We start from the raw sequence: 57070 nt of genomic DNA on the forward strand, positions 1-57070 counted from the left end.
TGGAACATCGGCCTCTCCGAAGGCGGCTTCGGCGGTCTCGCGATCGCCATGGTGCTGATGGGGGTGATGTACGCCTGTCTGGTCTTCTCGCTCGCCGAACTCTCCGCCATCCTGCCCACGGCCGGCGGCGGCTACGGCTTCGCCCGGCGCGCGCTCGGCACCTGGGGCGGCTTCCTCACCGGCACGGCGATCCTCATCGAGTACATCCTGGCGCCGGCCGCGATCTCCATCTTCATCGGCGAGTATGTCGAGTCGCTTCATCTCTTCGGGCTGACCGCCGGCTGGCCGGTCTATCTCGCCTGCTTCGTGATCTTCATAGGCATCCATCTCTGGGGTGTCGGCGAGGCGCTGCGCTTCAGCCTGGTGGTGACGGCCGTCGCGGTGGCGGCGCTGCTGATCTTCGCGGTCGGCGCGTTCACCGAGTTCGACGCGAGCGGCCTCAACGACATCCCGGCCGACCCGAACGCGTTCGGCTCGAACTCCTGGCTGCCGTTCGGGCTGCTGGGCATCTGGGCGGCCTTCCCCTTCGGGATGTGGTTCTTCCTCGGTGTGGAGGGCGTACCGCTGGCGGCCGAGGAGGCCAAGGACCCGGTGCGCTCCATGCCCAAGGCGCTGTCGATCTCCATGGCCGTGCTCGTCCTGCTCGCGCTGATCACCTTCTTCGCGGCGACGGGGGCGCGCGGCTCGGCCGCCGTCCAGGAAGCGGGAAACCCGCTGGTGGTCGCGCTCCAGGGGGACGGTGGCCCGACCCCGCTGAGCCGCTTCGTGAACTACGCCGGACTGGCCGGTCTCGTCGCATCCTTCTTCTCCCTCATCTACGCCGGCTCCCGGCAGCTGTTCGCGCTCTCCCGCGCGGGCTATCTCCCCCGGTTCCTCTCCCTGACCAGCTCCCGCAAAGCCCCCTATCTGGGTCTTCTCATCCCGGGCGCGATCGGTTTCGCACTGGCCGCGGCCACCGGGGACGGCGGCCGGATGCTGAACGTCGCGGTGTTCGGCGCGACCATCTCGTACTCCCTGATGGCCCTCTCCCACCTCGTCCTGCGCCGCCGCGAGCCGGACCTCCCCCGCCCCTACCGCACCCCCGGCGGCCAGCTCACCTCCGGCGTGGCGCTCGTCCTGGCGCTGTCCGCGCTGGTCGCGACGTTCCTCGTCGACAAGGAAGCCGCGTTCATCGCCCTGGGCGTCTATGCCGTCGCCCTCGCCTACTTCACCTTCTACAGTCGGCACCGGCTGGTGGCCGCCGCTCCGGAGGAGGAGTTCGCGGCCCTGGCCGCGGCGGAGGCCGAACTCGAACGGGACCGCTGAGCGCGGTCCGGGTTCCACCAGCACGAAGGAGTACGAGAACCATGAAGCCGCTCATCGGCGTCAGCACGTATCTGGAGGCGTCCGCCGCCTGGGGCACCTGGGAGCTGCCCGCGGCGCTGCTGCCCACCGGCTACCACCGGCTCGTCCAGCGCTCCGGCGGCCTGGCCGCGCTGCTCCCGCCGGACGGCGACCCCGAAGCCGCCGCGGCGGTCGTCGCGCGGCTCGACGGCCTGGTCATCGCGGGCGGCCCCGACGTCGAGCCCGTACGGTACGGAGCCGACCGCGACCCCCGCACCGGCCCCCCGGCCTGCGAGCGGGACGCCTGGGAACTCGCCCTGATCGACGCGGCCCTCGCCGCCGGCACTCCCCTGCTGGGCATCTGCCGCGGCATGCAGCTCCTCAACGTGGCCCTCGGCGGAACGCTGGTCCAGCACCTCGACGGCCACACCTCCGGCACCCCCGGCCGCTTCGGCGAACACCCCGTAAAGCCGGTCCCCGGCACGCTCTACAACGACCTCATCCCCACGGAACTCACCGTCCCGACCCACCACCACCAACACGTCGACCGCCTGGGCAAGGGCCTGACGGCGTCGGCGTACGCGACGGACGGGACGGTCGAGGCGGTGGAACTGGCGGGACCGGGCTTTACGCTCGGCGTGCAGTGGCACCCGGAGATGGGCGAGGACGTGCGGGTAATGACAGCCCTGGTCCAAGCGTCTGCGCCTCCCGGCTAGGGGCCGTGGTCCGTCTTGGGCTAAGCCCGGTGCACACGTGCGGGTTGTCGCCGGGGTCCCCTCCGGTGGCACGCGCCCGGACTGCACGATTTACGCCGCGTGCGGGCCGGTGGCCACCCGCGGGTTTCGCTCAGCGGCACAAATCGCGCTTTACGTCCGGACACGCACCCCCTGCGGTGCCCCCTTCACGACCCGCACAGACCCACCGGGCCCAGCCCGGGACGCTTGGGCGCGGGCCGTCCACCGGGCGGAGGGGGCCGGGGTCGCAGGAGGTGACGTCCCCGGATGTAGAGCGTGATTTGTGCCGCTGTACGCGCGTGCAGTCGGCCGATATGCCGCACGCGGCGTAAATCATGCATCCGGGGATGCGCCTCCGGAGTGCCCCGGCCCCCGGCACGAAACCAACCGGCCGCACCCCGAACCGGCCCGCACCACGACCCCCCAGCCGGGAGGCGAAACGACCCCTCACCGGGAGGTGCCCCGGGTCAGCGACAGCAAGTCGCGTGCCGGCCCCGCCGGGCGGCTCCCCGTAGGCCAGACCGCGCGCAAGTCGCGGCGGAGGCGGATGCCCGCCACCGGCACGCTGACCAAGCGGTGCGCGGCCAGTTCGTCGACCACCGCCAGTTCGCTGAGCACGCACGGACCCGCCCCGCTCACCGCCGCGGCCTTCAGCGCCGTGGTGGAGGCCAGTTCGAGGAGGGGGTCGGCGAGGCCGCCGTACGGGGTGAGCCCGGCGTCGAGGACCTGCCGGGTGCCGGAGCCGGTCTCGCGGAGGATGAGCGGTGTACGGGCCAGCTCCGCCGGGTCGAGCGGGGTACGGCGGTGGGCCCATGGATGGCCGGGCGCGGTGACGACGAGGAGCCGGTCGTGGCCGATGACGGCGGAGTCGAGCCCGTCCGGCGTGGCGAGGCCCTCGACGAAGCCGAGGTCGGCCTCGTGGGCGAGGAGGCGCTCGGCGACGGCGAGGGAGTTGCCCGCGTGGAGCGAGACCGCGGTGTCGGGCCGTTCCCGGCGGAGCGCGATCAGCCAGCGGGGCAGCAGGTACTCGGCGATCGTCATGCTGGCGGCGACCCGCAGCCGGGAGTCCCGGCGGCCCCGCAGTGCCTGCGCTCCCGCGTCGAACGCCTCGGCGGCCTCCACGACCCGGCGGGCCCAGTCGGTGACCAGCGTCCCGGCGTCGGTGAGCCGGGAGCCGCGCGGGGAGCGGTCGACCAGGGCCACCCCGAGCTGTCGCTCCATCGACCGGATCCGGCTGCTGGCGGCGGGCTGGCTGATGCCCGTCTCGCGGGCGGCCCGGCCGAGGCTGCCGAGGCGGGCGACGGCGAGGAGCAGCTCCAGCGCGCCGAGGTCGGGCACCCGGTGGGAGAGCGGAACGGCGGGCACGGGATCTGTCATAACCCCAGCTTATGACCCCATCGACGGAAAGGGCCTGGTACCCGCCCCGCGGCGCCCGCAGGGTGGGGGCATGGTCACCACGGACGCGCTGCGGCATTTCGGGCCCCACTGGTACGCGCCGGTGATGGGCACGGCCGTCGTCGCGACCGCGGGCGCCGCGCTGGGGTCCGGTCCGCGGGCGGTGTACGGGGCGGTGTGGGCGCTGTCGGCGGTGCTTCTCGTGCTCGTGCCGGCCGCCCGCGCCGGGCACTGGCGCCACCATCCCGGCCAGGCCCGCGCGCATCTCCTCGATCCGGCGGTGGCGCCGTTCTACGGGTGTCTCGCGATGGCGCCGCTGGCCGTCGGCACGGCCACGCTCACCGTGGGCCGGGATGTGCTGGGCGGGCGGGCGGCGCTGGCCGTGGCCGCGGTGCTGTTCGGCGCGGGGACGCTGCTGGGGCTCGTGGTGGCGGTGACGGTTCCGTATCTGATCGCCGTGCGCCACCGGCCGGCGGTGGCGGACGTGTCGCCGGTCTGGCTGCTGCCGGTGGTGGCGCCGATGGTCTCGGCGGCGTCCGCGCCGCTTCTGGTGCCGTATCTGCCGGCCGGCCAGTGGCGCGCGGCGCTGCTGTTCGGCGGGTACGGGCTGTTCGGGGTGAGTCTGCTCGCCACGCTGGCGCTGCTGCCGCTGATCCTGGCCCGGCTGCTGCTGGGCGGGCCGCCGCCGCTCGCGCTGACCCCGGCGCTCTTCCTGGTGCTGGGCCCGCTGGGGCAGTCGGTGACCGCGGTCCATCAGCTGGCGGGCGCCGCCGTGGGCACGCCGTACGCGGGGGTGCTCGCGGCGCTCGCCGTGGGGTACGGGGTGCCGGTGCTGGGGTTCGCGCTGTTCTGGCTGGCGCTGGCGGCGGCGCTGGTGGTCCGGGCCGTACGGCGCGGGATGCGGTTCTCGATGACGTGGTGGGCGTTCACGTTCCCGGTGGGTACGTGTGTGACGGGCGCGGCGGGGCTGGGGCGGCGCACGGGGCTGGTGGCGCTGGAGTGGCTGGCGGTGGCGCTCTTCGCGCTGCTGGTGGCGGCCTGGGCGGTGGCGGCGTGGTGCACCCTGCGCGGGCTGCTCCGCGGCGCGCTCCCGGCGGCGGCCGGCGCGGCGACCGGGGTGGGTGCCGGGGTGCCGGCCCGCGCCCGTACTGCCTGAAAGTCCCCGTACCGCCTGACGCGGCTTACGGGCGCCGGGGGTCGACCGTCGCGTCGATGTGTTCGGCGACGGCGACGACCAGGATGCGGGTGCCGGGCTCGGTGGCGCGCCAGCGGTGGCGTACCCCGCCGGAGAGGTAGAGCGTGTCGCCGCGCTCCAGCCGGTAGGCGCGGCCCTCGGCCTCGACCTCGGCGGCGCCGTCGGCGATGTACATGATCTCGTCGTTGCGGTGCTGGTACTCCCGGCCGGTGTCCTGCTCGCCGGTGAACTCCTTGGCGTTGAGCTGGTGCCCGCCGCGGACCACCCGGCGCACCCCGGGTCCGGCGGCGTCCGGGGCCCGTACGACATCGACCGTACGGGCCGAGTCGGCGGCGGCGTGCAGCTGGGCGGGGGTGGTCTCCAGGGCGTCCGCGACCCGTTCCAGGGAGCGGGTGCTCGGCCGGGCGCGCTCGTTCTCGATCTGGCTGAGGAAGGGCACGGACAGCCCGCTGCGGGCGGCGACCGCCGCCAGCGTCATCCCCAGGGACCTGCGCCGCCTGCGGACGGCCGCGCCCACCCTGAGCGCTTCCTTGTCGTCCATGACTGGCTCCCTCCCGACCGGATCGTCATCCTCTCAGAGTTGACGCCCGTACAAGAGCTGTCCTCCATGATGCGCGCGGCCGGGGCGGAACGGAAACACGCCGAAGGGGCGGGCTTCGCCAGCTCGGGCGAGGCCCGCCCCTTCGGCGGAGCGGAAGCTTTCTTTACAGCGGGGCCATCGTGTCCACCATGCCGGGGTTCTTCCCCATCCAGGTCGCGACGGCGGCTTCCTCGTGCCCGGCGCCGGCCTTCTGGATCTCGTTCTCCAGGCTGCCGAGCTGCTCCTCGCTGAGCTTGAAGTCCTTGAACCACTCGGTCAGGCGCGGGTAGTTCGCCGGGAAGTCCTTGTGCGCGACGGTGGTGAGCCGGTCGCCGTCCCCGAACGCCTTCTGCGGGTCTTCCAGCTTGGTCAGCCCGTACTCGCTGTAGGCCCAGTGCGGGGTCCAGAGCGCGACCGCGATCGGCTCCTTCTTGGCGTACGCGCGCTTCAGCTCGGCGAGCATGGCCGGGGTGGAGGCGTCCACGATCTTGAACTCGTCGCCGAGTCCGTAGCCGGGCAGGATGTCCTTCTTGAGGACGTCCATCATCGCGGCGCCGGGCTCGATCCCGACGATCCGGCCCTTGAACTCGTCGCCGCGGCCCTTGAGGTCGTCGAGCGACTTCACTCCTTTGACGTACGAGGGGACGGCCACCTCACGGGTGGTCGGGCCGTACCAGGAGCCGAGCTGGGTGAGGTCGTTCTTGTACTTGTCCCAGTAGCTCTTCTGGGCGTTGGGCAGCCAGCCGTCGAACTGGACGTCGACCTGGCCGCGCGCCATGGCGGTGTACATCGGGCCGAGTTCGAACTGCTTGAGGTTGATCTTGTAGCCGCGCTCCTCCAGGACCGCCTTCCACAGATAGGTGGCGGCGATGTCCTCCTCCCAGGGGAACCAGCCGATCTCGACCGCGCGCTGCCGCTCGTCATTGGCGCCGGTGTCCTTGGCGCCGGCCGCGGCCGTCTTGGCGGTGGCCCCGCCGTCACCCAGCGGGGTCCACTCGTCGACGGCCCCGGGGTTCTCCTTGAGCCAGGCGCGCACGGCGCTCTGCTCCTCGCCCTTCCCGGCCTCCTGGATGCCGGCTTCGAGGCTGGTGAGCTGCTTCTCGGTCATCTTGAAGTTCTTGAGCCAGTCGGCGACCCGGGGGTTGTCCTCGGAGAAGCCCTTGCGCGCCAGGTTGTGGACGCCGTCGTTCTCCGCGCCGAACGCCTTCTTCGGGTCGGCGAGCTTGGTCAGGTCGTACGTGTCGTACGCCCAGTGCGGCGACCAGAGCACGACCGCGACGGGCTCCTTCTTGGCGTACGCGCGCTTCAGCTCGGCGAGCATGCCGGTGGTGGAGCCGTCGACGATCTTGTACTCGCTGTCGAGGCCGTACGCCTTGAGGACCTTGTCCTTGAGGAGGCCCATCACACCGGCGCTGGGCTCGATGCCGATGATGCGGCCCTTGAAGGTGGAACTCTTGCCCTTGAGGTCCGCGAGGGAGTCGATGCCCTTCACGTACGACGGGACGGCGATCTCCAGGGAGGTCTCGTCGTACCAGGACCCCATGTCCTCCAGGCTGTCCTTGTACTTGGCCCAGTAGGAGGCGTGGGTGACCGGCAGCCAGGAGTCGGTCTGGATGTCGATCTGCCCGCCGGCCTGGCCGGTGTAGAGGGCGCCGGCCTCGTACTGCTTGGCGTCGACCTCGTACCCGCGCCGCTCCAGCATTTCCTTCCAGAGGAAGGTGGAGGCGATGCCCTCGTCCCAGGGGATGTACCCCATGCTGATCTTCTGGCCCTTGCCGACGTTGCCCGCGTCGTCGGTGGTGTCCGAGGACGAGGAGCCGCCGAAGAGGCCGATGCCGCCCGCGGCGAGCGCGAGGACGAGCACCCCGGCGAGCGCGACGACGGGCTGGGGGCGGTGGTTCCAGATCTTCGCGCCGCCCGCCAGTTCCCGGGCCTTGGCCAGGGCGCGGCGGCCGACCGGGGAGACCTGGAGGCTGAGCGCGCCGGTGACGCGGTCCAGGTACACGGCCAGGATGACGACGGAGAGACCCGCCTCGAAGCCGAGGCCGATGTCGATGTTGCCCAGCGCGCGGTAGACGGCGCCGCCGAGACCGCCGCCGCCGACCATGCCGGCGATGACCACCATGGACAGGCCCAGCATGATGACCTGGTTGATCCCGGCCATGATCGTCTGGAGGGCCAGTGGCAGCTGGACGCGGAGCAGGGTGTTGCGGGGCGTGGTGCCGAACGCCTCGGCCGCCTCGACCAGTTCGCCGTCGACCTGCCGGATGCCCAGCTCGGTCATCCGGACACCGGGCGGCAGGGCGAAGATGATCGTGGCGATGATGCCGGGCACCACACCGACGCCGAAGAAGACGACGCCCGGGATCAGATAGACCATGGCGGGCATGGTCTGCATCAGGTCGAGGACCGGCCTGATCACGGAGCTGACGGTCTTGGAGCGCGCCGCCCAGATACCCAGTGGCAGGGCGACGGCCAGCACGATGATGGTCGCGACGAGCACCAGGGAGAGCGTCTCCATCGCCTCGCCCCACAACTCGATCGAGTCGATGAGGGCGAAGCCGACGAAGGCGAGCACACCGGCGGACAGACTCCGCAGCCACCAGGCGAGTACGGCGAGGATGCCCGCGAGGAGCAGCGGCTGCGGGGCGGAGAGCACGGCGTTGATGCCGTCGTACATACCGGAGACGACGGATCCGGCGGCGTCGAACAGCCAGGCGAGATGGTCCTGGAGGAAGTCGACGGCGCTGTTGACCCAGTCGCCGAGAGGGAGCCTAGGCACGGGCGACCGCCTTGTCCTGCTTGCCCTGCGCGGCCGGCGTACCGGCCGGGGCGCCGGCGTCGGCGGGTTTCATCGGCTCGCCGAGGACGGCGAGGAGCCGGGCGCGCGGGACAACGCCGAGGAGCGCGCCCTCGTCGTCGACGACGGCGACGGCGACCCCGCTGGTGGAGCAGGGCGTGAACAGGTCGATGATCGGCGTGGACTCCGGTACGACGGCGGGCGCGGCGTCGATGACGTCCTGGGCGGTACGGAGTTCCTCGCCGCCCTCGGTACGGGTGCCGATGACGGTGTCGGGGTCGGCCATGATCGCGCCGGCGGTGAGCACCCGGGAGCGGTCGACGTCCTGGGTGAAGGAGGCGACGTAGTCGTTGGCCGGGGTGACGAGGATGTCCTCGGCGGTACCCAGCTGGACGATCTCGCCGTCGCGCATGACCGCGATCCGGTCGCCGAGGCGCATGGCCTCGTTGAGGTCGTGGGTGATGAACACGATGGTCTTCTTGAGCCGTTTCTGGAGCTGGAGCAGCTGATCCTGCATGTCGCGGCGGATCAGCGGGTCGAGCGCGCTGAAGGACTCGTCCATGAGGAGCAGGTCGGCGTCGGTGGCGAGCGCGCGGGCGAGCCCGACGCGCTGCTGCATACCGCCGGACAGCTCGTCCGGCCAGGACGACTCCCAGCCGCCCAGGCCGGTCAGCTCCAGGGCCTCGGCGGCGCGGCGGTCGCGCTCCTCGCGGGTCACTCCCTGCACTTCGAGGCCGTATCCGGCGTTCTCCAGCACGCTGCGGTGCGGGAAGAGCGCGAAGTGCTGGAAGACCATGCTGATCTTGGTGGAGCGGACATGGCGCAGATCCTGCGGGCTCAGGGCCGTGAGGTCCTGGCCGTCGAAGAGGACCTGGCCGGCGGTCGGCTCCAGCAGTCCGTTGAGCATGCGCAGCAACGTGGACTTGCCGGACCCGGAGAGGCCCATCACCACGAAGATCTGACCGGGCTCGACCGTGAACGAGGCGTCGATCACCGCGGCGGTCGTACCGTCGGTGCGCAGCTCGTCACGGTTGGTGCCGTTCTTGAGCTTCGTCACTGCTTCGTCGGGTCGTCTGCCGAAAACCTTGTACAGGTGTTCGGCTTGCAGCCTGGACACATACACCTCACGCGTTGAACGGATACGGCCCGCAACCCCCGCGGGCGGGCCGTGGAGCGAGCGGGTTCGGCCCGCTGACCGGCGGCATGCTCGAAAACGCAACCGGGTTCGCCCCGAGGCCGCGCCTGCCCCCGCTTACGCGGACCAAACAATTGAGTGATCCGGATCACAGGCTCGTGCGGCCGAATGGCCAGGAAGTCTCTTTCCGCCACAGCGTGGTGACCGTGCGTGATGCCGGGCGGGGTCGGCGGCTGTCAGTGGCACGGGGCATCATCGGGGGTGTGACGCCACGCCTGATGCTTCTCGACAGCGCTTCCCTCTACTACCGGGCCTACTTCGGGGTCCCCGACTCCGTCAGAGCCCCGGACGGCACCCCGGTCAACGCGGTGCGCGGTCTGCTCGACTTCATCGCCCGGCTGGTCCAGGACCACCGCCCGGACGAGCTGGTCGCCTGCATGGACGCCGACTGGCGGCCGGCCTGGCGGGTGGAGCTGATCCCCTCGTACAAGGCCCATCGCGTGGCGCTGGAGCACGCGGAGGGGCCGGACGAGGAGGAGACCCCGGACACCCTGGCGCCGCAGGTGCCGGTCATCGAGGCGGTGCTCGACGCGCTGGGCATCGCCCGGGTCGGTGTCGCGGGATACGAGGCGGACGATGTGATCGGCACCCTCGCCGGGCGCGCGAAGGGCCCGGTCGACATCGTCACCGGCGACCGCGACCTGTACCAGCTGGTCGACGACGCCCGGGGCGTGCGGGTGCTCTATCCGCTCAAGGGGGTCGGCACCCTCCAGATCACGGACGAGGCGGTGCTCCGCGAGAAGTACGCGGTCGACGGCCCCGGTTATGTCGATCTGGCGCTGCTCCGGGGCGACCCGAGCGACGGACTGCCGGGCGTGCCGGGCGTCGGCGAGAAGACGGCGGCCAAGCTGCTCGCCGCCCATGGTGATCTGGCCGGGATCATGGCGGCGGTGGACGATCCGCGCTCGAAGCTCACCCCGGCGCTGCGGGCGCGGCTCGACGGCGCCCGGGAGTATCTGGCGGTCGCCCCCACGGTGGTCCGGGTCGCCGCCGATGTCCCACTGCCGGAGTTCGATCCTGCCCTGCCCGCCGGGCCGCGCGATCCGGCCATGGTCGACGCGCTCGCCGCGCGCTGGGGGCTGGGGGGCGCCGTCCGGCGCTTGCTCGCCACTCTTCAGCACTGAGTGTTAACTTAGGCATACCTAAGCTCACGCTCACGCCTCAGTCGTACGTCAGTGCCGTACGTCAGTCAAGGGAGACCGCCATGGCGGAAAAGCCGGCCCGCACCTCACCGACCGTCCACGAGGGCCAGGTCCTGCGCACGGAGTGGATCACCCCGCACATGGTGCGTGTCGTCCTGGGCGGCGCCGGGCTGGCCGAGGTCCGGGCCGGTGAGTTCAGCGACCAGTACGTGAAGGTGCTGTTCACCCCCGAGGGCGTGACGTATCCGGAGCCGTTCGACATCGACCGGATCCGCGCCGAGTTCCCGCGCGAGCAGTGGCCCGCGAACCGTACGTACACGGTGCGCAGCTGGGACCCGGCCGCGCTGGAGCTGGCCATCGACTTCGTGGTGCACGGCGACCAGGGGCTGGCGGGCCCGTGGGCGGCGCGGGCCCGGGCGGGCGAGACCGTACGGCTCCTGGGGCCCGGCGGGGGCTACGTACCGGACCCGGCGGCGGGCTGGCATCTGCTGGTCGGTGACGAGAGCGCGCTGCCGGCCATCGCCGCCTCGCTGGAGCGGATGCCGGCCGGCGCCGTCGTACACGCCTTCGTGGAGATCCCGGGCCCCGACGAGGAGCAGAAGATCGCCGCGCCGGACGGCACGGACGTCACCTGGCTGCACCGCGGGGACCGTCCGGTGGGCGAGGCGCTGGTGGCGGCCGTCCGCGCGCTGGACTTCCCCGCCGGGGAGGTCCAGGCGTTCGTGCACGGCGAGGCCGGTTTCGTGAAGGAGCTGCGCCGCCATCTGCGCCTGGAGCGCGAGGTGCCGCGCGAGCGGCTGTCGATCTCGGGCTACTGGCGGCTCGGCCAGGACGACGAGTCGTGGCGCGCCGTCAAGCGCGAGTGGAACGAGCAGGTCGAGCGCGAGCAGGAAGCCGGCTGACCCGCCCGGCTCGCTGACCGCCGCCCCGCTGACCGGCCGCCCGCTGACCGGCCACCCCGTCGGCCGGGGCGCGCGGGCTTCCCGCGACCGCGGTGACCAATCCTCCGGGCCGTCCGCTCCGAATCCCCGGTAACGCATGTTCGCACCGTGGAGGAAGCCGCGTGAAAGAAGCCGTACAGATCGGCGGCCCCGCTTCGGCGGGACCCGACCTACAGGAATTGCTGGTCCATGTGGCCAGGGGCGATCAGGACGCCTTCTCCCGCGTGTACGACCAGGTCTGCGGCCCCGTCCTCGGCCTGGTCCGTTCCGTGCTGCGCGACCCGGCCCAGTCGGAGGAGGTCGCGCAGGAGGTGCTGCTGGAGGTCTGGCGCACCGCGACCCGCTTCCAGCCCAGCCGGGGCAGCGCCATGACCTGGGTGCTGACCCTCGCGCACCGGCGGGCGGTGGACCGGGTCCGCTCGGCCCAGGCGGCCAGCGACCGGGAGCACCGGGCCGCGCTGCTGGACCGTACCCCCGCCTACGACGAGGTCACCGAACAGGTCGAGGCCAGTCTCGAACGCGAGCAGGTGCGCCGCTGTCTGCGCACCCTCACCGAACTCCAGCGCCAGTCCGTGAATCTGGCGTACTACCAGGGCCTCGCCTACCGGGAAGTGGCCGAGCTGCTGTCCGTCCCGCTGGGCACGGTCAAAACACGCCTGCGCGACGGACTGATCCGGCTGCGCGACTGCTTGGGGGTGACCGCATGACCACCGCCGATCTGCACACGCTGACCGGTGCCTACGCGCTGCATGCCCTGGATCCACGGGAACGCGCCGAGTTCGAACTCCATCTGGACGTGTGCGAGGCGTGCGCGCAGGAGGTACGGGAGCTGGCCGCCACGGCCGCGCGGCTCGGCCGCGCCGTGGCCGTGACCCCGCCGCACGAGTTCAAGGAGCAGGTGCTCCGCCGGATCGCCACCGAACGGCAGGACCCGCCGAAGGTGGCAGCGCAACCGCGCACCGGCGGCGGCGCGGCGCGCGGGCGCGCGCTCTCCCGCTTCGCGCTCGCCGCCTGCCTGGCCGGCGCCGTCGGCTTCGGCGGCATCGCGGTGTGGCAGCACCAGGAGGCACGGGACGCGCGCGCACACGTCCGGGCGGAGCAGCAGCGGTCCGCCGAGCTGGCGAAGGTGCTGGCCGCCCCGGACGCCAAGGTCGTCGCCGGAAAGCTGGCGGACGGCGCGACCGGCACGGTCGTGGTCTCCCGGAGCCGGGACAAGGCCGCGTTCATCGCGACCGGCATGCCGAAGCCACCCAGTGGCAAGGTGTACGAACTCTGGTACAACGATGGCGGCACGATGCGCGCCGCCGGGCTGCTGGATCCGGACTCGGGTTCGGCCTCCATACTGATGGACGGCTCGCTCAAGAACGCGTCCGGCATGGGCATCACCCTGGAGCCGGCCGGCGGGTCCGAGCAGCCGACCTCCGAGCCGCTGGCCCTGATGGACTTCCCCGTAGCGTGAAAAGGGGCAAGTCCCGTCCGGAAGGACGGGACTTGCCCCACTCCTTACTCAGCGCGTGCGCCTCGGCGGCAGCGGGAAGAAACCGCTGGTGCGCTCGGTGTACGCGGCGAAGCCCGGCCGGTCGGCCATGTGCCGCTCCAGCAGCCGCTTCCCGCTCCCGCCGATCAGCAGGAAGCTCATCACCAGGGGCGCGACGACGGTCGCGGCGGCCACCGCCGGGTCACCGCCGTCGCAGACGATCAGGAACAGCCCCCACCAGACACAGAAGTCACCGAAGTAGTTGGGGTGGCGGGTCCAGGCCCACAGCCCCCGGTCCATGAGCCGGCCCCGGTTCGCGGGATCCGCCGTGAACCGGGCCAGCTGCCGGTCCCCGACCGCCTCGAAGAAGAGACCGACCGCCCAGAGCGCACAGCCCGCGTATGCCACCGGCCCGAGCGGGCCCGGCAGATACATCGCCGCCTGGACCGGCAGGGAGACCAGCACGACCAGCGCGCCCTGGAGCAGATAGACCTTGCGCAGGGCGTAAAGGGCGGGGCTGCCGGGCGCCTTGGCGAGCATCGCCGCGTACCGCGCGTCCTCGCCGTGCCCGCGCCCGCGCAGCGCGATATGGCCGGCCAGCCGCAGCCCCCACACGGTGGTGAGTACGGTGACCAGCAGCCGACGCCCGTCGTCACCCGCCGCTGCGCCCGAGACCCCGTACGAGACGAGGGCGACCGCCGCGAAGGCGAGGCCCCAGGCGATGTCGACGATCCGGTGCATGCCCTTGACGAGCGCGATCGCGAACGTGGTCAGCATGACCGCGAACGCGGCAACGGCGGCGGCGCCGGCCCCTTGGCCGAACGCCGCCCAGGGAAAGCCGCTCACCGGGCGGTCCCCTCGGTGGTGGCCCGGGCCAGCAGCAGCTGCTGCACATCGAGATAGCCGGAGCGGAAACCCGCCTCGGAGTAGGCGAGATAGAAGGTCCACAGCCTGCGGAAGACCGCGTCAAAGCCGAGCGCGTCGACCTCGCCGGCCCGCTCGGTGAAGCGCTCGCGCCAGAGCCGCAGCGTCTCGGCGTAGTGAGGTCCGTAGCCGTCGCGGTCAGCGACGAGCAGCGTGGTGTGCTCGGCGGTGAGCTGCTCGATCGCCTCGACGGACGGCAGGAATCCGCCGGGGAAGACGTACTTCTGGATCCAGGTGTGGGTGTCCCGGGAGGCGAGCATCCGGTCGTGCGGCATGGTGATCGCCTGGAGGGCGATCCGGCCGCCGGGCGCGAGCAGCCGGTCCAGCGTGGTGAAGTACTCGGGCCAGAACTCGGCGCCCACGGCCTCGATCATCTCGACGCTGACGATGGCGTCGAAGACGCCCGTCACCTGCCGGTAGTCGCACAGCTCGACGCTGACGCGGTCCGCGAAGCCCGCCGCGGCGATCCGCTCGCGCGCCAGGTCGCGCTGCTCGTGGGAGAGCGTGACCGTACGGACGCGGGCGCCGCGCGCCGCCGCGCGCAGGGCCAGTTCGCCCCAGCCGGTGCCGATCTCCAGCAGCTCGCTGCCGGGGCCGACGTCCGCCAGGTCCAGCAGCCGGTCGATCTTGCGGTGCTGGGCGGCGGCGAGCAGCGACCGGTCGGCGGGGAAGCCGCGGAAGAGCGCCGAGGAGTAGGAGAGGGTGTCGTCGAGGAAGAGCGCGAACAGCTCGTTGGAGAGGTCGTAGTGGCGGCTGATGTTGTCCCGCGAGCCCTCGGGGGTGTTGCGCTGCGCGGCGGGCTGCTTCGGCGCCCAGAACGCGCGCAGCCGCTGGAGCGGCTCGGGGATCAGGGTCGCGGCCCGCTCGGCGAGCACGGTCAGTACGCCGACGAGGTCGCGGGCCTCCCACTCGCCGGCCATGTAGGACTCGCCGAAGCCGATGAGCCCGCCGGTGCCGATCCGGCGGAAGAACGCCTTGGGGTCGCGGACCTCCAGCAGCGGGCCGCCGCGCCCGAGGATCTCGTCGCCGGCGCGGGCTCCGTCGCCGTGGCAGAGCCGTACGCGCAGGGGCAGCCGGGCCAGGGCCCGCCGTACGACCCGTTCGGCGACGGCGGTCCGGAGCCAGGAGGCGGCGGGCGGCCGGGCCACGTCGGGCCAGCGCGTCTCGTCGACGACGACGGCGCCGTCCGTGGCCGTGGCGGGAGAGGACGACAGGCCGGTGGAAACCGGGGACAGCGGCGGGAACACGCTCACTTCACACCCTCCTGGGGGCTGTGGTGGGGACGGGGGCGCACGGGAAGCCGGCGCAGCAGAAGCCGGATGCCGTGCAGTCGGATGCCGGCGGAGACGACGGCGGTGGACCAGGGATGGCGCAGGGCGGTACGCAGCAGGGTGCGGGCGGTGGCGGGGCGGCGCTCGCCCCGTACGGTCGCGGTGAACGGACCGCCTCGCGGCCGGTCGAGACGGACCGTCAGGTTGAGGCGCGCGCCCGGTTCCGGCAGCCGCATGGTGTAGGCGCCGTCGACCGGGAAGAACGGCGAGACGTAGAACTCCTTGTCGACCGTGGCCGGTCCGGTGCCGTCGCCGCCGGGCCGCAGCAGATAGCAGTGGCGCTCGCCGTAGGTGTTGTGGACCTCCGCGACCACGCACAGCGGCGCGCCGTCGGGTCCGTGGCACCAGTAGAGCGTCAGCGGATTGAAGACGTAGCCGAACACCCGGGCGTGCGCGAGCATCGTCACCCGGCCGCCCGCCAGGTCGATCCCGTGGGTGGCGAGGAACGCGTCGAGTCCGGCGCGGATGGTCGGGCGCGTACCGCCGAAGTGGTCGCGGGCGTCGAACCGGGCGAGCGGGCGCAGCGGCGGGGGCAGCCGGGGCGGCCGGTCGGGGTCGATCAGCCACATGTAGGTGCGGTGGCGCAGGGTGTAGCGGGTGGGGGTCGTCCGGACATGGCCGATCAGACAGGTGTAGAGCGCCGGGACGGTGGCCGGGCGCGTCACCACGTCACCCCCAGCGCCGCCGCCGCGTCGACGCCCGAGCGGCAGCCGTCCTCGTGGAATCCCCAGCCGTGGTACGCCCCCGCGTAGGCGGTGACGGGTCCGGAGAGTCCGGGCAGCAGCCGCTGGGCGGCGACGGAGTCGGGGGTGTAGACGGGGTGTTCGTAGACCATGCGGGCGAGGACGCGGTCCTGGTCGACGCGGTCGGCGCCGTTGAGGGTGACGACATAGGTCTCGGCCGCGTCGAGCCGCTGGAGCCGGTTCATGTCGTAGCTGACGCGGACCCCGCCGGAGCCGGCGTCGCACGACGGCATGGCGAAGTTCCAGGAGGCGCGGGCGCGCGGGGCGCGCGGCAGCACACCGGTGTCGGTGTGGAGCTGGGTGGGGTTGCGGGAGTAGCGGAACGCGCCGAGGACGCGCCGCTCGTCGTCGGTGGCGTCGGCGAGCAGCCGTAGCGCCTGGTCGGGGTGGACGGCGACGACCACGGAGTCGTAGTGCGCGACGGCGCCGTCCTCGGTGCCGATCTCGACCCCGCCGGAGTGGCGCCGGACGGACCGTACGGGGGTGGCGGTACGGACGGCGTCCACATGTTTGGCGACGCGCTCGACATACGCGCGCGAGCCGCCGGTGACGGTCCGCCAGACCGGTGAGCCCTTGACCGAGAGCAGTCCGTGGTGGGCCATGAAGCGGAACAGATAGCGGGCGGGGTAGCGCATCGCCGTCCCGGCGTCGCAGGACCAGACCGCCGAGACGACCGGTGCCATGAAGTGCGAGACGAAGTACGGGGAGAAACCGCCCGCGGCGAGGAACTCGCCCAGTGTCATCCCGGAGCCGCCGCGCTCGGCCTCCCCCGCCCCGGCCGCGCCCTCCGCCGTCTCCGACGCCGCCAGCAGCGCGCGGGCCCGCCGGTGGAAGACGGGCACTTCGGTGAGCAGCCGCAGATAGCGGGGGCTGAGCGCGTTGCCCGGCCGGGCGAAGAGACCGCCGGGGCCGCGCGCGCCCGCGTATTCGAGTCCGCAGCCGTCGCACCGTACGGACATGCTCATCTCCGACTCCTGGGTGGCGACGCCCAGTTCGCCGAAGAGCCGCAGCAGGTGCGGATAGGTCCGGCCGTTGTGCACGATGAAGCCGGAGTCGACGCGGTGCACCCGGCCGTCGGCCGCGGGCACGTCGTGGGTGTGCGCGTGCCCGCCGAGCCGTTCGTCGGCCTCGTACAGCGTCACCCCGTGCGCCCGTCCGAGGACATACGCGGCGGTCAGACCCGCCACTCCCCCGCCCACCACTGCCGTACGCGGACGTTCGCCGCTCATGACCGCTCCCTCGCGTCCAGTCCCGGGGGCGTACCCCCTTCACGATGTGCATTCGGGCCGGCGGCGGCGGGGGATTGGTGTCCGGCGAGAACTTCTCGGACTTTCTCGGCGCGGTACTTTTTTTCATTCGTTCGGGTTCACGACCAATCCGCCTGGCATCCCGCACCGAATGGCCGGTGTGAGCGAAGATCCGAAAGTGCCGGTATCCGAGAACAGCGACCGCGGTCCGACGGCGCGCCTGGTGCGCGGCGCCCTGGCCGCGCTCAGCGGGCTGATCACGGGCTTCACGGCGCTGGCGGTCGCGGAGCTGGTGTCGGCGGCCGTACGGCCCGAAGCGAGTCCCGTCACGGCGGTCGGCGGAGCGGTCATCGACCTGACCCCGCCCGCCCTGAAGGACTTCGCCGTACGGAACTTCGGCACCAACGACAAGCTGGTGCTCCAGCTCGGCATCCTGGCCCTCCTGGCGCTCTTCGCCATGGCGGTCGGAGTGGTCGCGCTGCGGCACCGGCTGGCGGGTTCGGCGGCGGTTCTGGTCTTCGGCGCGATCGGGGCGGTGGCGGCGGTGAGCCGTCCGGACGGCGGTCTGCCCGACGCCGTGCCCTCGGTGGTGGGCGCCCTGGTGGCCGGGGCGGTGCTCTATCTGCTGGTCACCAGGCTCACCCTCCGAACGCTCCGTCCGTACCGGGCGGCCACGGGTACGGACGGAGCCACCCTCCAGGACACCACCGTCCAGGACACGGGCGGCGGGAGCGATACCGGGAGCGGCTTCGACCGGCGCGGCTTCGTCATCGCCGCGACGGCCGCGGTGGCCGCGTCGGCCGGAGCGGGTGTCCTGGGGCAGCGGCTCAACGCCTCGGGGGCGGCCGGTGCCGTCGAGTCCCGTGCGAAGACCGTGCTGCCGCCGCCCTCCTCGCCGGCCCGTCCGGTGCCGGCGGGCGCGGACCTCAAGGTCCGGGGGCTGTCCTCCTTCACGACGTCCAACAAGGACTTCTACCGGGTGGACACGGCGCTCGTCGTGCCGAAGATCGATGCCGCCTCCTGGCGGCTGAGGATCCACGGCAAGGGGGTGACCCGGCCGCTGACGTTCAGCTTCGACGATCTGCTCCGCCGGGAGCTGATCGAGCGGGACATCACCCTGACCTGCGTCTCCAACGAGGTCGGCGGTCCGTACGTGGGCAATGCCCGCTGGATCGGTGTCCGGCTGGCCGACCTGCTGAGCGAGGCGGGCGTCCGGCCGCCGTCGAAGGGCGGACCGGCCGACCAGATCGTGGCCCGCTCGGTCGACGGCATGACCATCGGCTCACCGGTCGAGACGGTCATGGACGGCCGCGACGCGCTGCTGGCGCTCGGGATGAACGGGGAGCCGCTCCCCTTCGATCACGGCTTCCCGGTGCGGATGATCGTCCCGGGGCTGTACGGCTATGTCTCGGCCTGCAAGTGGCTCCAGGACCTCGAACTCACCACGTTCGCCGACTACGACGCGTACTGGGTGAAGCGGAGCTGGTCCCGGCAGGCCCCGATCAAGACGGAGTCGCGGATCGACACCCCGCGCCCGTTCGCCTCCCCCAAGGCGGGCACCGTCCCGATCGCGGGGGTGGCCTGGGCGCAGCACCGCGGGATCGCCCGGGTGGAGGTACGGGTCGACGGCGGCCCGTGGCACACCGCGCGGCTGGCGGCCCAGGACACCAAGGACACCTGGCGCCAGTGGGTCTGGGAGTGGCCCGCCACCAGCGGCAACCACACCCTGGAGGTCAGGGCCACGGACCAGGACGGCTATACGCAGACCGATCAGCGGGTCGGCACCGTGCCCAACGGCGCCACCGGCTGGCACTCGGTGGTGGTCGCGGTCCCCTGATGTTCCGGCAGATATCCCCCGGCTCACGGACATCGCCTCCGTAACACCGTGTCACCCCGCTCGCTCGCCCCGGCACCCCCTTGCCCGCGAGCGGCCCGGGAAGACACACCAAATACCACATAAGCCACTGATCACACCATCAACACCCCGTGCCCGGAACTCTCCGCGCACACCTTCCCCAAGGAGATACGACATGAACGCCACCCGCTTCCAGCGTGCCGCCATCGCCGCCCTCGGCGTCGTCGTCCTGCCGCTGGCCCTGACGGCCTGCGGCGGCGACAGCAAGGACACCAAGAGCAGCGGCGACTCGACGGCCGCCGCCGAGGAGACCACGGGCACGGACACCGGCTCGGCGGACGACGCGGCCGGTACGGGCGACAAGCCGTTCGGCACGGCGTGTGCCTCGGTGCCGGAGACCGGCGCGGGCTCCTTCGACGGCATGTCGAAGGACCCGGTCGCGACCGCCGCGTCCAACAACCCCGACCTCTCCACGCTGGTCACCGCGGTGAAGAAGGCCGGTCTGGTGGACACCCTCAACAACGCCGAGAACATCACGGTCTTCGCGCCGACCAACGAGGCTTTCGCCAAGATCCCGAAGGCCGACCTGGACAAGGTCCTGGCCGACAAGGCCACCCTGACGAAGATCCTCACCTACCACGTCGTGGGCGAGAAGCTGACCCCGAAGGCGCTGGAGGACGGCACCTTCCCGACGCTGGAGAAGAGCACCCTCAGCACCAAGGGCTCGGGCGAGTCCTACACCGTCAACGACACCGCGAAGGTCGTCTGCGGCAACGTCCCCACCGCCAACGCCACCGTCTACATCATCGACTCGGTCCTCATGCCCAAGATGTGACGCGGTGATGTGACGCCGTGAGGAAATGTGCCCCGTCCGGACACGGGCGTGTGATGCCGGTGAAACAGCCTCTCCCTAATTTCTGTCAATCGACAGGAATCGCAGACAGGGGCTGCCATGACCGCCACCGCACCCACGGACGTACGGCACGGACCGGCCGAACCGGGCCGGCCCGAAACCGGCCAGGGCGATTCCGTCGCCCTGGCCGGTTTCGGCTACCGGCAGGAACTGCACCGCAGCATGGGGCGGTACGCGTCCTTCGCCGCGGGCTTCTCCTTCATCTCCGTCCTCACGACGGTGTTCCAGTTCTTCGCCTTCGGCTTCTCGTTCGGCGGCGCGGCCTTCTTCTGGACCTGGCCCGCCGTACTCGCCGGACAGCTGCTCGTCGCCGCCTGCTTCGCCGAACTCGCCGCCCGCTACCCGCTGTCCGGCGCGATCTACCAGTGGTCGACCCGGCTCTCGACGCCCGCCTTCGGCTGGTTCGCCGGCTGGATCATGGTGATCGGCCAGATGGTCGTGGTGGCCGCCGCCGCGCTCGCCCTCCAGGTCGTCCTGCCCGCCATCTGGAGCGGATTCCAGCTGGTCGGCGGCGATCCGGCGCCGACCTCCGTGAGCGGCGCGGCCAACGCGGCGGTCCTCGCGGTCCTCCTGCTGGCGCTGACGACGGCCGTGAACCTGGTCGACAACCGGGTGATGTCCCTCATCAACCGGGTCGGGGTGACCGCCGAGATCATCGGCGCGGTCCTGATCGTCGTCCTGCTCCTCACCCACGCCGAACGCGGTCCGGGCGTCACCCTGCACACCGGCGGCCAGGGCGGCGCCATCGGCGCGCTGCTCGTGGGCTCGTTCACCGCCGCGTACGTCCTGATCGGCTTCGACAGCGCGGGCGAGCTGAGCGAGGAGACCCGCTCCCCCCGGCGCACCGCGCCCCGTACAATCCTGCTCGCCCTCGCGGCGGCCGGGGTGCTCGGCGGACTGCTGCTGCTCGGCGGCATCCTCGCCGCGCCGAGCCTCACCGACGGCAGGCTGGGCACCGACGGGCTCTCGTACGTGCTGACCAGCACGCTCGGCGACGGGGTCGGCCGGCTGCTGTTGGCCGATGTGGCGCTGGCCATCGCCGTGGCGACGCTCGCCATCCAGACGTCCGGCTCGCGCATGCTCTTCTCGATGGCGCGGGACGGGGTGCTGCCCGCCGCGCGACCGCTGGCGAAGGTCTCGCCGCGTACGGGAATGCCGACCGGTCCCGCGCTGGTGGTGGGGGTGGTCGCGGCGGGGCTCTGTCTGCTCAACCTCGCGTCCCCGGAGGCGTTCCTGGCCATCGGCACGACCTGCATCGCGATGCTCTATCTCGCGTACGCCATGGTCACGGGCCCGATGCTGATCGGCAGACTGCGCGGCACGTACCCGGGGCGGTCGGACAAGGAGGAGACGGACGAGGCGGGCCGGCCGCTGTTCTCCCTGGGCCGCTGGGGCCTGCCCGTCAACGCGCTGGCCTGTGTGTACGGGCTGGCGATGGCCGTCAATCTGGCCTGGCCCCGGGCGGCGGTGTACGACCCGGCCGGCGGCCACTGGTACTTCCAGTGGTTCACCGTGCTCTTCCTGCTGGTCACCGTGGGACTCGGAGCCCTGTGGCGGGTGTGCCGGACGCGCCGGTGACGCGGCGCGCCGTGCGTTACGCCGGGCCGCCCGCGCCCCCCGCCGCCCCCGCCGCCCCGACGATCCGCAGCGCCGCGTCCGCCGTCGCCGCCGCGAACGCCGCCACCGGCCGCTCCGGATCGGAGCGGTGGACCAGGATCACGCCCTCGATCAGCCCGAAGACCAGATCCGTACGGAGCGCCGCCTCGTCGCTCGCCAGCGCCGCGCCCGCCCCGGTCGCGGCCAGCAGCGCGCCGTACGCCTCCTTCAGCTCCGCCCGTACGCGGTGGAAGCCGTCGAAGCGGTCCACCCGGACCTCGGGGAGCAGATACAGCCCGCCGAGATTGTGCGGCCCGCCGCAGAGCAGTTCGACGTCCGAGCGGCACAGCTCCCACAACCGGGCCTCGGCGGACCGTTCCTGATCGGCCAGCAGCTCGCGTGCCAGCTCCAGCGAGGGCCGTACGGTCGACTCCAGCAGCGCGGCGAGAAGGTCCTCCTTGCCGCCGAAGTAGTGGTACATCGTGGCCTGTCGCAGCCCGGCGCGCTCGGCGACGGCCCGGGTGGTCGTCGCCGCGTACCCGTGCGTGGTGAAGAGTTCGGCCGCCGCGCGCAGCAGCTCCTCCGGCGCGGACAGCCCGCTGTCCGGCCGCTGCTCCGCGCGCGGCCGGCCCACCCGTCGTCCCGTGGTCACCATGGGACCGATCGTCGCACACGCCCCGGACCGGGCCGCCGGCCCGGGGCGCCGGGTGAGCGTCCGGTAACCGCCGCGCAACGCGCGGGCAATGGGTCCGACGCACCCTCTCCGTAATTTCTGTCGGGCGACAGGAATTGCGCGACCGACGGCGTGTGCTGGACACCGCCACCCCAACGGAGGCCGAGCCATGGCGACAGCGACGACATACGGGGCCAGGGACCACGCCCGCGCCCAGGCCGGCACCGCGGCCGAGCACATGCCGACGGTGCCCGCCACCGACTGGCCCGAGCACCCCTGCGAAGCGGGCCATCTCGTCTGGGCGGAGACCGTGGCCGGCGGCGGCTACACCCACCGGACGGTGGCCCGCGGCACCGAGATCCGGCTCACCGACCGCCACGGCGACGCCTGCGCCCATCTGCTGCTCCTCGCGGCCGGCCGCCCCTGGGAGCGCCTCAGCACCGCCGACACCGTCAAGGTCCAGTGGAACGCGTACCTCCGGGCCGGCCGGCTGCTGCTGTCCAGCCACGGCCGGGTCCTCGCCTCCCTCGTCACCGACACCGCCGACGGCCGCCACGACACCCTCTGCGGCACCTCCACCCTGGCCGGCAACACCGCCCGCTACGGCGACGGCGCCCCGCACTCCGCCTCCCCCGCCGGCCGTGAGCTGCTGAAACTCGCCGCGCTCAAGAACGGACTCGAACCCCGCGACCTGCCGCCGTCCGTCTCCTTCTTCCAGGGCGTGGCGGTACGGGACGACGGCGCGCTGGAGTTCACGGGCCCGGCCGGGCCGGGCGGCTCCGTCACCCTCCGCGCCGAGCAGGATCTGACCGTACTGCTCGCGAATGTGCCGCATCCGCTCGATCCGCGCCCCGCCTACACCAGCACCGCGCTGGAGGTGCTGGCCTGGACCGCCGGGCCCACCGCTCCGGGCGATCCCCTGTGGGACGCCACCCCCGAAGGCCGCCGCGCCTTCCTCAACACCGCCGAGTACCACACGTCGAAGGGCATCCGATGAGCACCCCGGCAGACCGCGCGCCGCGCACGACGGCCGTTCCCGCCCGGGCCGCCTGGTCCGCCGTCGTACCGGCCGGGCACCACCTCACCCTCACCGATCTGCACGGCAACCAGGCCGTGGACTTCCTGGTGTACGACGCGCACGACACCGCCGTCCGCTACAGCGCCCCCGACACCATCACCGCCCAGGGCAATGTCTTCCTCACCACCGGCAGCGTCCTGCTCTCCGACGAACACACCCCGCTGATGACCGTCACCGAGGACACCTGCGGCCGGCACGACACCCTCGGCGGCGCCTGCTCCAAGGAGTCCAACACCCTGCGCTACGGCCATCACACCTGGTCGCAGCATGCCTGCATGGACAACTTCCTGAGCGAGGGGGCGCGCCACGGCCTCGGCCCGCGCGATCTCGTCCCCAACATCAACTGGTACATGAACGTGCCCGTCGAGAAGGACGGCACCCTCGGCATCGTCGACGGCATCTCCGCCCCGGGACTGCGGGTCACACTCCGCGCCGAGACCGATGTGCTGGTGCTGGTCTCCAACTGCCCGCAGATCAACAACCCCTGCAACGGCTTCGACCCGACGGCCGTCGAGATGACGATCAGCGACGGGACCCCTTCATGACCTTCGACACGCTCCTCGTCGCCAACCGCGGCGAGATCGCCGTCCGGATCATCCGCACCGCCCGCCGCCTCGGGCTCCGTACGGTCGCGGTCTTCTCCGACGCCGACCGCACGGCCCCGCACGTCCGGCTCGCGGACGAGGCGGTACGGCTGGGACCCGCGCCCGCCAAGGAGTCCTACCTCGACGCCGGGCTGATCCTGAAGGCGGCCGAGCAGACCGGCGCGGGCGCGGTCCACCCCGGTTACGGCTTCCTCTCCGAGGACGCGGACTTCGCCCGGAGCTGCGAGGAGGCCGGGATCGCCTTCGTCGGCCCGACCCCCGGCCAGCTCGACCTGTTCGGCGCGAAGCACACCGCGCGCGCCGCCGCCGAGGCCGCGGGTGTCCCGCTGGCCCCCGGCACCGGGCTGCTGCCGGATCTCGACGCCGCGCTGGCCGCCGCCGGCCGGATCGGCTATCCGGTGATGCTGAAGGCGACCGGCGGCGGAGGCGGTATCGGGATGCGCGCCGTGCACGACGCGGCCGGCCTCACCGACGCCTGGGAAGGGGTACGGAGAGTCGCCGCGGCCTCCTTCTCCTCCGCCGGACTCTTCCTGGAACGCCTCGTCGAGGACGCCCGCCATGTCGAGGTCCAGGTCTTCGGCGACGGCGCGGGCCGGGTCGTCACCTTCGGCGACCGGGACTGCTCGCTCCAGCGCCGCAACCAGAAGGTGCTCGAAGAGGCCCCGGCCCCCGGCCTGCCCGACCGGGTGCGCCGTCAACTTGCCGACCATGCAAGGGAGTTGTGCGCCTCGGTCGGCTACCGCTCCGCCGGTACGGTCGAGTTCGTCTACGACGCCGCCCGCGAGGAGGCGTACTTCCTGGAGGTCAACACCCGTCTCCAGGTGGAACACCCGGTCACCGAGGCCGTCTACGGCGTCGACCTCGTCGCCTGGATGCTCCGCCTCGCCCAGGGCGAGCGCTCCGTCGTCCAGGAGCCGCCCGCGCCGCGCGGCCACGCCGTCGAGGCCCGGGTGTACGCGGAGGACCCCGGCCGGGACCACCGCCCCGGCGCCGGACTGCTCACCCATGTCTCGTTCCCGCCGGAGTCCGACGCCCGTGTCGACGCGTGGATCGAGACGGGCACCGAGGTCACGACGGCGTACGACCCGATGCTGGCCAAGGTGATCGTCCACCGCGCCGACCGCACGGAGGCCCTCGCCGCGCTCGACCGGGCGCTCGCGTCGACCCGTATCGACGGGATCGAGACCAACCTCGGGCTCGTACGGGCCGCCCTGCGCCACCCCGATGTCATGGCCGCCGCGCACTCCACGGCCACCCTCGCCACCGTCACCGACCCGGCACCGCGCATCGAGGTCACCGCCGGGGGCACCCTCACCACCGTGCAGGACTGGCCGGGCCGCACCGGCTACTGGCAGGTGGGCGTACCACCGTCCGGGCCGATGGACAGCCTCTCGTTCCGGCTCGGCAACCGCGCGCTCGGCAACGACGAGGGCGCGCCGGGGCTGGAGTGCACCCTCCAGGGCCCCACCCTCCGCTTCACCGCCGCCACCACCCTCTGCGTCACCGGCGCCCCCGCGCCGGTCACCGTCGACGGCGCGCCCGTACCGCAGTGGGAGCCGGTCACGGTCCCGGCCGGCGCGACCCTCGCGGTCGGCGCGCCCACCGAACGGGGGCTGCGGACGTATGTGCTGTTCGCGGGCGGCGGGCTGGACGTGCCGGACTTCCTGGGCAGCGCGGCCACCTTCACCCTCGGGCAGTTCGGCGGCCACGGCGGGCGGGCGCTGCGCACCGGCGATGTCCTGCACGGCCAGGCGGCAGACGAAACGCCCGCAACTCCCGGCACCACCATCGCTCCCGTACCCACCGCCGAACGGCCCGCCTTCTCCGCCACCTGGCGGATCGCCGTCGTCGAAGGCCCGCACGCGGCGCCGGAGTTCTTCACCGAGGACGACATGCGGGCGTTCTACGCGGCCGAGTGGAAGGTCCACTTCAACTCGGCGCGCACCGGCGTCCGGCTGATCGGCCCGAAGCCGCGCTGGGCGCGCGGCGACGGCGGCGAGGCCGGGCTCCATCCCTCCAACATCCACGACACGCCGTACTCCGTCGGCGCCGTCGACTACACCGGCGACATGCCCGTCCTCCTCGGCCCCGACGGACCCTCGCTCGGCGGCTTCGTCTGCCCGGCGACGATCGTCACCGGCCAGCGCTGGAAGCTCGGCCAGCTGCGCCCCGGCGACACCGTCCGCTTCGTCCCCGTCACCCCGGACACGGCCGCCGCCCTGCGCCGCGCCCCCGCCGCCGAACCCGTCGCCGACCGGGCGGAGATCACCGACGGCGGCGTTCTCGCCCGGGGCGCGTCGGTCACGTACCGCCGCAGCGGCGACGACAACGTGCTGGTCGAGTACGGCGAGATGCGGCTCGATCTGGCGCTGCGGATGCGGGTCCACGCGCTCGCCGAGGCAGTGGCGGCCGAGGAGCTGCCCGGCGTCACGGACCTCACCCCCGGGATCCGTTCGCTCCAGATCCAGCTGGACCCGGACACCCTGTCCCAGGACGCGCTGCTCGCGGTCCTCACCCGGATCGAGGGCGAACTGCCGCCCACCGACGAGCTGGTGGTCCCCTCCCGTACCGTCCATCTGCCGCTGTCCTGGGACGATCCGGCGACCCGCGAGGCCATCGCGCGCTATATGGCGGGGGTACGGGACGACGCGCCCTGGTGCCCCTGGAACATCGAGTTCATCCGCCGGATCAACGGCCTGGAGTCGCCGGACGAGGTCTACCGCACGGTCTTCGACGCCGAATACCTCGTGCTCGGGCTCGGGGACGTCTATCTGGGCGCGCCGGTCGCCACCCCGCTCGACCCCCGGCACCGGCTGGTCACCACCAAGTACAACCCGGCCCGCACCTGGACCGCCGAGAACTCCGTCGGGATCGGCGGCGCGTATCTCTGTATCTACGGTATGGAGGGGCCCGGCGGCTACCAGTTCGTGGGCCGGACGACCCAGGTGTGGTCGGGCTGGCAGCAGCGCGGGGCGTTCCAGGACGGCAAGCCGTGGCTGCTGCGCTTCTTCGACCGGATCAAGTGGTATCCGGTCGGCGCCGACGAACTCCTCACGCTCCGGGCCGACATGGCGGCGGGCCGCTTTGTCCCCCGGATCGAGGAGGGCACGTTCTCGCTCGCGGAGCACGAGCGCTTCCTCGCCGCGAACGCCGCGTCGATCGCGTCGTTCCGGGCCGGTCAGTCGGCGGCGTTCGAGGCGGAGCGGGCCGCGTGGGAGGCGGCGGGCGAGTTCGACCGTACCGACGAGGTCCCGGTGGCCGCCGTACCGCGTGCCGAGATCACGGTCCCGCCGGGCGGACGGCTGCTGGAGGCGGAGTTCGCCGCGTCGGTCTGGCAGCTGAACGTCGCCGCCGGTGACCGGGTGAGCGCGGGTCAGCCGCTGCTCGCGCTGGAGGCGATGAAGATGGAATCACGGGTCCACGCACCGGCGGACGGTGTGGTGACGGAGATTCTGACGTCGCCCGGCGCCCAGGTGGAGGCGGGCACCCCGCTGCTGGTCCTGTCCCTCGCGTAAATCTCGCGCAAGGCTCGCGTAAGGAGCGTTCCGATGCATGTCTTCTCCGCACTCGACCGGGTCCGGGCCGCCTACCGGCGTATCGCGGAGGTGGACCGCCCGGAGATCTGGATCACGCTGCGACCGCGGGCCGAGGTGGAGGCCGAGGCCCGCGCCCTCGACGCGCGCGTCGCCGGCAGCCCGGCCGGTCCGCTGCCGCTGGCCGGCCGGCTGGTCGCGGTCAAGGGCAATATCGATGTCGCCGGACTGCCCACCACGGCCGGCTGCCCGTCGTACGCGTACGAGCCGGAGCGGGACGCCCCCGCCGTGGCGCGGCTGCGGGCGGCGGGCGCGCTGGTGCTGGGCAGTACGAACCTCGACCAGTTCGCCACGGGCCTGGTCGGCACCCGCTCCCCGTACGGCGCGGTGCGGGGCTCCCGTGACCCCGGGCGGATCTCGGGCGGCTCCAGCTCGGGCTCCGCCGTCGCCGTGGCGCTGGGCATCGTGGATCTCGCGCTGGGCACGGACACGGCGGGCTCCGGCCGGGTGCCCGCCGCCTTCAACGGCATCGTCGGGCTGAAGCCGTCGCGCGGACTCGTCCCCACCGAGGGTGTGGTGCCCGCCTGCGCGAGCCTGGACTGCGTGAGCGTCTTCGCCCGTACGCTCCCCGAGGCGAGCGAGGCGCTCGCGCTGATCTCCGCCGCCCCGGGCCGGCCCGCGCCGCACCGGACCCCGGGCCCCTGGCGCGTCGCCGTCCCGGCCCTGGCCCAGCTCGGTGAGCTGGACGAGGGGTGGGCCGAGGCGTACGAGGCCGCCGCCGCCCGGCTCGCGGCGGCCGGGGCGCGGCTGGTGGAGATCGACCTGACGCCGTTCAGCGAGGCGGCGCCGATGCTGTACGAGGGCGCGTTCGTCGCTGAGCGCTACACGGCGGTGGGTGCGTTCGTGGACCAGCACACGGACGCGGGCGGGGAAGGGGCCGGTCTCGATCCCACGGTCGCCGGGATCATCCGCCGCGCCCGCGACATCCCGGCCCACCGGCTCTACACCGATCTGGCGCGGCTGGACGCCCTGCGCGCGGCGGCGACGGCCGCGCTCGGCGACGCGGACGCGCTGCTGCTGCCCACCGCGCCCGGCCATCCCACCCTCGCCGAGGTGGCCGCCGACCCGCTGGGGGCGAACGCCCGGCTCGGCCGGTTCACCAACTCGACCAACCTCTTCGACCTGGCGGCGGTCGCGGTCCCCGGCGAGGAGGTCCGGGGGCTGCCCTTCGGGGTGATGCTCATCGGCCCGGCCGGCACGGACGACCGGCTGGCCGCCCTCGCCGCGCTGCTCACCCCACCGGTCCGGCTCGCCGTCGTCGGCGCGCATCTGACCGGACAACCCCTCAACGGACAGCTCCTGGCCCTGGGCGCCCGCCCGGTCCGTACGACAAAGACCGCGCCGGTCTACCGGCTGTACGCGCTGGACACCGTCCCGCCGAAGCCGGGTCTGGTCCATGTGGATCCGTCCGGGACCGCGGAGGGAGCCGCGGTCGAGGCCGAGATCTGGGAGCTGCCCCCGCAGGGCCTCGGCGCGCTGACCGCCGCGCTCCCCCGGCCCATGGCGATCGGCCGCGTCGAGCTGGCCGACGGGACCGCCGTCGCGGGCTTCCTCTGCGAGCCCTCCGCGCTCACGGACGCGAAGGACATCACCGAGTACGGCGGCTGGCGGGCGTATCTGGACCGCTGAGCACGAATGACCAGGGGCGGCCCCCGCCGGAGAAGAGCTTCCGGCGGGGGCCGCCCCTGGTTCATTCGCCGTACCGCTCAGCCTCAGCCGACCGAGCTGTACGCCACCACCCCGCGCAGCACCGCGTCGACCGCCTTCCGCGCGTTCTTCGCGACCGTGCTGTTCTCCCGGGGGGCCGCCGCCGCGATCTGCCCGAGCACATCGATGACCTGCTTGCACCAGCGCACGAAGTCGCCGGCCGGCATCTCCGCCTCGCGCAGCACCTCGTCGAGCCCCTTGCCCGAGGCCCACATATGGACCGCCCAGGCGAACCCGACATCGGGCTCGCGCTGGCCGACGCCCTCGGTCTGGCTGATCTTGAGGTCCTCCTCCAGGGCGTCGAGCCGGCCCCAGATCCGGACCATCTCCCCCAGCGCCTCCTTCGCCGCGCCCGAGGGCACCTTGGGCGCCACCGCGTCATCGGCCTGCCGCGCCTCGTACACCAGCGCCGACGCGCACGCGGCCAGCTCGGCCGGGGAGAGCCCCTCCCAGACCCCGTCGCGCAGACACTCGCTGGCCAGCAGGTCCAGCTCACCGTAGAGCCTGGCCAGCCGCTTGCCGTGCTGGGTGACCTCGTCGCCGCGCAGATAGTCCAGTTCGGTGAGGAGCGCCACGATCCGGTCGAAGGTGCGGGCGATGGTGTTCGTCCGGCCCTCGATCCGGCGCTCCAGCTGGCGGGTGTCCCGCTGGAGGCGGTGGTAGCGCTCGGCCCAGCGCGCGTGGTCCTCGCGCTCGTCGCAGCCGTGGCAGGGGTGGGCGCGCAGCTCCGTGCGGAGCCGGGCGATCTCCCGGTCGTCGGCCGCCGCCGCGCGCTCCTTGCGGTGCCGGTCGGGCACGATATGGCCGGCCTTGCTGCGCAGCGCGGACGCCAGATCGCGGCGGGACTGGGGCGAGCGCGGGTTGAACGACTTGGGGATCCGCATCCGCTCCAGGGTCTCCACCGGCACCGGGAAGTCCATCGACGCCAGCCGCTTGACCTGCCGCTCGGCGGTCAGGACGAGCGGGCGCGGCCCGTCCTGGTGCTCGAAACCGCGGTGCCCGTTGGCCCGCCCGGCCGGCAGCCCGGGATCGAGGACGAGCGCGAGCCCGGCGAACTTGCCCGTGGGGACATGGATGACATCGCCGGGCTTGAGCTTCTCCAGCGACGAGGCCGCCGCCGCCCTGCGCTGCGCCGCGCCCTGCTTGGCCAGCTCCGTCTCGCGGTCCTTGAGGTCGCGGCGCAGCCGCGCGTACTCCCCGAAGTCGCCGAGGTGACAGGTCATCCCGGCGCGGTAGCCGTCGAGGCCCTCCTCGTTGCGCTGGACCTGCCGGGAGATCCCGACGACCGACCGGTCGGCCTGGAACTGGGCGAAGGAGGTCTCCAGCAGCTCCCGCGAGCGGTGCCGGCCGAACTGCTGGGTCAGATTCACCGCCATGTTGTACGAGGGCCGGAAGCTGGAGCGCAGCGGGTACGTACGGGTCCCGGCGAGTCCGGCCAGCGCGCCCGGGTCCATACCGCGCTGCCAGAGCACCACGGCGTGGCCCTCGACGTCGATGCCCCGGCGTCCGGCGCGCCCGGTGAGCTGGGTGTACTCGCCGGGGGTGATGTCGGCGTGGGTCTCGCCGTTCCACTTGACGAGCTTCTCCAGCACCACGGAGCGGGCCGGCATGTTGATGCCGAGGGCGAGTGTCTCGGTGGCGAAGACCGCCTTGACCAGCCCGCGGACGAACAGCTCCTCGACGACCTCCTTGAACGTCGGCAGCATCCCGGCGTGGTGCGCGGCGATGCCCCGCTCCAGGCCCTCCAGCCACTCGTAGTAGCCGAGGACATGCAGGTCCTCGCCGGGGATGGCGGCCGTGCGCTCCTCGACGATCTCGCGGACCCGCCGGCGCGCCGCGTCGTTGTTGAGCCGCAGTCCGGCGAAGAGGCACTGCTGTACGGCGGCCTCGCAGCCGGCCCGGCTGAAGATGAAGGTGATCGCGGGCAGCAGCCCCTCGGCGTCGAGGCGCTCGATGACCTCGGGCCGGGAGGGGGTCCAGATCCGGCCGCGCTGGCGCCGCTCGCGCTCCCGGTCGGCCTCGCGGACCATCTTGCCGCGCCGCCGCTCGCGCGGGTTGTACGTGCGCTGGTTCTCCATCCGGGCCAGCCGGACGAGGTCCGGGCTGACCTCGCGCTTGGCGACGCCCCGGCCGCCGTGGTCGGTCTCCTCCTCGAAGAGGTCGTACATCCGGCGGCCGGCCATCACATGCTGCCAGAGCGGCACCGGCCGGTGTTCGGAGACGATCACCTCCGTGTCGCCGCGGACGGTGTCGAGCCAGTCGCCGAACTCCTCGGCGTTGGAGACGGTCGCGGAGAGGGAGACGAGGGTGACCGACTCGGGGAGGTGGATGATCACCTCTTCCCAGACGGCGCCCCGGAAGCGGTCGGAGAGGTAGTGGACCTCGTCCATCACCACATAGCCGAGCCCCAGCAGCGACTGCGAGGAGGCGTAGAGCATGTTGCGGAGCACTTCGGTGGTCATCACAACCACCGGCGCGTCCGCGTTGACGCTGTTGTCCCCGGTGAGCAGACCGACCTTGTCCGCGCCGTAGCGCTTGGCGAGGTCGGTGTACTTCTGGTTGGAGAGCGCCTTGATGGGGGTCGTGTAGAAGCACTTGCGGCCCTCGGCGAGGGCCAGGTGCACAGCGAATTCGCCGACGATCGTCTTGCCCGAGCCGGTGGGCGCCGCGACGAGCACACCCTTCCCCGACTCCAGGGCCCGGCACGCCTCGATCTGGAAGGGGTCGAGACCGAATTCGTACATCTCGCGGAAGGGTGCGAGAGCCGTGGCCTGATCGGCGGCGCGGATCCGGGCAGCGGCATAGCGCTCGGCTGGTGAGAGGTCCTCTGTCATCTTGTGTTCGAGCCTACCCGCCACCTCTGACAGTCAGCCCGATCTTTATGAGCGCTTGGGCCGGGACCGCCGACGCCCCGGGGCCCGCCGGTTGGTTCCGGCGGGCCCCGGGGCGTCGAGGTGATCGCGGGACGGATCAGGTGACGTCGTCGTAGCCGTTCAGCCGGTCCGTATGGCCGCCGTCGGACTGCGCGGGCAGCTCGGGCCGGCCGGAGCCGACGGTCGCGGTCCCGTTGATGGGCTCGGGGGTCAGGTCCAGGTCGGCGGCCTCGTCGTCGTCGAGGTCGCGGTCCGGGTTGCCGAGGTTCCGCCGCCGGTCGTTGATCAGCGAGAAGCCGCACGCCACGAAGTAGAGGATGGCCAGCGGCGCGGCGAGCACCAGCATGGAGATGGGGTCGCCGCCCGGGGTGGCGACGGCGGCGAAGATCGTGAGGCCGACGACCATGCCGCGCCACCAGCCGAGCATGCGTTTACCGCTGAGCACCCGGGTCATATTGAGCAGGATCAGCAGCAGCGGCAGTTCGAAGGCGAGCCCGAAGACGATGACCATGCGCGTGATGAGGTCGAGGTAGTCATCGAGCGGCAGCAGGTTCTTGGCATCGTCGGGGGTGAAGCTGAGCATGATCGACGCCGTCTCCGGCAGGATCGTGTACGCGAGGGTCGCGCCGCCCAGGAACAGCGGGACGCCGAGCGCCACGAAGCCGAGCGAGTAGCGCTTCTCCTTGCTGTGCAGCCCGGGCGCGACGAAGGCCCAGAGCTGGTAGAGCCAGACCGGGGTGGCGGCCAGCACCCCCGCCATCAGCGACACCTTCAGCGCGATGGTGAACGGTGACATCAGGCCGCTGGTGACCATTTCGGCGCACGGCCGGCCGTTGACCATGGTCGTGGCGCCGTTGGTGCACCCGACCGAGGAGAGGATCGGTTCCATCAGGAACTTGAAGATCCGGGCCTGGAAGAACATGGCGATGATGACCGCCACGAGAATGGCCAGAACCGCCTTCAGCAGGCGGTTCCGCAGCTCACGCAGGTGCTCCGTGAGGGGCATGCGCCCCTCGGTGTCTCTCTCCTGCTTCGGGGCAGACTTGCGCAACCCGCGTCCCTCGTCTCGTTCCGGAAAGCGCCCGACCGGTCAGTCGTGGACGCGTCAGCTCTGCGCGGTGCGGTTCGGCTCGGTGACCGGGCGGGCGCTGGTGACGTCTCCGGGCGCGGCCTGGATGGTGCGCGCGGTGGCGGCGGCCTGCGGCTGGGCGGCGTCCGCGGGCTGCTCGGCGGCGGCGGGGGCCGCGGCCTCGTCGTCCTTCTTCATGGCCTTGGCCTCGCTCTTGAGGATGCGGGCCGACTTGCCGAGCGAACGCGCCATGTCGGGAAGCTTCTTGGCACCGAACAAGAGAAAGATGATGCCGACGATCAGGAGAAGCTCTAGGGGCTTGAGGTTGCCGATCATGGAGATTCCTTCTCACTGGAGGCGGCTGGATGGGGAGGACACCGTCACCGTAACCGCCGGACCTGTGTGTCCGGTAGGTGGTGCTCCGGCGATCGTAACCCGCAGGGGTGAACGGGGGGCAATCCCCTTGCGTACGTCCCTTCTGGGCCCTGATCGCCGGAATTCCGGACTCCGCTCCGCAGCGTACCCCGCGTTCAGGCCACGCAGCAGGGGGCGGGGCGGGCCGAAAATCATCGGAGGGCGTCGCCGGTGGCCGCGAGCCGGGTCGCCGAGCGCTCCAGCTCCTCGGCCGCCCGCTGGATCCGCTCGGTGGTGACGGCGACCTGCCGGCCGAGCCGCTGGGCTTCGACGAAGACACGGACCGCCAGCACACCGAGTACGGCGATTCCGCAGAATCCGAGGGCGATGGCGAGCATGGGCCAGAACATGGGCGGAGGACCGGTCCTTACAGAGTCGAGTGGAGCCGCAGCGTCCGCACGCCGCCGCCGGTGAGGAGTTCGACGATGCGCTCACCGGCGGGTTTACGGACCGAGGACTGGCACTCGGGGCAGGTGAAGGAGTAGAAGGTGGTGCTGCGGCTGGCCCCTATCGCGAGGCGCAGCGCGCCGGCGGACAGTTCGAAGGCCGCGCGGCACTCGGGGCAGGCGGCCTTGAAGAGGACCGGGACCACCGCCGAGAGCCCCGGCAGTCCTGACGTCGCCGACATGTTCCTGGTTCTCCTCTGTGCCTCGTCGCTGTGCTTCGTCGCTCGAAATCCTTGATCCACGGCCGCGCCGGGCCGCGCCGTCCTCAGACGCCGTACGCCGCCAGTGCCTCGGCCGCGGCCGACCGCGCGCTCGCCGCCAGCTCCGGCGGCGAAACGATCCGGCCGTCGCCGCCGAGCCGCAGCGCGAGCCGGCGCAGCGAGGCGGGCGCGGGGGTGCGCAGGGTGATCCGCAGGCCGCCGCCGGGCAGTTCCTCGGCGGCGTCGTGCGGGTAGTACTCGGCCACCCACCGGCCGCCGGGGCCGACCTCGACGACCACCTCGGGGTCGTCCGCGGACGGCTGTACGAGCCCCTCCGAGAGATCCCGCAGCTCCAGCTCCGGCGGCGCGGCCGGGGCGTCCAGCAGCTTGATCTCGGCGACCCGGTCCAGCCGGAAGGTGCGGCGCGCCTCGGAGAGCCGGCACCACGCCTCCATATAGGTGTGGCCGACGGCGAAGAGCCGGATGGGGTCGACCTCGCGCTCGGTCAGCTCGTCGCGGGCCGGCGAGTAGTAGCGCAGCCACAGCCTGCGCCGCTCGGAGATGGCCCGGTCGACCTCGGCGAAGACCCCGCCCTCCGACTCGAAGATCACCGAGAGCCGGGCGCTGGCGCCCGCCGCCTCGCCCGCCGCGGTCTCCAGCTTGGCGGTGGCGCGCAGCAGCGCCTCGCGGTCCCCCTCGCGGAGCCCCGGCAGGGTCGCGACGGCCCGCGCGGCGACCAGCAGCGCCGTCGCCTCGTCGGCGGCGAGCCGCAGCGGCGCGGCGACATCGTCGGGGTTGTGCCACCAGATGCGGTCGCCGTCCGTGTCGATGTCGAGGAGATCGCCGCCCCGGAAGCTCGTCCCGCACATGGGCAGGACGTCGAGGTCGGAGATCAGCTCGTCCTCACTGATCCCGAAGGCGCGGGCCACATCGCTGACGTGCGCCCCCGGGCGCTCGCGCAGATAGGTGACCAGCGAGAGCATCCGCCGGGTCTGGTCGATGGCGTTGGCTGCCATGGTCTGCGACTCCCCTCAGCCCCGGGCCACGGCGCGCAGCCGCTCCAGGACATCGGCCCGCAGATCCGCGGGCTCCAGCACGAGCACATCCGGGCCGAACTCCACCAGCCAGGCGTCGAGGCCATGACCGTACGGGATCTCCAGCTCGTCCCAGCCGTCGCCCAGCTCGCGCGAGGACACGGCCCTGGCGCGCAGCGGATAGCCGCAGCCGGTGCGCAGCCGGATCAGCGCGGAGCGGGTCGCCGTCTCGCCGGCCCAGCTCTCCACGGTCTCCCGGACGGTGACCACATCGGGTACGGGGGCGCTGAAGAGGCCGGTGCGCGAGCGGACCCGGCCGGTGATCCGGGAGAGCCGGAAGACGCGCTCGGCGCCCCGGTCGCGGTCCCAGCCGGCCAGATACCAGTGGCCGCGCCAGCACTCCAGCGTCCACGGCTCCACCTGGCGCTGCTCGGGCCGGGCGGCGTTGGCCTTGCGGTAGTCGAAGACCACGGGCCGGCGGTCGCGGCAGGCCAGCATGAGCGGTTCGAAGGCCGCCTCGTGGACGGGGATCCGCGGTTCGAGGGCGCCGTGGTGCGCCTCGTACGCGTCCTGTGCCTCCGGCATCCCGGCGGCGCGCAGCTTCTGGAGCGCGCCGCTCGCCGCGCCGGCCAGCCGGGCCTGCTGCCACACCTTGGCGGCCAGTCCGAGGGCGGCGGCCTCCTCGGCGTCGAGGGTGATGGGCGGGAGCCGGTTGCTGTCGCGGCGGGCCAGATAGCCGACATCGCCGTCGAGGCTCTCCACCGTCTCGATGACCAGGCCGAGTTCGCGCAGGTCATCCTTGTCGCGTTCGAACATGCGGTTGAACGAGTCGTCGTTGCCGGCTTCGAGGTACGCCTCGATGGAGCCACGCAACTCACGTTTGCTGAGCGGGCGTCTGGTTCCGAGGAGACACAGCGCCAGATTCATCAGTCGCTCGGCCTTGGCAATGGCCATCGACGTCTCGCACCCCTTTTGATCGTGGAGTTCCGCCCGCTGACCGTACCGTCCCCGGGTCTCGCGGCAAAAGCCGAGGGTCCATGCCGGAGCGGCATGGACCCTCGTGTCTCCGGTACGCCCCGGACCCGCCGGGTCAGACGGAGACGAGGTCGCAGACGAAGATCAGCGTCTCACCGGGCGCGATCGCCGAACCGGCGCCGCGGTCCCCGTAGGCGAGGTGCGCGGGGATGATCAGCTCACGCCGGCCGCCGACCTTCATGCCCTGCACGCCCTTGTCCCAGCCGGCGATGACCTGACCGGCGCCGAGCTTGAACGGCAGCGGGGCGCCGCGGTTCCAGGAGGAGTCGAACTCCTCGCCCGTGGAGAAGGCCACACCCACGTAGTGCACCCGGACATTGGCGCCGGCCTTGGCCTCCGCGCCGTCGCCCACCCAGATGTCCCTGATCTGGAGATCGGCCGGCGGCTCGCCACCCGGGAAGTCGACCTCGGGCTTCTCGATGCTCACTGAACTGCTCCCTCTGAATGATGAACGGACAACCGGGACAGTGTTACACCTTCGCCAGAATGTCCACGGCGAACACCAGCGTGGAGTTCTTCGGGATGCCCTGCTGCTCCTGGTCGCCGAAGGCCAGGTCCGGCGGGATCACGACCAGGATCCGGCTGCCCACCTTCTTGCCGACGATGCCCGACTTGAGGCCCTTCAGCGTGAGCTGCGGCAGCGGGAACGAGGTCGTACGGCCCGTCTTGTACGTGGAGTCGAACTGCTTGGCGCCCTTCCACAGGTACGCCGCGTAGTTCAGCACGACGGTGTCGGAGTCCTTGACGACCTCGCCCTTGCTCTCCAGCACGTAGTTGGAGACCAGCTTCGCCGGCGGGTCGCCCTTCGGGATGGTGACCGTCGGCTCCTTGCCGTCGTCGTTCGTCCCGACGACCGGCAGCGCCTTGTCGTCCTGCGGCACCTCGGTGCCGGCGGCGGACTTCGGCACCTGGGTCGCCTTCAGGATGTCCACGACGAAGACCAGCGTGGCGTTGGGCTTGATGTCGCCCTGCCCCTGGGCGCCGTACCCGAGGTCCGGCGGAATCCCCAGCTCGACCCGGCTACCGACCTTCTGGCCCTCGAGACCCTGGTCCCAGCCCTTGATGACCATGCCCGCGCCGACCGTCAGATCGAACGGCTGCTTACGGTCGAAGCTGTTGTCGAACGGCTTGTCCGAGTCCCAGCTCTGCCCGAGATAGTTGACCTGGATGGCATCGCCCTTGACGACCTTCTTGCCGTCGCCCTGGCTCAGGACATCGACCTTCAACGCCTTCGGCGGGTCGCCCTCCCCCTTCTCCAGGGTCGGCTTCTGTCCGAACTTGGCACCCTCGCTGATCGCGGGGAGACCGTTCTTGGACGGAGTGGTGGAGTCGGAGCCTCCGTCGCCACCGCAGGCCGCGGTCAGCAGCAGCGCGGGGACGATGATGAGGCCGGCAAGTCGGCGCACGTGTTCCTCAGATCTCAGACGGCACGGTAGGCGCCCACTCTAGGGCGTGCCACGGGCCCCGCACGCGAAATGTACGGGGCCCGTGGCACGCGTTACGCCGACGGGGTCGGCGCGGACTCACATACCGGCGATGAGCTTTTCCACCCGTTCGTCCACAGAACGGAACGGGTCTTTGCAGAGCACCGTGCGCTGCGCCTGGTCATTGAGCTTCAGATGCACCCAGTCGACCGTGAAGTCCCTGCGCTGTTCCTGGGCGCGGCGGATGAAATCGCCGCGCAGCCGCGCCCTGGTGGTCTGCGGGGGCACCGACTTGCCCTCGAAGATCTTCATGTCATTGCAGATCCGCGCGGCCTGGCCGCGCTTCTCCAGCAGGTAGTAGAGACCACGACGGCGGTGAATGTCGTGGTAGGCGAGGTCTATCTGAGCGACCCTCGGATGCGACATGGTCAGATTGTGCTTGGCCCGGTACCGCTCGATGAGCCGGTATTTCATGACCCAGTCGATCTCCGTGCCGATACGGTCGAGATCCTCCGCCTCGATCGCGTCGAGCGTGCGGCCCCAGAGTTCCAGGACCTGTTCGACCGTGCCCGTACGGATTCCGCGGCGCTCCACGAAATCCACGGCCTTCTCATAGTACTCGCGCTGGATCTCCAGGGCGGAGGCTTCCCGGCCGCTCGCGAGGCGCACCTTGCGCTGTCCGGTGAGATCGTGGCTGACCTCGCGGATCGCCCGGATCGGGTTCTCCAGGGTCAGATCACGCATCACCGTGCCCGCCTCGATCATGCGCAGCACGAGATCGGTGGCGCCGACCTTGAGGAGCATGGTCGTCTCGGACATGTTCGAGTCGCCGACGATGACATGGAGCCGCCGGTAGCGCTCCGCGTCGGCGTGCGGCTCGTCCCGGGTGTTGATGATCGGACGGGAGCGGGTGGTGGCTGAGCTGACCCCCTCCCAGATGTGCTCGGCGCGCTGGCTGGCGCAGAAGACGGCGCCGCGCGGGGTCTGGAGCACTTTGCCCGCGCCGCAGATGAGCTGCCGGGTGACGAGGAAGGGGATGAGGATGTCCGCGAGCCGGGAGAACTCGCCGTGGCGGGCGACGAGGTAGTTCTCGTGGCAGCCGTAGGAGTTTCCCGCCGAGTCGGTGTTGTTCTTGAAGAGATAGACGTCGCCCGCGATTCCCTCCTCGTGCAGGCGGCGTTCGGCGTCGACGAGCAATCCTTCCAGAATGCGCTCGCCCGCTTTGTCGTGCGTGACCAGTTCGGTCACGTTGTCGCATTCGGGAGTCGCGTATTCCGGATGCGAACCCACGTCGAGGTAGAGGCGGGCGCCGTTCCGCAGGAAGACATTGCTGCTGCGGCCCCATGACACAACACGGCGGAAGAGGTAGCGCGCCACTTCGTCAGGTGACAGTCGGCGCTGTCCCCTGAACGTGCACGTGACGCCGTACTCGTTCTCCAGCCCGAAAATGCGGCGGTCCATGTCTGAACATTACGCCTGATGACCGGAGCTGAAACCGGGTTGGGCCGCACCGCTTGGATCATTTTCCGTCCGGATGGTGGCATCGGCCGGCCCGGCGGGAGCCCTGAGGACCCGCCCGGTGGCCAGCAGGACCAGCAGCGCGGCGGCTCCGCCGCCCGCGGCGACGGCGAAGCCCGCCGCCGTACCGCCCAGTGCGACGGCGGGTCCGGCGGCGGCCGTGCCGAGCGCCGCGCCGACGCCGAAGGTGGTCACGAGCCAGGAGAACGCCTCGGTGACGGTGCCGCGCGGGGCGTGCCGGTCGACCACGATGAACGCGCAGGCGAGGGCGGGCGCCAGGAAGACACCGGCGAGCGCGGACAGCCCGCTCATGGCGAGCACGCCCGGGGTGGCCATGAGCGGCAGATAGCAGAGCGCGAGAAGCGCGACGATGGCCCGCAGCCGCCGTTCGGGCGTCCCGGCCCACTGCCGCGCCCCGTACCCCAGCCCGCCGATCAGCGCGCCGAGCCCGAGGGCCGCCATCAGCCAGCCGTACACCGCCTCGCGGCCCCGGTCGTCGGCGTACGCGATGCCCGCGACGGTGATCGATCCCAGGGCCGCGCCGATGAAGAGGAACGCGGCGAGCAGCGCGAGGAGCCCGGGCGAGCGCAGGGCGCCCAGCCAGTGCGCCTCGCGGGGCGCCGAGCGCCACTGGCGGGACGGCCGGGACAGGACGACGGAGAGCGCGCCGAGCACGCCTATCGCGTTGATGACGAGGAGCGCGGCGGCCGGGGAGCGGAGCGCGACCAGCAGGGTGACCAGCAGCGGGCCGAGGGTGAACATGACCTCCTGGGCCACGGCGTCCAGCGCGTACGCCCGGTGCACCCGCTCCTCGGAGCCCAGGACGCCGGGCCACAGCGCCCGCAGTCCGCCCTCCAGCGGCGGGGTGAACACCCCGGCGAGGGCGACGGCGGGGTAGGCGAGCGCCGGGGAGTCCGTGCCGGCGAGGACGAGCAGTGCCATGCCCGCGGCGGAGAGGACGGCGGCGGGCAGCTGCACCCGCGGCTGGCCGTAGAGGTCCACGGCCCGGCCGAGCAGCGGCTGTCCGACCGCCGTGCCGATCCCGTAGACCGCGGCGAGCGCGCCGGCCAGGCTGTAGCTGCCGCCGGCCGCCCGGACGAACAGGACGATGGCGATCGAGGCCGTGGCGTTCGGCAGCCGCCCCACCAGCGTGCCGGTCAGCAGCCGTGCCGCGTACGGCGCCTTGAGGATGTCCGCGTACCCGGTGGTCGTCGCCATCTGCCCGCCCCCTCTTCTCTCGCTGCCCCGGCGAGATCAAGTTTTACGTATAACGTCGCCGTCATACGTACCATGAGCGCAGCCCGCGGGTCCACCGGGATCTCGCCGCAGCACGGAGAGCGACAGCGATGACAGAGCAGTCCGCCCGGCCCACCAGCAGGGATGTGGCCCGCGCCGCCGGGGTGTCCCAGGCCACCGTCTCGCTCGTGCTCGGCGGCAAGTGGCCGGGCCGGGTCTCGGAGCGGACCGCCGGGCTGGTACGGGAGGCGGCGCACACGCTGGGCTACCGGCCGAATCTGGCCGCGCGCAATCTGCGGCTCGGCACGACCAGGACGGCGCTGCTGGTGGTGCCCGCGCTCACCAACGAGTTCTTCGCGCGGGTCTACACCGGCGCGGCCGAGGTCGCCGCGGAGCACGGCTTCGGGGTGGTCCTCTATCTGTCACCGGACGGGACGGGGCCCGCCAAGGTGCCGTTCGCCTCGGCGCGGGCGGCGCTGGACGGGGTGATCGCCTCCTCGATGGCCAGCGACGCCCTCGACGCGTTCCGCGGCTCGGACGGCGCCGATCTGCCGCTGGTGATGCTGGACAGCGATCCGGCGGCCCTTGGCGTCGCCGCCGGGGTGAATGTGGACATCGCCGACGGCATCCGGCAGATGACGGAGCATCTGCTCGGGCTCGGCCACCGGCGGCTGCTCCATCTGGCCTCCGCCGTCCCTTCCTGGACCTTCGACGTCCGGGCCGACGCGCTGGCCCTGGCGGTACAGGGAGTGCCGGACGCGGTCGTGCGCAGGGTGCGCGCCCCGCTGGAGTCCGGGGCCGCGCGGGCGGCCGTGGAGAGCGCCCTCGCCGCGCCCGGCCCCCGCCCCACGGCGATCATCTGCGACGGCGACGTCCTGGCGGCGGGCGCCTGCAAGGCGGTACGGCGGCTGGGGCTGAGGGTGCCCGAGGACATCTCCGTCACCGGCTTCGACGATCTGGCGCTGGCCACGGCGGTGGAGCCGGAGCTGACCACGGTGTGGCTGCCGGCCGAGCAGGTGGGCCGGCAGGGCATGTCGGCGCTGCTGAGCGTGCTGGCGGGCCGGCCGCCGGAGAGCGTGCGGCTGCCGGTCTCCCTGGTCGTCCGCGGCTCGACGGCGCCTCCGCGCGAGGAGAGCGCGCCCTCGGGCTGATCCCCCCGTCGGGGGCGGGGGTGTCTGTCGGACAGCCGCCCGTGCCCCGGCGCGGTACACCCCGGCCGGGGGCACGGACAGCCTGTCCGTGCCCCCGGCCGTTCCTCTATTCCTTGTCGTCGCCGGACGGCTCGGCGTCGGGCTTCGCCGTATCGGCGGAGGTGTCCGTCGCGGTCTCCCCGCCGTCCGGCTCCTCCGTGTCCGACGGCGCGTCCGTCGGCGTCGAGGCGGCGCCGTCCGCCTCCAGCAGCCGGGCGAGCTGCCGGCCGACGATCCGCTTGAACTTCCGCTGCTGCGGCCGCGTACGGTCCAGCACGGCCACTTCGAGGCGCTCCGCGGGGATCTCCCGCTCGCCGCCGTTGGTGTCCCGGGAGAGCGCCTGGACCGCCAGCTTCAGCGCCTCGGCCAGCGACATCCCGTCCCGGTGGCGCTGGTCGAGATAGGTGCTGATCTGCTCCGAGCTGCCGCCCACCGCGACCGAGCCGTGCTCGTCCACGATCGAACCGTCGTGCGGCAGCCGGTAGATCTGGTCGCCGTCGGCCGTGGCACCCACCTCGGCGACGACCAGCTCCACCTCGTACGGCTTCTCGGCGGCGCTGGAGAAAATCGTCCCGAGCGTCTGGGCGTAGACGTTCGCCAGCCCACGGGCCGTCACATCGTCGCGGTCGTAGGTGTATCCGCGCAGATCGGCGTAGCGGACACCACCGATCCGGAGATTCTCGTACTCGTTGTACTTACCGGCGGCGGCGAAGCCGATCCGGTCGTAGATCTCGCTGAACTTGTGCAGCGCGCGGGACGGGTTCTCGCCGACGAAGACGATGCCGTCGGCGTACTGGAGCACGACCAGGCTGCGACCGCGGGCGATGCCCTTACGGGCGTATTCCGCCCGGTCGGCCATGGCCTGCTGGGGTGAGACATAGAACGGCGTCGACACCGGCTATCCGTCCCTTTCTGTCGGTGGCAGGTTCTGGTTCATCAGAGCAGCGCGGCGCGCGGACCGTCGGGCTGGGAGAGCCGGCGCTCAAGGATCGCGCGGGCGATCTCGGAGGACTCGTCGTCGGTCAGCCGGCGGAAACCGTCCTCGGTGATGACGGTGACGATCGGATAGATCCGGCGGGCCACATCGGGGCCACCGGTCGCCGAGTCGTCGTCCGCCGCGTCGTACAGCGCCTGGATGACCAGGGTGGTGGCCTGCTGCTCCGTCAGCTCCTCGTGGTAGAGCTTCTTCATCGCGCCGCGGGCGAAGATCGAGCCCGATCCGGTGGACGCGTAGCCCAGCTCCTCGGAGCGGCCGCCCGTCACGTCGTACGAGAAGATACGGCCCCGCTCGCGGTCCACGTCCCAGCCCGCGAAGAGCGGGACGACGGCCAGGCCCTGCATCGCCATCGCGAGATTCGAGCGGATCATCGTGGAGAGCCGGTTGGCCTTGCCCTCCAGCGAGAGCTGCGCCCCTTCGACCTTCTCGAAGTGCTCCAGCTCCAGCTGGAAGAGCTTGACCATCTCCACGGCGAGACCGGCGGTGCCGGCGATCCCCACGGCCGAGTACTCGTCGGCCGGGAAGACCTTCTCGATGTCGCGCTGCGCGATCATGTTCCCCATGGTCGCGCGCCGGTCACCGGCGAGCACCACGCCGCCGGGGAAGGTCACGGCGACGATCGTGGTGCCGTGCGGCGCCTCGATCGCCCCCTGGAGGGGCGGCAGCGAGCGCTTGCCGGGCAGCATGTCCGGCGAGTGGTGGGACAGGAAGTCCATGAACGAGGACGAGCCGGGCGTCAGGAAGGCAGCCGGCAGACGCCCGGTGCTACGAGTGTTGGCTTCCACGCGTTTCCCTCCGGGTAAGCGACGGCCCGGCGCGGGGTGTCGGGATCGTCTCCCAACTTGCCGGTGGCCGAATTGCAGTTGAAGCACAGTACGCCACGGACCCTACCCGTCTCATGGCAGTGATCCACATGAACGGCGGGAGCGGTCCGGCGGATCGTGCGGCTCCCCGGCCGCACGGCCCGCACCGACGGCGCCGTTCACATCCGTGACTACTCTCCGCCCTTCTGGACGAATCCCCGCACGAACTCCTCGGCGTTCTCCTCAAGCACGTCGTCGATCTCGTCCAGGACGGAGTCCACGTCGTCCGTCAGCTTCTCCTGGCGTTCCTTGAGGTCCTCGGAAGCCTGCGCCTCCTGCGCCTGCTCCTCGGTCTGCTCCGTGGAACGCGTCGCCCGCTGCTGTCCGCCGTCGGTGTCCTTGGTGGCCATAACCCTCACCCCGCTCGGTTCGCCCCGCTCGATGTGACCTTCAAGATCCGACCCTACAAGGAGGGTCGGACATCGGCCCCGTACTTGCCTCATCCCGGACAACGCCCGGGGACCACTTCGATCATTCCCACCCCGGGACCGTTTCAGCCGCCGGAAAGGACCCGGACCAGCTCCTCCGCCGTGCGGCAGCGGTCCAGCAGCTCCTTCACATGGTTCCTGGTGCCGCGCAGCGGCTCCAGGGTGGGGACCCGCTGGAGCGAGTCACGGCCCGGGAGGTCGAAGATGACCGAGTCCCACGACGCGGCGGCCACATCGTCCGCGTACTGCTCCAGACAGCGGCCCCGGAAGTACGCCCGGGTGTCCTCCGGAGGGCTGGTCCTGGCCCGGTCGACATCCCGGTCGTCCAGCAGCCGGCGCATTCTGCCTCGGGCCGCCAGCCGGTTGTAGAGGCCCTTGTCGGGGCGTACGTCCGCGTACTGGAGATCCACGAGATGCAGCCGGGACGCGTCCCAGTCCAGGCTGTCGCGGCGCCGGTAGCCCTCCAGCAGCTCCCGCTTGGCGATCCAGTCCAGCTCGCCCGACAGGCTCATCGGATCGTTCTCCAGCCGGTTGAGCGTGTCCTCCCAGCGGGCCAGCACGTCCTTCGTCTGCTCGTCGGCGTCGACTCCGTACCGCTCCTCGACATACTTCCTGGCCAGCTCGTAGTACTCCATCTGGAGCTGGACCGCGGTGAGCGTCCGGCCGCTGCGCAGGGTGACCAGCCGGCCGAGCGTGGGGTCGTGCGAGACCTGGTGCAGGGTGCGGACCGGCTGGTCCACGGCCAGGTCGACGTTGATGAAACCGTCCTCGATCATGGAGAGCACGAGGGCGGTCGTACCGAGCTTGAGATAGGTGGAGATCTCCGAGAGATTCGCGTCGCCGATGATCACATGGAGCCGGCGGTACTTCTCCGCGTCGGAGTGCGGTTCGTCCCGGGTGTTGATGATCGGCCGCTTGAGGGTCGTCTCCAGCCCGACCTCGACCTCGAAGTAGTCCGCCCGCTGGCTGATCTGGAAGCCGTGCTCGCGGCCGTCCTGGCCGATGCCGACGCGGCCCGCGCCCGTGACGACCTGCCGGGAGACGAAGAACGGCGTCAGATGGCGCACGATGTCCGAGAAGGGGGTCTCCCGCTTCATCAGATAGTTCTCGTGGGTGCCGTAGGACGCGCCCTTGTTGTCGGTGTTGTTCTTGTACAGATGGATGGGCTGGGCGCCGGGCAGCTGGGCCGCCCGCTCGGCGGCCTCGGCCATGATGCGCTCGCCGGCCTTGTCCCAGAGGACGGCGTCACGCGGGTTGGTGATCTCGGGAGAGCTGTACTCCGGATGGGCGTGGTCGACGTAGAGCCGCGCCCCGTTCGTGAGGATCACATTGGCGAGGCCGATGTCCTCGTCGGTGAGCTGGCTGGAGTCGGCGGTCTCCCGGGCGAGGTCGAACCCGCGGGCGTCCCGCAGCGGGTTCTCCTCCTCGAAGTCCCAGCGGGCGCGGCGCGCCCGGTGCATCGCCGCCGCGTACGCGTTGACGATCTGGGACGAGGTGAGCATGGCATTGGCGTTCGGGTGCCCCGGGACGGAGATGCCGTACTCCGTCTCGATGCCCATTACTCGCCGTACGGTCATGCGGCCCTCCTTGCCCGGCGGCGCTCCGCGACGCCGCGGTACGAAAGAGACTAGAACGCCTCTGCGCCGGCGGGCAGATCATTTCCGTCATTGGCCTGGTGTGGTGGACGGTGCGGGTGGCAGGTCCAGGTGCGGGTGCGGGGTGCGGTGCGGGTGCGGGGAAAGCGACCGGCTGCGGACGCCTTTCGGACATCCGCAGCCGGTCCGCGCTCTACAGGTACTGACCGGTGTTCGCCACCGTGTCGATGGAGCGCCCGGTGTCCGCGCCCTGCTTTCCGGTCACCAGGGTGCGGATGAAGACGATCCGCTCGCCCTTCTTGCCGGAGATACGGGCCCAGTCGTCGGGGTTGGTGGTGTTCGGCAGGTCCTCGTTCTCCTTGAACTCGTCCACGCACGCCTGGAGGAGATGGGAGACCCTGAGGCCCTTCTGATTGTGGTCGAGGAATGCCTTGATGGCCATCTTCTTGGCCCGGTCGACAATGTTCTGGATCATCGCGCCGGAGTTGAAGTCCTTGAAATAGAGGACTTCCTTGTCACCATTGGCGTAGGTGACTTCCAGGAAGCGGTTCTCCTCGGACTCCGCGTACATCTGCTCCACGACGGACTGGATCATTCCGTGCGCGGCGGCTTCCTTCGAGCCCTTGTGCTCGGAGACGTCGTCCACGTGCAGCGGCAGGGTGGGCGTGAGGTATTTCGCGAAGATGTCCTTCGCGGCCTCGGCGTCCGGGCGCTCGATCTTGATCTTCACATCGAGGCGGCCGGGGCGCAGGATCGCGGGGTCGATCATGTCCTCGCGGTTGGAGGCGCCGATGACGATGACGTTCTCCAGGCCCTCCACCCCGTCGATCTCGGCGAGCAGCTGGGGGACGATGGTGTTCTCCACGTCCGAGCTGACGCCGGAGCCGCGGGTGCGGAAGAGGGACTCCATCTCGTCGAAGAAGACGATGACGGGGGTGCCCTCGCTGGCCTTCTCCCGGGCCCGCTGGAAGACCAGGCGGATGTGCCGCTCGGTCTCGCCGACGTACTTGTTGAGCAGCTCGGGACCCTTGATGTTGAGGAAGTAGCTCTTCCCCGCGGGCCGGCCGGTCACCTCGGCGACCTTCTTGGCGAGCGAGTTGGCCACGGCCTTGGCGATGAGTGTCTTGCCGCAGCCGGGGGGACCGTAGAGCAGGATGCCCTTCGGCGGTCGCAGTTCGTGTTCCTTGAAGAGGTCGGGGTGGAGATACGGCAGCTCGACGGCGTCCCGGATCATCTCGATCTGGCCGCCGAGGCCGCCGATCTTGTCGTAGTCGACGTCGGGGACCTCTTCGAGGACCAGCTCCTCGACCTCGCTCTTGGGGATCACTTCGTAGACATAGCCGGAGCGGGGTTCGAGCAGCAGGGCGTCGCCGGGGCGGATGGTGATGTCCAGCAGCGGCTCGGCGAGCCGCACCACCCGTTCCTCGTCGGTGTGCCCGACCACCAGGGCGCGCTCGCCGTCCTCAAGGATTTCCTTGAGGGTGACGATGTCCCCGGCGCGCTCGTACGCCATGGCCTCGACCACGTTGAGCGCCTCGTTGAGCATGACCTCCTGGCCGCGCCGCAGATCCTCCACTTCGACGCCGGGGCTGACATTCACCCGGAGCTTGCGGCCCCCGGTGAAAATATCGGCCGTGCCGTCCTCATTGGTCTGGAGGAAGACTCCGAAACCGGCCGGCGGCTGTGCGAGCCGGTCGACCTCTTCCTTGAGGGCCACGATCTGGTCGCGGGCTTCACGGAGCGTATTGGCGAGCCGCTCGTTCTGCGCGGACACACCCGCCAGATTGGTCTGCAACTCGACGATCCGCTCTTCGAGAATTCTCGTGTGCCGCGGAGAGTCGGCGAGCTTACGTCGCAGGACGGCGATTTCCTGCTCGAGATAGGCAACCTGGCCGGCTGGGTCTTCGGACCCCCGCCCGGGCCGGATGCCGCGGTTGATGTCGTCGTCGTGGGCTGCCACGGTCCTCACCTCCTCCAAGGGGAGCTGGACGCTTCCTGACCCTACCTGGGTGGGTGATGATTGAAACCCCTAGATCAGAAACACTGTCGGGGTCTGTCCGATCTTCACCCTTGCGCCCTCTCCCTACAGCGGAGGGAATACCCACCCGAGGGCATCGGAAAGCGGCCGGTTGTATCGTCGAACTGTTCAACACCCGTCAGGGTCGGCGCGACTTACCTCACCACGCGCCGCCCGGCGCAGAAAACGGCAGGAGAGATGACCGTGCAGCAGGAGGCTCCGACCGAAGGTGTCACCGGGACCGGTGAGCCGCTGGAGGTCTGGATCGACCAGGATCTCTGCACCGGGGACGGGATCTGTGCCCAGTACGCCCCCGAGGTGTTCGAGCTGGACATCGACGGCCTGGCCTATGTGAAGAGCGCGGACGACGAGCTGCTCCAGTCCCCCGGGGCGACCACCCGCGTACCGCTGCCGCTGCTGAGCGATGTGGTGGACTCGGCCAAGGAGTGCCCCGGCGATTGCATCCATGTGCGGCGCGTGGCGGACCAGGTCGAGGTGTACGGCCCGGACGCGGAGTAGGCCGTCACATACCCCGGGCGACCGGCTGCGGACCCCTGACGAACGCGCCGTCGCGCCAGGTCCAGGAGGTCCGCTCCTCCTCGTCGGGGCAGCAGGACGGCACATCGGGCCCGGAGTAGCCGAGCAGGGTGGCCAGGATCGCCCGGCCGTGCACGGCGAGCCCGGGGGCGACGCTGCGGCGCTCCGCGGGGTCCACGAGGGTGGCCACGATCCTGGGTTCGCCGCCCGCTCCGGTGAGGACGTAGACGCCGCTGGGCGGGGTGCCGGCGCCGGAGCGGCAGCGGACGGCGACGACGGTCTCGGGGACGCCGTCGCCGTCGAGGTCGCCGTAGGCCCGCTGGACGATGACGGTGCCCGCCTCGTCCCCTTCGCCGCAGTCCAGCGGGAAGTCCACCGCGGCCGGGTCGGGCGGCTCCTGGACGGCCGGGGCGGTGGTGCCGGCGCTCTTCACGGACGGTTCGCCGGGCGGGGTGGCGATGGCCGTGGCGGCGCCCGGCTGGGACAGTGCGGCGAGCGCCACGACGGCGGACAGCGCGGCGCCGGTGGCGAGCCAGTGGACGGCCCGGGGGCGGGCGTGCGCGTGGTCCGGGGCGTCGGAAATCTGCACGCGGAGCGTCTCCTGTGAGGGTGGGAGGAGACAGCATCGTGCCACATGTCACAGGGCGGCGGAACCGTGGGGTCCCCGCGGTCCGCGGGTCCATAAGGCCAACGTAAAGAGGCCGCCGCCGAGTTCCTCCGTACGGGACGGGAACTCGGCGGCGGCCGGGCCGCGTTGACGGGTCAGCGGGCGGCGCCGCCGCTCGCGCTGCCGGGGCCGTCGTAGTCTTCGCCGTAGGAGCCCTTGGCGGGACGGCGGCGGCGCAGCGGGGGTTCGACCCCGTCGGCCAGCCGGCGGGCGGTCACGAGGAAGCCGGTGTGTCCGATCATCCGGTGGTCGGGGCGTACGGCGAGCCCTTCGACGTGCCAGTTGCGGACCATGGACTCCCAGGCGGCCGGTTCGTTGAAGGTGCCGAACTCCCGGATGGTCTCGACCGTGCGGGAGAGCTGGGTGGTGGTGGCCACGTACGCGCAGAGGATGCCGCCGGGGACCAGCGCCTTGGAGACGGCCTCAATGCACTCCCAGGGGGCGAGCATGTCGAGGATGACGCGGTCGACGTCCGTGTCCGACAGGTTGTCCTGGAGGTCACCGACCGTCAGCTCCCAGGCCGGGTGGGGCTCTCCGAAGTAGCGTTCGACGTTCTGCCGGGCGATGTCGGCGAAGTCCTGGCGGCGTTCGTAGGAGTGCAGCATCCCCTGGTCACCGATGCCGCGCAGCAGGAAGCTGCTGAGCGAGCCGGAGCCCACTCCGGCCTCGACGACGCGGGCGCCGGGGAAGATGTCGGCGAAGGCCAGGATCTGGCCGGCGTCCTTGGGGTAGACGACGGCGGCGCCGCGGGGCATGGACAGGACATAGTCGGGGAGCAGGGGGCGCAGCGCGAGGTAGGCGACGTTTCCCGTGGTACGGACAACACTGCCCTCGGGAGCACCGATCAGCTCGTCGTGCGGGAAGGACCCTTTGTGGGTGTGGAAGTTCTTCCCGGCTTCGAGCGTGAAGGTGTAGTGGCGTCCCTTGGGGTCGGTGAGCTGGACCTGGTCCCCGACCTTGAAGGGGCCGCGACGTCGGGCGGCACCGGTCGGTTCGGACATACGGTCAGCTTAGCCGCTCTTTCGGGGGCCTCGTCCGCCGTGCCGGCCGCGCTCCCCGTGCCCGCCGCGCTCCGGCCGCGCCGCGGGGCCCCGGCTACTGCGGACGGGCCATCGCCGATACGAAGGCGCGCTCGACGTCGGCCGTGGAGAGGACGCCGTAGATCTCGCCCGTCTCCTCCAGTACGAGGTACTCGGTGGCGGGGCTGGCCCTGAGGCGCTCCAGGAGGGCTTCGCCGGCGAGGTCGGCGGGGACCTTCATCCCGTCGGTGAGGTCCTGGGCGAGGCCGCTGACGGCGACCCAGGGGCGGCGGTGCTGCGGGACGCCGACGATCGCCGACTCGCGGACGAGGGCCCGGGGGTCGCCCTGGCCGTCGACGACGACCAGGGCACGGGCGCCGGCCTCGTTGGCGCGGCGCAGGGCCTCGGAGAGCGGGGTGCTGGACTCGACGGGGACGGCCCGCCGGGTGAGGGCGCGGGCCTGGAGTTCGGGGAGGTGCTCGCGGAGCCGGGCCATGCGCAGGCTGTTGCCGGCGCCGGTCCAGATGATGGCGGCGAGGATGGCGGCGAGGAGCGCGTCGGTGACGGTCTCCATGCCGCCGACGTTCCGGGTGGAGGTGCCGAGCGCGCCGGTACGGGTGAGCAGCGGGAGGCCGATGAGGACGGTGACGGCGAGCGCCCTGCCGACCCAGGCGGCGGCGATGGTGCCGCTCATGGGCTTGCCGGTGATCTTCCAGACGACGGCGCGGAGCATCCGGCCGCCGTCCAGCGGGAGGCCGGGCAGCAGGTTGAAGACCGCCACGATGAGGTTGGAGACCATCAGCCCGGCGAGCAGGACGCCGGGGACGGTACGGGGCTCGACGGTCAGCAGGCAGAGGTAGAAGACCCCGGAGAGGACCAGGGAGAGCAGCGGGCCGACGAACGCGAGGATGAATTCGCGGCCGGGGGTCTCGGTCTCCTTCTCGATCTCGGAGACGCCGCCGAAGAACTGGAGCTGGATGCGGCGCACCGGCAGTTTGAAGCGCAGCGCGGCGACGGTGTGGGCCAGCTCGTGGACGAGCACGGAGGCGTAGAAGGCGACCGCGAAGAAGAGGGCCACGAGATAGCGGAGATTGCCCAGTTCGGGGAGGACCCGGTCGAGCTGGCCGCCGAAGATCCAGGTGATGAGCGCGGCCACCACGAACCAGCTGGGGGCGACGTAGACCGGCACGCCGAAGGGGCGGCCCATGAGGATGCCACCGCCGGGGTCTTCACGGCGCGGCGGCTTTCCGCCGGGACCCGAGTCCCCCTTGCCGGGCCGCGGCAGCTTGCTCGCGCCGCTCTCGTCGTCCTCTTTCACGGGTTCCCTTCGTCGGCAGGGTCGCTCGCTCGATCATGCAGTGCGAGAGGCTCTGTAGTCGATGGTATGCGGATCGCTGTCAGTGCCGGGTCGTAGGGTCTGCGTCATGAGTACGAGCCTGCCGCCCTCCTCGCTGTCGCCGTCGCGTGCGAACGACTTCATGCAGTGCCCGCTGCTGTACCGGTTCCGGGTGATCGACAAGTTGCCGGAGAAGCCGAGCGAGGCGGCGACGCGCGGCACGCTGGTGCACGCGGTGCTGGAGCGGCTCTTCGACGCGCCGGCCGCCGAGCGGACGGCGTCGCGGGCCCGGGCGCTGGTGCCGGGGCAGTGGGACCGGCTGCTGGAGGCGCGTCCGGAGCTGGCGGAGCTGTTCGCGTCGGATCCGGCGGGCGAGCGGCTGGCGGGCTGGCTGGCGGAGGCGGAGCGGCTGGTGGAGCGGTGGTTCTCGCTGGAGGATCCGACCCGGCTGGAGCCGGCGGAGCGCGAGCTGTTCCTGGAGGCGGAGCTGGATTCGGGGCTGCGGCTGCGCGGGGTGATCGACCGGGTCGATGTGGCGCCGACCGGTGAGGTGCGGATCGTCGACTACAAGACCGGCAAGGCCCCCCGTCCGGAGTACGCGGAGGGGGCGCGGTTCCAGATGACGTTCTACGCGCTGGTGGTGCGGCGCCTCAAGGGGGTGCTGCCGCGCCGGCTCCAGCTGGTCTATCTGGGCAGCGGCGAGGTGGTGACGTACGACCCGGTGGAGGCGGATCTGGAGCGGGTGGAGCGGAAGCTGCTGGCGCTCTGGGAGGCGATCGAGCGGGCGACGGTGACGGGCGACTGGCAGCCGCGGCGGACCAAGCTCTGCGGCTGGTGCGACCATCAGGCGGTCTGTCCCGAGTTCGGGGGGACGCCTCCGGTGTATCCGCTGACCGTGGTGGGCCCGAGAGCGGCCGGGGAGGCCGGGGAGGTACGGGACGGGGCGAAGGAGGGCGTGTAGCCCGCGGTGGGGCCGCGGAAAGGGGGCAGGGCAGAATGGGACGGGTCTATCCGAAGGAGATCCCTTGTGACTGTCCGCGTCCTACTGGTCGACGACCAGCCGCTGCTGCGCACCGGGTTCCGGATGATTCTGGAGGCGGAGCAGGACCTCGCGGTCGTCGGTGAGGCCGGGGACGGCCTCCAGGCCATCGACCAGGTCCGCGCGCTCCAGCCCGATGTGGTGCTGATGGACATCCGTATGCCGCGGATGGACGGGGTGGAGGCGACGCGCCGGATCACCGGCCCCGGCCGGGACGGTCCGGCGAAGGTGCTCGTGCTGACCACCTTCGATCTGGACGAGTACGTGGTGGAGGCGCTGCGCGCGGGCGCCAGCGGCTTCCTGCTGAAGGACGCGCCGGCCAATGAGCTGGTGCAGGCCATCCGGGTGGTCGCGGCGGGCGAGGCGATGCTCGCGCCGAGCGTCACGCGCCGGCTGCTGGACAAGTACGCGGACCATCTGCCGTCGGGCGAGGAGCCGCTGCCCGACACGCTGCACACGCTGACCGACCGTGAGGTCGAGGTGCTGAAGCTGGTGGCGCGCGGGCTGTCGAACGCGGAGATCGCGGCGGATCTGTTCGTCAGCGAGACGACGGTCAAGACGCATGTGGGCCATGTGCTGACGAAGCTGGGCCTGCGTGACCGGGTCCAGGCGGCGGTGTACGCGTACGAGAGCGGGCTGGTGCGCCCGGGCGCCCAGTAGCGCCCGTAGCGGCGGCGCGCAGGCCGTGGCGTACGCCGAAGGGCCCCCGGGAGCTTCCCGGGGGCCCTTCGGCGTACGCGTGTGCGCGGGCGGGTCAGCTGCCGCTGCCCCGGCGCAGCTCCCAGAGGTGCAGTTCGGCGGAGGAGTTGACGGCCCACTCGACGCCGGCGATGTCGCTGCGGGAGGCGACGTACTGCTTGCCCTGCCACAGCGGCAGCACGGGGACGTCCTCGGCGACGATGTCCTGGATCTCGCCGAAGGTCTTGGCGGCGGCGCTGCGGTCGGCCTCCTTGCGCGACTTGGGTATCAGATCGTCGCGCAGCTTGCGGTTGTCGTAGGGGGTGCGGAGGAAGCTGTCCTCGCCGAGGAACGGGTCGATGTAGTTGTCGGGGTCCGGGAAGTCGGGGAACCAGCCCATGCCGTAGACGGCGTACTCGCCCTTGATCTCATTGGGCCGGAAGATCGCCCACTCGGTGCCCTTGATGTCGATGTCGAAGAGCTTGCTGGCGTTGAGCTGGTCCCTGAGGGTCTCGAACTCCTTGGCCGTGGCGGAGCCGTAGTGGTCGGTGGTGTAGTTCAGGGTGAGCTTGACCGGGGTGGTGATGTTCGCGTCCTTCAGCAGGGCCGCGGCCTTGGAGACATCGCCCTCGCCGTACTTGTTGAAGAACGGGTTGGTGTGGGTGGCGATGCTCGACGGGATGAGCGAGTAGAGCGGCTGGGCCATCGCGCCGTACACCTTGTTGATGAGCTGACCGCGGTCGATGGTGTACGCCATGGCCTGGCGGACGGCCTTCTCCTTGACGGAGGGCGCTTCGGTGTCGAAGCCGAGGTAGCGGATCTCCAGGCCGGGCATCTCGGTGAGCTGGATGCTGTCGTCCGGCTTCTCGATGAAGTTCTGGATCTGCTCGGGCGACATGGAGCGGGTCATGACATCGATGCCGCCGGAGGCGAGTGCCTTGCCCATCGTGTCGGCGTCCTTGAAGGGCCGCAGCTCGACCTTGTCGTTCTGGGGCTTGACCGCGCCCTTGTACAAGGGGTTCCTGGTGAAGACGGCCTTGACGATCTTGTTGTCGCTGACCTCGGCCTTCATGGTGTACGGGCCGGAGCCGGACAGTTCGAAGCCGTCGCGGAGCTTCCTCGCGTCGTAGTCCTTGGGGTTGAGGATGCCGGCCGGCGTCGTGGTCAGCTTGTACGGGAAGGTCGCGTCCGGTGTCTTCAGATGGAAGATGATCCGGGTGTCGCCGTCGGTCTCGATCGTGTCGATGTTGGCGAGCAGACCGGAGATGCCGGAGGGGTTCTTGATGTCCAGGACGCGCTGGAAGGAGAACTTCACGTCCTTGGCCGTGACGGGGTCCCCGTTGGAGAACTTGAGGCCCTCACGCAGGGTGCAGCGGAAGCTCTCGTTGCCGCGGTCCGTGAAGAGGCACTCGGAGGCCGCGTCGGGCAGGGGCTTGCCGCCGCCGCGCGGGACGTACATCAGCGTCTGGACGACCTGGCGCAGCACGTTCCAGATGCCCGCGTCGTACGCGAAGGCGGGGTCCAGGGGCGCCTGGCCGTCCTTGGTGGCGATGTACTGGTCCGTGGTCCCCACGACGATGGCATCACCGCCGGAGCCGCTGTCCGAGCCACCGCAACCGGCGAGCACGGGCGCAAGCAGGCCGACCACGACCGGCAGCACCAAAGTCTTGCGGTTCATCCTGGACGTACTCCCTCATCCGGCACTGAGATACAGCGGTTCTGGAGACTCCGCCGCGTTTACCCGGTCGGGGCAGTGCGATCGGGCCGGGATACAGGGCGATCGGTCCTGTGTACATGGCGACTTGGGTGGCCGTCGGGACACGTCGTTGATGCGGCGAAGTGCTCGCGACGAGATTAGTCGGAGGCACCGGGAATGCCGGACCGGGCCCGATCTGAAACGTAATCACACAGTGATCGACATTAGCGTCCTGTGAATATGCCGGCTCAGGAATCTTTCGCGCATGCCCTCACCAACCAGGACACAAGGGCACAGGAACAGCCGTCGACGACGGTACTGGATCAACCGCATCGGCCGCTGTCGACGGCGGAACGGGTGATAAAGCTCACTCGGAAAGCATTTCGGCGCCGCTTCCGCCGAGGACCGGCAGGTTACGGAAAATATCCGCGCCAATGCGATGAGTTTCCCTCTCGCATTACACCACGACGCTCTGTGTGCGAGACGTACCCTTTGCGTTACCTTTGCGTCATCAGATCGCGCAGGAATACCAGGTCGACGTCTTCCAGCGAACCGACGACGGTCCGTCCGGGGGCCGCGGCGATGGGCGCGACGGACGGTACGGCGACGACCTTGCAGCCCGCGGCCTCGGCGGCGGCCACCCCGGTGGCGGTGTCCTCGACGACCGCGCAGCGCGCCGGGTCGGCGCCCAGTCCGCGCGCGGCGAGCAGATACGGATCGGGGTGCGGCTTGGTCCGGGGCACCTCGTCACCGGCGACCGTGAGCGCGAAGTTCTCCGGGCCCAGCGAGGTCAGTACGCGGTCGATGATGCGCCGGTGCGAGGCGGAGACCAGCGCGGTGGGCACCTCGTGCGCGGCGAGTTCGGTGAGCAGCCGCCGGGCGCCGGGCATCAGCGGCACCCCGAGCCCGATGCGCTCCTCGAAGGTGTCGTTGAGGAGCACGGTCAGCTCGGCGAGGGTGATGTCGGCGCCGGTGGCCTCGATCAGGAAGCCCGCGCTGCGGGTCATGGGCCCGCCGACCACCACATCGCGCCAGGACTCGTCCAGGACGTGCCCGAGGGTCTTGAAGACCTCGACCTCGGCGTCCCACCAGAACCCCTCGCTGTCGACCAGGGTGCCGTCCATGTCGAGGAGCACCGCCTGAAGGGCGGACCCTTCGGCCGTACGGGTCAAGGACGCGGGGACCGTACTGGTCATCCGGCACACCTCCATGGGGACGAGAAGGCCGGCCCCCCGCCCGGTGGGCACTTTCCCACCGGGACAGGCGACCGGCCTGCGCTGGACCGACCAGTGTACGACGCGGGTGCCGGGGGCGCTCAGCGGGCGTTGAAGTACTTCGCCTCGGGGTGGTGGATCACGATGGCGTCGGTGGACTGCTCCGGGTGGAGCTGGAACTCCTCGGAGAGCTGGACTCCGATGCGCTCGGGCTCCAGCAGCTCCGCGATCTTGGCGCGGTCCTCCAGATCGGGGCAGGCCCCGTAGCCGAGCGAGAAGCGGGCGCCGCGGTACTTGAGCGCGAACATGTCGGAGACCTCGGCCGGGTCCTCGCCGGCGAAGCCCAGTTCGGAGCGGACGCGGGCGTGCCAGTACTCGGCGAGGGCCTCGGCGAGCTGGACGGAGAGCCCGTGCAGTTCGAGGTAGTCGCGGTAGGAGTTGGCCTCGAACAGCTCGGCGGTCGCCTCGCCGATCTTCGAGCCGACGGTGACGACCTGGAGGCCGACCACGTCCGTCTCGCCGGACTCCTCGGGGCGGAAGAAGTCCGCGAGGCAGAGGCGGCGGCCGCGGCGCTGGCGCGGGAAGGTGAAGCGGGTGCGCTCGGAGCCGTCGTCGCGCAGCAGGATCAGGTCGTCGCCCTTGGAGACGCAGGGGAAGTAGCCGTAGACGACGGCGGCCTCCAGCATGTTCTCCGTGTGCATCCGGTCCAGCCAGCCGCGCAGATGCGGGCGGCCCTCGGTCTCGACCAGTTCCTCGTAGCTGGGTCCGCCCTTGCGGGCCTCCTTCAGTCCCCACTGGCCCTTGAAGAGCGCGCCCTCGTCCAGCCAGGAGGCGTACTCCTTGAGCTGGATGCCCTTGACCACCCGGGTGCCCCAGAACGGCGGGGTGGGGACGGGGTTGGCCACGGAGACGTCCGAGCGGACCGTGCCCTCCTCGGCGCGCTCCTCGGCCACCGGGGCGGTCACGGCCCTGACGCGGCGCTGCTTCAGCTCGGGGAGGGCGGCGCCGGGGACACCGCGCTTGACGGCGATCAGGGCGTCCATCAGCCGCAGGCCCTCGAACGCGTCGCGGGCGTAGCGGACTTCGCCCTCGTAGATCTCGTGGAGGTCCTGCTCGACATACGCCCGGGTGAGCGCGGCGCCGCCGAGGATCACGGGGTAGTCGGCGGCCATTTGCCGCTGGTTCAGCTCCTGGAGGTTCTCTTTCATGATCACGGTGGACTTGACCAGCAGCCCCGACATGCCGATGACATCGGCGCGGTGCTCCTCGGCCGCGTCGAGGATGGCGGCGACGGGCTGCTTGATGCCCAGGTTGACCACGTTGTAGCCGTTGTTGGAGAGGATGATGTCGACGAGGTTCTTGCCGATGTCGTGGACGTCGCCGCGGACGGTGGCGAGCACGATGGTGCCCTTGCCCTCGTCGTCCGACTTCTCCATGTGCGGTTCGAGGTGGGCGACCGCCGTCTTCATGACCTCGGCGGACTGGAGGACGAACGGCA

General features: G+C 71.4%; 49 protein-coding genes and 1 pseudogene (2 of these 50 only partly in view). 18 read left to right on the forward strand and 32 right to left on the reverse strand.

Annotation, left to right across the window (positions count from 1 at the left end; genetic code table 11):
- Both eat and DVK44_RS03970 read left to right on the forward strand, forming a co-directional pair.
- Nucleotides 1-1305, forward strand: partial view of an ethanolamine permease gene (gene eat / locus DVK44_RS03965; protein WP_181957396.1) — the 3' portion only. The gene continues 168 nt to the left of window position 1, outside the view; 1305 of the gene's 1473 nt are visible here — the last part of the coding sequence; the start codon falls outside the window, past its left edge; the stop codon is at nt 1303-1305.
- 41 nt (nt 1306-1346) lie between these two features.
- Nucleotides 1347-2039 (forward strand): gamma-glutamyl-gamma-aminobutyrate hydrolase family protein, encoded by a 693-nt coding sequence (locus DVK44_RS03970; protein ID WP_114658345.1) that lies wholly within the window; start codon nt 1347-1349, stop codon nt 2037-2039.
- Nucleotides 2040-2504: 465 nt separating this feature from the next.
- Here DVK44_RS03970 and DVK44_RS03975 read toward each other — a convergent pair whose 3' ends face one another.
- Complete coding sequence (locus tag DVK44_RS03975) at nt 2505-3434, reverse strand: LysR family transcriptional regulator (RefSeq protein WP_114658346.1); 930 nt, start codon at nt 3432-3434, stop codon at nt 2505-2507.
- 70 nt (nt 3435-3504) lie between these two features.
- On the opposite strand from DVK44_RS03975, the gene DVK44_RS03980 reads away from it, so the two are divergent.
- The gene (locus tag DVK44_RS03980; RefSeq protein ID WP_114658347.1) at nt 3505-4608 is read left to right on the forward strand and encodes an SLAC1 family transporter; all 1104 of its coding nucleotides are present in this window, start codon (nt 3505-3507) and stop codon (nt 4606-4608) included.
- 25 nt (nt 4609-4633) lie between these two features.
- Here DVK44_RS03980 and DVK44_RS03985 read toward each other — a convergent pair whose 3' ends face one another.
- From DVK44_RS03985 to DVK44_RS03995, 3 genes are all read right to left on the reverse strand, one after another.
- Nucleotides 4634-5188 (reverse strand): helix-turn-helix domain-containing protein, encoded by a 555-nt coding sequence (locus DVK44_RS03985; protein WP_114658348.1) that lies wholly within the window; start codon nt 5186-5188, stop codon nt 4634-4636.
- Between the two features lie 163 nt (nt 5189-5351).
- Nucleotides 5352-8009: an ABC transporter permease/substrate binding protein gene (locus DVK44_RS03990; RefSeq protein ID WP_114658349.1), complete on the reverse strand. Its 2658-nt coding sequence runs from the start codon at nt 8007-8009 to the stop codon at nt 5352-5354.
- Nucleotides 8002-9144: a quaternary amine ABC transporter ATP-binding protein gene (locus DVK44_RS03995; RefSeq protein WP_181957397.1), complete on the reverse strand. Its 1143-nt coding sequence runs from the start codon at nt 9142-9144 to the stop codon at nt 8002-8004. The genes DVK44_RS03990 and DVK44_RS03995 overlap by 8 nt, the downstream gene beginning before the upstream one ends.
- 296 nt (nt 9145-9440) lie before the next feature.
- Here DVK44_RS03995 and DVK44_RS04000 point away from each other — a divergent pair, with 296 nt between their 5' ends.
- From DVK44_RS04000 to DVK44_RS04015, 4 genes are all read left to right on the forward strand, one after another.
- Nucleotides 9441-10346, forward strand: a complete 906-nt coding sequence (locus tag DVK44_RS04000) for a 5'-3' exonuclease (protein ID WP_114658351.1) — start codon at nt 9441-9443, stop codon at nt 10344-10346.
- A gap of 80 nt (nt 10347-10426) precedes the next feature.
- Nucleotides 10427-11266: a siderophore-interacting protein gene (locus DVK44_RS04005; RefSeq protein ID WP_114658352.1), complete on the forward strand. Its 840-nt coding sequence runs from the start codon at nt 10427-10429 to the stop codon at nt 11264-11266.
- Nucleotides 11267-11427: 161 nt separating this feature from the next.
- Complete coding sequence (locus DVK44_RS04010) at nt 11428-12012, forward strand: sigma-70 family RNA polymerase sigma factor (protein ID WP_114658353.1); 585 nt, start codon at nt 11428-11430, stop codon at nt 12010-12012.
- The gene (locus DVK44_RS04015) at nt 12009-12764 is read left to right on the forward strand and encodes an anti-sigma factor (protein WP_114658354.1); all 756 of its coding nucleotides are present in this window, start codon (nt 12009-12011) and stop codon (nt 12762-12764) included. The genes DVK44_RS04010 and DVK44_RS04015 overlap by 4 nt, the downstream gene beginning before the upstream one ends.
- A 48-nt stretch (nt 12765-12812) precedes the next feature.
- Here the strand turns inward: DVK44_RS04015 and DVK44_RS04020 are convergent, their stop codons facing one another.
- The 4 genes from DVK44_RS04020 to DVK44_RS04035 are packed head-to-tail and all read right to left on the reverse strand — an operon-like array spanning nt 12813 to nt 17009.
- Complete coding sequence (locus tag DVK44_RS04020; RefSeq protein ID WP_114658355.1) at nt 12813-13628, reverse strand: DUF1295 domain-containing protein; 816 nt, start codon at nt 13626-13628, stop codon at nt 12813-12815.
- A complete protein-coding gene (locus DVK44_RS04025; protein ID WP_408055284.1) occupies nt 13625-14959 on the reverse strand; it encodes a class I SAM-dependent methyltransferase in 1335 nt (444 codons plus the stop codon). The genes DVK44_RS04020 and DVK44_RS04025 overlap by 4 nt, the downstream gene beginning before the upstream one ends.
- Nucleotides 14956-15702, reverse strand: a complete 747-nt coding sequence (locus tag DVK44_RS04030; protein ID WP_114658356.1) for a DUF1365 domain-containing protein — start codon at nt 15700-15702, stop codon at nt 14956-14958. Before DVK44_RS04030 ends, DVK44_RS04025 begins: the two co-directional genes overlap by 4 nt.
- Nucleotides 15699-17009: an NAD(P)/FAD-dependent oxidoreductase gene (locus DVK44_RS04035; RefSeq protein WP_114658357.1), complete on the reverse strand. Its 1311-nt coding sequence runs from the start codon at nt 17007-17009 to the stop codon at nt 15699-15701. Before DVK44_RS04035 ends, DVK44_RS04030 begins: the two co-directional genes overlap by 4 nt.
- Nucleotides 17010-17250: 241 nt before the next feature.
- On the opposite strand from DVK44_RS04035, the gene DVK44_RS04040 reads away from it, so the two are divergent.
- The 3 genes from DVK44_RS04040 (at nt 17251) to DVK44_RS04050 (ending at nt 21373) form a co-directional block, all read left to right on the forward strand.
- Entirely contained in the window at nt 17251-18864 is a 1614-nt protein-coding gene (locus DVK44_RS04040) for a molybdopterin-dependent oxidoreductase (RefSeq protein WP_114664884.1), read from the forward strand.
- A gap of 193 nt (nt 18865-19057) precedes the next feature.
- Nucleotides 19058-19717, forward strand: a complete 660-nt coding sequence (locus tag DVK44_RS04045; protein ID WP_114658358.1) for a fasciclin domain-containing protein — start codon at nt 19058-19060, stop codon at nt 19715-19717.
- A 117-nt stretch (nt 19718-19834) separates the two neighbouring features.
- Entirely contained in the window at nt 19835-21373 is a 1539-nt protein-coding gene (locus DVK44_RS04050; RefSeq protein WP_114658359.1) for an amino acid permease, read from the forward strand.
- A 16-nt stretch (nt 21374-21389) separates the two neighbouring features.
- Here the strand turns inward: DVK44_RS04050 and DVK44_RS04055 are convergent, their stop codons facing one another.
- Nucleotides 21390-22046, reverse strand: a complete 657-nt coding sequence (locus tag DVK44_RS04055; protein WP_114658360.1) for a TetR/AcrR family transcriptional regulator — start codon at nt 22044-22046, stop codon at nt 21390-21392.
- 187 nt (nt 22047-22233) lie between these two features.
- Between DVK44_RS04055 and DVK44_RS04060 the strand changes: the two genes are divergently transcribed.
- Genes DVK44_RS04060 through atzF form a run of 4 tightly spaced genes read left to right on the forward strand, consistent with a single transcriptional unit; the run spans nt 22234 to nt 28969 of the window.
- Nucleotides 22234-23061, forward strand: coding sequence for an urea amidolyase associated protein UAAP1 (locus DVK44_RS04060; protein WP_114658361.1), 828 nt, complete (start codon nt 22234-22236; stop codon nt 23059-23061).
- Nucleotides 23058-23687 carry an urea amidolyase associated protein UAAP2 gene (locus DVK44_RS04065; protein WP_114658362.1) on the forward strand — a complete coding sequence of 210 codons (630 nt, stop codon included), beginning with the start codon at nt 23058-23060 and terminating at the stop codon, nt 23685-23687. The genes DVK44_RS04060 and DVK44_RS04065 overlap by 4 nt, the downstream gene beginning before the upstream one ends.
- Nucleotides 23684-27262, forward strand: a complete 3579-nt coding sequence (gene uca, locus DVK44_RS04070; RefSeq protein ID WP_114658363.1) for an urea carboxylase — start codon at nt 23684-23686, stop codon at nt 27260-27262. Before DVK44_RS04065 ends, uca begins: the two co-directional genes overlap by 4 nt.
- Before the next feature lie 33 nt (nt 27263-27295).
- Nucleotides 27296-28969 (forward strand): allophanate hydrolase, encoded by a 1674-nt coding sequence (gene atzF, locus DVK44_RS04075; RefSeq protein ID WP_114658364.1) that lies wholly within the window; start codon nt 27296-27298, stop codon nt 28967-28969.
- An 83-nt stretch (nt 28970-29052) separates the two neighbouring features.
- Here atzF and DVK44_RS04080 read toward each other — a convergent pair whose 3' ends face one another.
- From DVK44_RS04080 to DVK44_RS04130, 11 genes are all read right to left on the reverse strand, one after another.
- Complete coding sequence (locus DVK44_RS04080) at nt 29053-31881, reverse strand: DEAD/DEAH box helicase (RefSeq protein ID WP_114658365.1); 2829 nt, start codon at nt 31879-31881, stop codon at nt 29053-29055.
- 136 nt (nt 31882-32017) lie between these two features.
- Nucleotides 32018-32971: a twin-arginine translocase subunit TatC gene (gene tatC / locus DVK44_RS04085; RefSeq protein WP_114658366.1), complete on the reverse strand. Its 954-nt coding sequence runs from the start codon at nt 32969-32971 to the stop codon at nt 32018-32020.
- A gap of 54 nt (nt 32972-33025) precedes the next feature.
- Complete coding sequence (gene tatA, locus DVK44_RS04090; protein WP_114658367.1) at nt 33026-33325, reverse strand: Sec-independent protein translocase subunit TatA; 300 nt, start codon at nt 33323-33325, stop codon at nt 33026-33028.
- A 230-nt stretch (nt 33326-33555) separates the two neighbouring features.
- Nucleotides 33556-33753 (reverse strand): hypothetical protein, encoded by a 198-nt coding sequence (locus DVK44_RS04095; RefSeq protein ID WP_114658368.1) that lies wholly within the window; start codon nt 33751-33753, stop codon nt 33556-33558.
- Between the two features lie 17 nt (nt 33754-33770).
- The gene (locus DVK44_RS04100; protein ID WP_114658369.1) at nt 33771-34031 is read right to left on the reverse strand and encodes a CpXC domain-containing protein; all 261 of its coding nucleotides are present in this window, start codon (nt 34029-34031) and stop codon (nt 33771-33773) included.
- Between the two features lie 83 nt (nt 34032-34114).
- Nucleotides 34115-35065 (reverse strand): helix-turn-helix transcriptional regulator, encoded by a 951-nt coding sequence (locus DVK44_RS04105; protein ID WP_114658370.1) that lies wholly within the window; start codon nt 35063-35065, stop codon nt 34115-34117.
- A gap of 15 nt (nt 35066-35080) precedes the next feature.
- Entirely contained in the window at nt 35081-36037 is a 957-nt protein-coding gene (locus DVK44_RS04110; protein WP_114658371.1) for a helix-turn-helix transcriptional regulator, read from the reverse strand.
- Between the two features lie 136 nt (nt 36038-36173).
- Nucleotides 36174-36545 carry an FKBP-type peptidyl-prolyl cis-trans isomerase gene (locus DVK44_RS04115; protein WP_114658372.1) on the reverse strand — a complete coding sequence of 124 codons (372 nt, stop codon included), beginning with the start codon at nt 36543-36545 and terminating at the stop codon, nt 36174-36176.
- Nucleotides 36546-36588: 43 nt separating this feature from the next.
- Nucleotides 36589-37524, reverse strand: coding sequence for an FKBP-type peptidyl-prolyl cis-trans isomerase (locus DVK44_RS04120; RefSeq protein ID WP_114658373.1), 936 nt, complete (start codon nt 37522-37524; stop codon nt 36589-36591).
- 117 nt (nt 37525-37641) lie between these two features.
- On the reverse strand, nt 37642-39003 hold the full coding sequence (gene pafA / locus DVK44_RS04125) for a Pup--protein ligase (RefSeq protein ID WP_114658374.1): 1362 nt from the start codon (nt 39001-39003) through the stop codon (nt 37642-37644).
- 9 nt (nt 39004-39012) lie between these two features.
- The gene (locus tag DVK44_RS04130; protein ID WP_114658375.1) at nt 39013-40278 is read right to left on the reverse strand and encodes an MFS transporter; all 1266 of its coding nucleotides are present in this window, start codon (nt 40276-40278) and stop codon (nt 39013-39015) included.
- A gap of 128 nt (nt 40279-40406) precedes the next feature.
- On the opposite strand from DVK44_RS04130, the gene DVK44_RS04135 reads away from it, so the two are divergent.
- Nucleotides 40407-41447, forward strand: a complete 1041-nt coding sequence (locus DVK44_RS04135; protein ID WP_114658376.1) for a LacI family DNA-binding transcriptional regulator — start codon at nt 40407-40409, stop codon at nt 41445-41447.
- A 106-nt stretch (nt 41448-41553) separates the two neighbouring features.
- On the opposite strand, the gene prcA is transcribed toward DVK44_RS04135, so the two are convergent.
- The 6 genes and pseudogenes from prcA to arc form a co-directional block, all read right to left on the reverse strand.
- The gene (prcA, locus tag DVK44_RS04140) at nt 41554-42381 is read right to left on the reverse strand and encodes a proteasome subunit alpha (RefSeq protein ID WP_114658377.1); all 828 of its coding nucleotides are present in this window, start codon (nt 42379-42381) and stop codon (nt 41554-41556) included.
- Nucleotides 42382-42422: 41 nt separating this feature from the next.
- Nucleotides 42423-43268 carry a proteasome subunit beta gene (prcB, locus tag DVK44_RS04145; protein ID WP_114658378.1) on the reverse strand — a complete coding sequence of 282 codons (846 nt, stop codon included), beginning with the start codon at nt 43266-43268 and terminating at the stop codon, nt 42423-42425.
- Nucleotides 43220-43411, reverse strand: a pseudogene (locus tag DVK44_RS04150) (endonuclease domain-containing protein); the annotation flags it as partial. The gene prcB and the pseudogene DVK44_RS04150, both read right to left, overlap by 49 nt.
- 66 nt (nt 43412-43477) lie before the next feature.
- Nucleotides 43478-43696: a ubiquitin-like protein Pup gene (locus DVK44_RS04155; RefSeq protein ID WP_114658379.1), complete on the reverse strand. Its 219-nt coding sequence runs from the start codon at nt 43694-43696 to the stop codon at nt 43478-43480.
- A gap of 143 nt (nt 43697-43839) precedes the next feature.
- On the reverse strand, nt 43840-45351 hold the full coding sequence (gene dop, locus DVK44_RS04160) for a depupylase/deamidase Dop (protein ID WP_114658380.1): 1512 nt from the start codon (nt 45349-45351) through the stop codon (nt 43840-43842).
- Nucleotides 45352-45562: 211 nt separating this feature from the next.
- Nucleotides 45563-47329, reverse strand: coding sequence for a proteasome ATPase (gene arc, locus DVK44_RS04165; RefSeq protein WP_114658381.1), 1767 nt, complete (start codon nt 47327-47329; stop codon nt 45563-45565).
- Nucleotides 47330-47584: 255 nt separating this feature from the next.
- Here arc and DVK44_RS04170 point away from each other — a divergent pair, with 255 nt between their 5' ends.
- Nucleotides 47585-47905 (forward strand): ferredoxin, encoded by a 321-nt coding sequence (locus tag DVK44_RS04170; RefSeq protein WP_114658382.1) that lies wholly within the window; start codon nt 47585-47587, stop codon nt 47903-47905.
- Between the two features lie 4 nt (nt 47906-47909).
- Here the strand turns inward: DVK44_RS04170 and DVK44_RS04175 are convergent, their stop codons facing one another.
- From DVK44_RS04175 to DVK44_RS04185, 3 genes are all read right to left on the reverse strand, one after another.
- Complete coding sequence (locus DVK44_RS04175; protein ID WP_114658383.1) at nt 47910-48512, reverse strand: hypothetical protein; 603 nt, start codon at nt 48510-48512, stop codon at nt 47910-47912.
- A gap of 173 nt (nt 48513-48685) precedes the next feature.
- Nucleotides 48686-49591 (reverse strand): tRNA (adenine-N1)-methyltransferase, encoded by a 906-nt coding sequence (locus tag DVK44_RS04180; protein WP_114658384.1) that lies wholly within the window; start codon nt 49589-49591, stop codon nt 48686-48688.
- A gap of 94 nt (nt 49592-49685) precedes the next feature.
- The gene (locus DVK44_RS04185) at nt 49686-50927 is read right to left on the reverse strand and encodes a site-2 protease family protein (RefSeq protein WP_114658385.1); all 1242 of its coding nucleotides are present in this window, start codon (nt 50925-50927) and stop codon (nt 49686-49688) included.
- Between the two features lie 106 nt (nt 50928-51033).
- On the opposite strand from DVK44_RS04185, the gene DVK44_RS04190 reads away from it, so the two are divergent.
- Together DVK44_RS04190 and DVK44_RS04195 are read left to right on the forward strand one after the other, a co-directional pair.
- Complete coding sequence (locus DVK44_RS04190) at nt 51034-51906, forward strand: RecB family exonuclease (RefSeq protein WP_408055285.1); 873 nt, start codon at nt 51034-51036, stop codon at nt 51904-51906.
- Between the two features lie 66 nt (nt 51907-51972).
- Nucleotides 51973-52644: a response regulator gene (locus DVK44_RS04195; RefSeq protein WP_114658387.1), complete on the forward strand. Its 672-nt coding sequence runs from the start codon at nt 51973-51975 to the stop codon at nt 52642-52644.
- 94 nt (nt 52645-52738) lie between these two features.
- Here DVK44_RS04195 and DVK44_RS04200 read toward each other — a convergent pair whose 3' ends face one another.
- From DVK44_RS04200 to metH, 3 genes are all read right to left on the reverse strand, one after another.
- Entirely contained in the window at nt 52739-54340 is a 1602-nt protein-coding gene (locus DVK44_RS04200; RefSeq protein WP_114658388.1) for an ABC transporter substrate-binding protein, read from the reverse strand.
- A 515-nt stretch (nt 54341-54855) separates the two neighbouring features.
- Nucleotides 54856-55554, reverse strand: a complete 699-nt coding sequence (locus DVK44_RS04205; RefSeq protein WP_114658389.1) for an HAD family hydrolase — start codon at nt 55552-55554, stop codon at nt 54856-54858.
- A gap of 119 nt (nt 55555-55673) precedes the next feature.
- A protein-coding gene (gene metH / locus DVK44_RS04210; protein ID WP_114658390.1) for a methionine synthase crosses the window boundary here: on the reverse strand, nt 55674-57070 show its final stretch. The gene runs 2113 nt beyond the window's last position; the window shows 1397 of its 3510 coding nt (coding positions 2114-3510); its start codon lies off the right edge, out of view; it ends in the stop codon at nt 55674-55676.

Source organism: Streptomyces paludis, assembly GCF_003344965.1.
Classification (GTDB): domain Bacteria; phylum Actinomycetota; class Actinomycetes; order Streptomycetales; family Streptomycetaceae; genus Streptomyces; species Streptomyces paludis.

What these genes read in the sequence shown, in the direction of transcription:
- DVK44_RS04035 (WP_114658357.1), bottom strand. Translation starts at nt 17,009, where the DNA reads ATGAGCGGCGAACGTCCGCGTACGGCAGTGGTGGGCGGGGGAGTGGCG.
- DVK44_RS04005 (WP_114658352.1), top strand. Translation starts at nt 10,427, where the DNA reads ATGGCGGAAAAGCCGGCCCGCACCTCACCGACCGTCCACGAGGGCCAG.
- dop (WP_114658380.1), bottom strand. Translation starts at nt 45,351, where the DNA reads ATGACCGTACGGCGAGTAATGGGCATCGAGACGGAGTACGGCATCTCC.
- DVK44_RS04110 (WP_114658371.1), bottom strand. Translation starts at nt 36,037, where the DNA reads ATGGCCATTGCCAAGGCCGAGCGACTGATGAATCTGGCGCTGTGTCTC.
- tatA (WP_114658367.1), bottom strand. Translation starts at nt 33,325, where the DNA reads ATGATCGGCAACCTCAAGCCCCTAGAGCTTCTCCTGATCGTCGGCATC.
- DVK44_RS04015 (WP_114658354.1), top strand. Translation starts at nt 12,009, where the DNA reads ATGACCACCGCCGATCTGCACACGCTGACCGGTGCCTACGCGCTGCAT.
- DVK44_RS04065 (WP_114658362.1), top strand. Translation starts at nt 23,058, where the DNA reads ATGAGCACCCCGGCAGACCGCGCGCCGCGCACGACGGCCGTTCCCGCC.
- DVK44_RS04155 (WP_114658379.1), bottom strand. Translation starts at nt 43,696, where the DNA reads ATGGCCACCAAGGACACCGACGGCGGACAGCAGCGGGCGACGCGTTCC.
- DVK44_RS04100 (WP_114658369.1), bottom strand. Translation starts at nt 34,031, where the DNA reads ATGTCGGCGACGTCAGGACTGCCGGGGCTCTCGGCGGTGGTCCCGGTC.
- DVK44_RS03975 (WP_114658346.1), bottom strand. Translation starts at nt 3,434, where the DNA reads ATGACAGATCCCGTGCCCGCCGTTCCGCTCTCCCACCGGGTGCCCGAC.
- DVK44_RS04190 (WP_408055285.1), top strand. Translation starts at nt 51,034, where the DNA reads ATGAGTACGAGCCTGCCGCCCTCCTCGCTGTCGCCGTCGCGTGCGAAC.
- DVK44_RS03985 (WP_114658348.1), bottom strand. Translation starts at nt 5,188, where the DNA reads ATGGACGACAAGGAAGCGCTCAGGGTGGGCGCGGCCGTCCGCAGGCGG.
- DVK44_RS04050 (WP_114658359.1), top strand. Translation starts at nt 19,835, where the DNA reads ATGACCGCCACCGCACCCACGGACGTACGGCACGGACCGGCCGAACCG.
- DVK44_RS04080 (WP_114658365.1), bottom strand. Translation starts at nt 31,881, where the DNA reads ATGACAGAGGACCTCTCACCAGCCGAGCGCTATGCCGCTGCCCGGATC.
- uca (WP_114658363.1), top strand. Translation starts at nt 23,684, where the DNA reads ATGACCTTCGACACGCTCCTCGTCGCCAACCGCGGCGAGATCGCCGTC.
- DVK44_RS04105 (WP_114658370.1), bottom strand. Translation starts at nt 35,065, where the DNA reads ATGGCAGCCAACGCCATCGACCAGACCCGGCGGATGCTCTCGCTGGTC.
- DVK44_RS04130 (WP_114658375.1), bottom strand. Translation starts at nt 40,278, where the DNA reads ATGGCGACGACCACCGGGTACGCGGACATCCTCAAGGCGCCGTACGCG.
- DVK44_RS03980 (WP_114658347.1), top strand. Translation starts at nt 3,505, where the DNA reads ATGGTCACCACGGACGCGCTGCGGCATTTCGGGCCCCACTGGTACGCG.
- DVK44_RS04045 (WP_114658358.1), top strand. Translation starts at nt 19,058, where the DNA reads ATGAACGCCACCCGCTTCCAGCGTGCCGCCATCGCCGCCCTCGGCGTC.
- DVK44_RS03970 (WP_114658345.1), top strand. Translation starts at nt 1,347, where the DNA reads ATGAAGCCGCTCATCGGCGTCAGCACGTATCTGGAGGCGTCCGCCGCC.
- DVK44_RS04205 (WP_114658389.1), bottom strand. Translation starts at nt 55,554, where the DNA reads ATGACCAGTACGGTCCCCGCGTCCTTGACCCGTACGGCCGAAGGGTCC.
- atzF (WP_114658364.1), top strand. Translation starts at nt 27,296, where the DNA reads ATGCATGTCTTCTCCGCACTCGACCGGGTCCGGGCCGCCTACCGGCGT.
- DVK44_RS04055 (WP_114658360.1), bottom strand. Translation starts at nt 22,046, where the DNA reads ATGGTGACCACGGGACGACGGGTGGGCCGGCCGCGCGCGGAGCAGCGG.
- DVK44_RS04180 (WP_114658384.1), bottom strand. Translation starts at nt 49,591, where the DNA reads ATGTCCGAACCGACCGGTGCCGCCCGACGTCGCGGCCCCTTCAAGGTC.
- DVK44_RS04060 (WP_114658361.1), top strand. Translation starts at nt 22,234, where the DNA reads ATGGCGACAGCGACGACATACGGGGCCAGGGACCACGCCCGCGCCCAG.
- DVK44_RS04200 (WP_114658388.1), bottom strand. Translation starts at nt 54,340, where the DNA reads ATGAACCGCAAGACTTTGGTGCTGCCGGTCGTGGTCGGCCTGCTTGCG.
- pafA (WP_114658374.1), bottom strand. Translation starts at nt 39,003, where the DNA reads ATGGACCGCCGCATTTTCGGGCTGGAGAACGAGTACGGCGTCACGTGC.
- DVK44_RS04170 (WP_114658382.1), top strand. Translation starts at nt 47,585, where the DNA reads ATGACCGTGCAGCAGGAGGCTCCGACCGAAGGTGTCACCGGGACCGGT.
- DVK44_RS04095 (WP_114658368.1), bottom strand. Translation starts at nt 33,753, where the DNA reads ATGTTCTGGCCCATGCTCGCCATCGCCCTCGGATTCTGCGGAATCGCC.
- DVK44_RS04135 (WP_114658376.1), top strand. Translation starts at nt 40,407, where the DNA reads ATGACAGAGCAGTCCGCCCGGCCCACCAGCAGGGATGTGGCCCGCGCC.
- DVK44_RS04000 (WP_114658351.1), top strand. Translation starts at nt 9,441, where the DNA reads ATGCTTCTCGACAGCGCTTCCCTCTACTACCGGGCCTACTTCGGGGTC.